We start from the raw sequence: 56,555 nt of genomic DNA on the forward strand, positions 1-56,555 counted from the left end.
CACGATCATTTGCGGTGAATGCGACCAGTGCAAGCGCGGCAATTTCTCGGTCTGTGAGACCACCAACCGCAAGCGTCATCTGGCCGACAAGGTGTTCGGGCACGCGACGGCAGGCCTGTTCGGCTACACCCATCTGACCGGCGGCTATCCCGGCGGCCAGGCCGAATATCTCCGCGTGCCCTTTGCCGACGCCACCCACATCAAGGTGCCGGCGGGCATTCCCGACGAGCAATTGCTGTTCCTCAGCGACATCTTCCCGACCGGCTGGCAGGCCGCCGCGCAATGCGACATCGAGCCGACCGACACGGTCGCGATCTGGGGCTGTGGCCCGGTCGGACAGATGGCGATCCGCAGCGCCATCCTGCTCGGCGCCAATCAGGTGATCGCGATCGACTGCCTGCCGGAGCGGCTCAGCATGGCCGAGGCCGGCGGCGCCACCACGATCAACTTCGAGACCGAGAGCGTGGTGGAGCGGCTCCAGGAGCTGACCGACGGCAAGGGCCCGGAAAAATGCATCGATTGCGTCGGCATGGAGGCGCATGTGATGCCATCTCTGCCCGACACCCTGCTCGACCGCGCCAAGCAGATGGTGATGGCCGAGAGTGAGAGGCCCCACGTGCTGCGCGAGATGATCTATGTCTGCCGTCCCGGCGGCATCATCTCGGTGCCAGGCGTGTACAGCGGCCTGTCCGACATGCTCCCGATGGGCGCCTTCATGAACAAGGGCCTGACGATGCGAACCGGCCAGACCCACGTCAACCGCTGGACCGACGATCTGCTCCGCCGCATCGAAGAAGGCGAGATCGACCCGTCCTTCGTCATCACCCACACCGTCCCGCTCGCCCAGGGACCGGAGATGTACCAGGTGTTTCGCGACAAGCGCGATTCCTGCGTCAAGGTCGTGCTGAAGCCCTGAGGAGCAAAGCCATGTTTCACTTCTCCAACGTCGTGCGTACCAAGGGCGACCCCAAGATCGTCGCGGGCGGACCGAGCCTGAAGCAGCCGGCGGACCAGCTCGCGCGCGCACTCGGCTGGTTCAGCATCGGCCTCGGCGTCGTCGAATTGTTCGCGCCGAGGCGCGTCACGCACACGCTGGGCATGGAAGGCCGTGAGACGCTGGTCCGCGCCTTCGGCGTGCGCGAGATCCTTGCCGGGATCATGTCGCTCTCGGTCGACAAGAACGCCGGCCTATGGGCCCGTGTCGGCGGCGACGGCCTCGATGCCGCGGCGCTGATGTCCGGGCTGACGTCGGACAATCCCAAGAAGGGCAACATCGCGCTGGCACTGTTGATGGTCGGCGGCATCGCCGTGCTCGACTACCGCGCCGCGCAGGACACCAAGCCGCGCCGCCCGCCGCGCGATGCACGGCGCAAGCTCTATCCGAACCGCAGTGGATTCCCGAAGGGTATCGAGAGTGTCCGAACTGCGGCAAGGCAGATCGCGGGGCATGTTGGGCACAACGAGGTGAAGCAAGGTGATGAGCGTCGAGTCCCGTGACGAAGCTGCGTGGTGGGAATCCGCCGTCATCTACGAGATCGCGCTGATCTCATTTCAGGACTGCAACGGTGACGGCAAGGGCGACCTTGCCGGACTGTTGTCGCGCATCGACTATTTGAAATGGCTCGGCGTCGATGCGGTGTGGCTGACGCCGATCCACAAGAGCCCCTTCCGCGACCTCGGCTACGACATCTCCGACTATTGCTCGATCGATCCCGCCTTCGGCAGCCTTGAGGAGTTCGATCGCCTGCTCGAGGCGCTGCACGGTGCGGGCATACGGCTCATTCTCGACCTCGTCCCCAATCACACCGCGCACGATCATGCATGGTTCGTCGAGAGCGCAAGCTCGCGCAACAGCGCGAAGGCGGATTGGTACATCTGGGCTGATCCCGCCGAGAACGGCGGGCCGCCCAACAACTGGCTGAGCCGGTTCGGCGGCAGCGGCTGGGAATGGTGCGAGGCGCGCCGGCAATATTACTATCATTCCTTCCTGGTCGAGCAGCCCGACCTCAACTGGCGCAACCCACAAGTGCGCGCCGCGATCGCCGAGACCATGCGGTTCTGGCTCGACCGCGGCGTCGACGGCTTTCGCGTCGACGCCAGCGCGGTCCTGATCAAGGACCGGCTCTTGCGCGACAACCCGCCGAACCCCGAGGCCGAGGGCAAGCCGCCGCCGCAGCGGAACACGACGGTGTTTACCGACGACCGGCCCGAGACGATGGATTGCATCGAGTTCATCCGGGAGGTGATCGATGCCTATCCCGGGCGGATGCTGTGCGGCGAGGTCCAGGGCAAGACCGACCGCATCGGCCACTTCTACGGCAACGGCCGGCCGCGCCTGCATCTGCCGCTCAACTTCGCCCTGCTCGATTCCAAATGGGACGCCCTCTCGCTGCAGGCCACGATCGACGCCTATCTCAACGCCATCCCGGACGATGGCTGGCCGGTCTGGGTCATCGGCGGCCACGACAAGCAGCGGGTCGCGAGCAAGATCGGCGAGGCGCAGATGCGCGTGCTGGCGATGCTGCTGATGACGCTGCGGGGAACGCCGTTCTTCTTCATGGGCGACGAGATCGGCCGCAAGCGCGTGCCGATCCCGCCGGGCCGCGTTCACGATCCCTTCGAGAAGCTCGTGCCCGGCTATGGCCTGTGCCGCGATCCCGAACGCGCACCGATGCGATGGGACGACAGTCCCGACGGCGGCTTCACCACGGGCCGTCCATGGCTGCCGCTCGAGCCGCCCGATGGTGCGGCCAACGTCGCCGGACAGCAGCGCGACAAGCGTTCGATCCTGGCGCTGTTTCGCGCGCTGATGGCGCTGCGGCGCGAGCATATTGGTTTGCAACGGGGCGAATACGAACCGCTGCGGTCGCAGAACGATGTCCTCGCCTACAAGCGGCGGGATGGCCGTAACGAGATTCTGGTCGCGCTCAATATCGCGGCCGAACCGCGGAAATTCCACTGGCAAGGCCGCGGCCGTCTTTTGATGTCGACGCATCTGGATCGACAGGCCGAGCCGGTGCCGGATGCGTCCATCCTGCTCCGCGGCAACGAAGGCGTGATCATCACGCTCGAACCTCGGTGATGTCGGCAGGAACCATCCGCGTTTCGAAGAGTCTCATCAATGCTTTCCGGCGTCTCCCCCCGCCGCCGGAGGCAGTTTGCAAGACCGCAGCCCCGGCGCCCACGCCCCCTTCAGGCGCCGGGGTAGCGGCGTGAGCCCGTCGGCAGGACATATCGGAGGCAGCTCATGGGCAAGACCAAAAGTCTGCAGCAACGGATCGCCGGCAAGGCCAAGCAGGCCGTCGGCGAAATCATCGGCGACCAGGATCTGCACGATGACGGCAAGGCGCAAGCCGAGCGCGGGCGCGCCGAACAAGACAAGCCAAGCGAACTCAATCCGCTGAAGAAGCTCAAGCAGCTGACGTGAACGCAGAGCCGCGACCAGCGCTCGCGAGTGGGGCGCGGCGCAGCATCAGCGAGCGGCGGCGTTCGCGCTGGATTGCCGCGGCCGCCCTCGGCCTGATCAGCAGCACGTTCTCGACCATCGTCAGCCAACTCTTCGCCGCCCGCATCGGCCGCGATGCCGCCGTCGACTGGATGACGGTCGCCGCAATTCCTGCGCGCGATTGGGCGATCAGCTCCGAGCCATCCTGGAGCGCAATCCTGACCGGGATCGCCTTTCACCAATGGGCCGATTTTTCCTGGGCGTTGGTTTTCTTTGGCGTGCTCGGACGCTGGACGGCCGACGTGCGGCCGATGACGATCCTGCTGCTGGCGCTGCCCTGGGCCGTGTTCTCTTCAGGCATGGAATGGTTCGTGCTGGTGCCGCTGTTTCCGTTTTGGCAGCCTCTGTTCACGCTGCAACAACCCTACTGGATCGGCCTGCTGGTCCACGGCTCCTCGGCCGTGATGTATCCTCTGTTCGCGCGCCTGCGCTGGAAGCGCGGGACTGCGCCTGACAGCGACGTGCGGTTCACCAATATGTGGATGACCGGCGCGCTGGCCGTGATTGCGGTGCTCGGTGCGGTCGCAATGTTCGGCGGTCACGGTTACGAGCCGCCGTGGATGGGCCGCGACAGGGATCACGACCAGGCCTACATCCGTCACATGACCACGCATCATGCCCAGGGCATCGAGCTGGCACGGACGGCGGCCGAGCGCGCGCAGGATCCACATCTGCGGAAGCTCGCGATGCTGATGGTCGCGAGCCAGACCGGCGAGAACCAGATCTTCGAGAATTGGTGGCTGAGCTGGTTCGACACGGAGATGCCCGATTGCAGCACCGAGGAGCGTGCGGCGATGCCGGGCTTCCTGACACCGGCCGAGATGCGCCAGGTCAAGACCGCGCCGCCGGACCAGTTCGACGCGCTGTTCGTCGAGGCGATGAGCAGGCACCACCGCGGTGCGGTCAGGATGGCCGACCGGATGTGGCACAGCCGCGGCGACCCTCGCCTGCGCATCATGGCGCACGCCATCCGCCACGAGCAGCAGGGCGAGATCGCACTGATGCACGGCACGAGCGGCGTCGCCGCCGTGACCACAGGCGTACGCAACATGCTCGGCGACAACGTCAATTGAGTGCGAGGAACCTTGGATCGGCGAGCGGCTTGCTGCCTCCGCGATACCCCAGGCGAACGTATCAAACGTTAATGCTTTCCGCCGTCGTTCTCGGCCACACTTGGAGCCGATGGGGGATCGGAGATCAAATGCAGGCAGGATTTGCATTCTCGAAACTCGCCGACCGCCTGACGAGCCTCGTCGAACTGACCCCGGACCATCTCGATCTGCTCGCGGACATGCCGAGCAGCATCGCGCATTTCGGCGCGCATCAGACCATCCTGCGCCACGGCGATGAGGCAACGCAATGCTGCCTGGTGCTCCAGGGATATCTGTCCTGGCAAAATGACGAAAGCGCAGATGGCCAGATCACCGCGATCTGCGTGCCCGGCGACATCGCCAACCTGCAAAGCCTGTATCGCCCGCGCATCGAGGGCAACCTGACCGCACTCGGCCCCGCAATCGTCGCGCTCGTGCCGCACCGCTTCTTTCGCGAGCTCGCGGTGCGTTCTCCGGCGATGTCGCATGCCCTGCTGTTGATTCTGCTCGCCGATCACGCCATCCAGCGCAACTGGACGGTGAACCTCGGCAGCCGGGACGCATTGACGCGCGTGGCGCATCTGCTTTGCGAGATCACCGTTCGGCTGCAAGCCGTCGGGCTCGCCAGAGACTTCAGATTGTCCTCGCCGTTCACCCAGTCCGATGTCGCCGCGGCCTGCAGCATCTCCCCGGTCCATGCCAACCGCACCATCCAGGAGCTGCGCCGCTGCAATCTGCTGCAATGGCAGAGCAAGACCTTGACCATCACGGACTGGCCGGGCCTGGTCCGGCTTGCCGGTTTCGACCCGGCCTATCTGAACATGCGATCCGGCGCAGACCACGCGCAGCCGCCGCATGCGAGACCGGTGACCGCCGACGTCGCAGTCGCTTGATCTGCCTCGATGGCGGCGAGGAAACTTGTGCAGCCCGATGAGATCGGATCGTAGCTCCCTACTCCCACCAGATCTCGCCCAACTCTTCTGCCGTCACCAGGTCGACCTGGCCGTGGAAGCGGGTGCGATACATCGTCATGAGCGCATCGTGGCCGACGTCGGACGAGCTGCACAGCGCGTCCTCGATGATGACGATCCTGAAGCCGAGATCGACGGCGCTCAGGACTGTCGAGAGCACGCAGACGTCCGTTTCCGCGCCCGATATCACGACGGTGCCGACGTTCTTCTCGACCAGCAGGCTCGCAAGACCGGGATTGCTGAACGCGGAATAGGCCGGCTTGTCGATCATCGCGGCCGGCGGAACGAACCGAGCCAAGGCCGGCACGACCTCCAGAGCCGATGATGGCAGATGCCTGCGCGTCGCCTGGCGCCAGCGGCGGAAATAGGCCTGCCACTGCCCAGGGCGATCCTCCGGATCCTGCGGGGTGATGAAGCGTGTGAAGATCGTTCGCTCCGCGTGGCGCGAAACGACCGAGACGATTGTCGGCAGGACGCGCTCCATCCAGGGCGTCGCCCAAAGGCCGTCCGGAGCGAAAATGTTCTGCATGTCGATGCACAGGTGAACGGCGCCGCGGACCTCGGCAACATCGGACGTAGCGTCCCTCATCAGCCTCCACCTTCAAGCGCATTCGGCGACCAGTTGCGAATGCAAGGCGAGGGCTTTGGTTCCGAAGCGCCGCCATGCGGCGCGAACCTGGGCGAAAACCCGCCCAGAAAAGCTATAAAAATGAAGGTGGTGCGCTCGGAGGGCGGTCGCATTCCCCGCGATTCCAATGAGTTATGCAGGAGAATGACGAGTTTAGGTGCATTTCCCGCAAGAAAGTACCTTCGGTCCTCCGCCATGCGCGCCATCAAGCGCCGGATCGCGCCACGGAGTTCGGCCGCCCTTTGACAGAAACTATTACTCACTTTATGTGTATTATCCATAAAGTGAGTGATGACATGCCCTTTCCTCCATATGATAACTTTGGCAAATTGCTGATCGAACTCCGCCAAAAGGCGGGGATTGCCAGCCAGACCGAGTTCGCGACGCTCGTCAAAAGCACCCAGCAGACCGTCAGTAGATGGGAGGCCGGGCAGTCGCGCCCCCGCGACAAGCAGATGCCGCTGATTGCCGCGGTGCTTAAAGCAAACGTGGCCGATCTTCTCGCCGCCGCCGGCTTCACGCAGAAGACCGCTGTGGTGAGCTTTGATCAGCCCTTTCCAATTGACGGGCTGACTCCCGATAGCTTTGAGCGCTTCTGCCGCCATCTCTTGCAAGCCCTCTACCCGACCGCCCGCGTCGAACATGCCGGCGGACATGGTCACACTCAGGACGGCCTCGACGTCATCGCCACCTTTCCCGACGGCTCGACCTTCAGCTTCCAGTGCAAACGTATCGATGAATTCGGACCGCAAAAGGTAAGGGATGCGGTCGCCAAGCACACTGTGGTCGCCGCCAAGAAGGTCCTGCTGCTGACCAATATCGCGAGCCCACAAGCCCGCGCGGCGATTAAAAATTCTCCAGACTGGGAGATCTGGGACCGAGAAGACATCTCCTACAGGATCCGCCAGCTCCCTCTCGCCGATCAAGTGCGGCTCGTGGACATCTTCTTTCGCGGCCAGCGTTTCGCCCTCCTCGGCGTCAACGAGGCGGGCCCTTGGGAGACCAGCGAAGAATTCTTTGTCGCCTTCAATAACGCCGATGGAGTGTTCAACCACGTTTGGAATCTCGTTGGCCGTAAAGCCGACCTTGACGCGTTGGTGCAGGCCTTAAGCGACCCGACCGTTGCCGCCGTCTTGCTGATGGGCACCGGCGGCTCTGGAAAATCGCGCATTCTCAAACAGGCCATCGAAGCCTTCGAGGTCGACAACAAAGGCACTGCCGTTCGCTACCTGTCGCGCAACGCCGAGATCACCAAGAAGAGCCTGGAGGACTTAGGCACCAAGGAAAAGCTCCTCATCGTTGATGACGCTCACGACCAGACCGACCTGAAAATTCTCTTTCAGTATGCCGCCGACCCCTCCAACAAGGCCAAGGTCGTTCTCTCCTTCCGCCCCTACGGTCTCGACCACATCAAGGCTCAAGCCAGCAATTTCTCGTTGGTCGGGGAGGCACTCAGAGAGATTACCCTTGAGCGGTTGACCTCTGAGGAAAGCGAGCAGCTCGCCGCCCAGGTGCTGACGAAGCACGGTGGGCCGATCTCGGCCGCAAAAAGCATCGCTCGCTTGACCCGCGACTGCCCACTAGCCACCGTTGTTGGTGCGCAGGTCGTGGCCAAGGAGGAGCGTCACTTTGACTTGGCGCAGCACGAGGACACGTTCCGCACCCTACTCTTCTCCCGCTTCCAAGACATCATTGCTGGCCAAATCGGAAACAAGGGCGAGGCGGAATCAACCAAGAAGCTCCTGAAGATATTGGCATTGCTACAGCCCATCCACCCCGAAGACCAAGCGCTTCTCCACGTTATCGAGCAAGTCGAAGGCCTCAAGCCTCACGATGCCAGCCGCATCATGCGATCCCTCACCGAAGCCGGCGTCCTGTTCAAGCGCGGTCTACAGTATAGGCTCTCGCCCGACGTGCTGGCCGATTACATCATCGAGGAGCATTGCGTCGGCGCACTGAGCGCCTCCTCGGGATATGCCGAGACCGTTTTCGACGCCGCCAATGAGAAGCAGGTCGAGCACCTCCTCGTCAACCTCAGCCGGCTCGACTGGCGGCGCTCAAGCGGCGATCCCAGCAACAGCAAATTGATCGATGGGGTCTGGAGCAGGCTTAAGCCTGAGCACGACTATAGTGATCCGCACATCAAAACCGTCGCGGAAGTCGCGTACTACCAGCCTGCCAAAGCCATCGAGTTCGCTGAGCGCTTGATCCGTGAAGGAAAGTTCCTCAAGCAGCTCCCTGAAATTCTTCAGAACGCGGCGTTTAACTTCTCATATGTCGAACGTGCCTGCGAGGCCCTCTGGGAGCTCGGCAAGCGCGACGACCGCCCGCTTGCGCAGACCCCAGAGCACCCCATTCGCATCTTGTCCGAATTGTGCGGGGTCCAGCCAAACAAGCCGCTCATTTACAACGAGGCGATCGTGGACTTCGGTTTGAAGCTGCTTCAGCACCCGGATTCTTGGCAATACCCCTACACCCCGTTGGACGTGTTGACCCCGATCTTTCAAACTGAGGGGCACACTACAGAGTCGCGCAATTTCTCGCTCACCTTCAGGCCGCACTTCGTGAACGTCAAAGCCATCGCGCCGCTGCGCAACAAGGTCTTGCGCGCAATCATTGACCTTCTCTTCAATCCTGATGCCCGGATCGGCGTGCTTGCGGCCGAGTCGTTGGAGAACGCGTTCAGATATCCCATGGGCATGTTCAATAGCACCGCCTCCAATGAAACTCGCAGCGAATGGACGAGCGTTTTTGTTAAAGGGCTCCAAGAGGTAAAGGCCGCCCTCAAGGCCCGCGCGGTCGATGACCTGGTCCTGCTGTCGGTCTGGAAGGCCGTGGCGTGGCATGTGCACTATGGCCAAGACGCCGCAGCCGATGCCGCACGCAAGCTTAAGGCCTTCCTGCCCGATACTCTGGCCTTTCGGGCCTTAACCGTGCTGATCGACGGCCACGGCGTTGAGTTTCGGCGCATCGATAGGCACGATCACGAGAAGAGGTGGGCCGCTCACATCGCGACATTGGTTAGCGACCTGTCTGCCACATACCCTGATGCCGAAGCGCGGCGAGCCTTTATCGGAAGCCTCCTCGGGCACATCACCAAGAGCTACAAGCGGGCAGCGACGTCGTATCCGCTGTATGAGGCCCTGATGCGGGCGTCGGTAGACTTCTGTAGGGCAACGCTCGACGATGCATTGGCCAACCCCGCGTCCGAGACGCGCCAATTTACGCCTGGCGCATTGATAATCCTGTGGGACCACAACCGAGACGAGACACGGGTTGTCATTGCGAAATTGCTGGCGACTGGCCGCGAGCAGCTCCGTGCTTCGGTTGCGCAAGCCTATTCCCGCATACTTGGCACCGGCCTCTACAACGACGCGGATATTGCTATTCTACGCACATTGCTCACCGACCCAAGCCCTTGGGTGGTGCGCAGTGCGATATCGACCTTGAACAGCCTACCGGAGGAAAAGGTCGGCCTCGTCATTGAGCTCGCCCGCGCCGCGAGCATCGGCGACTCCCATCACTTGGCGGATGAGCTGCTGACGGTATTCACGTTCCACGAACTGTTTAAGCACCTATCGGTCGAGGACGCGACGGTCATTCTAGACAAGCTCATGGCCGTGCCCCAACTGGACGGCCATTGGGTCGAGGAGTTTCTTGCACAAGCCTCTCAGGCGTTTCCCAGGGAGACCATGGCCTTCTTCATGCGCCGCGTTGAGCGGGCCGGTGAAAGCGAGGACTGGAAATACCGTCCCATCAATAATGGGCCCTATGGCCACGTCCTGTTGCGTTTCCGCGAGTCCGCCATCTACGGCGACCTCCTGAGGGAGGTCGCGGAATGGATGAGAGCAGGAAAGAGCAAGCCGTTTCTATTTGGCTATCGCGCCAAGGAGCTATTCGAAACCTGCTTCGGGCCTTTCGCTGGAGAGACGGTCAAATTTCTCGAACAGTGGATTGCCACCTCCGACGAGCAGGACCTGCGTCTCATTGCCGGCATCCTCGGCGAGGCGCACCATAGCTTTGTGTTCGCCAATCGCGCGTTCGTCGAGCGGTACCTGGAAAAGGCCAAGCAGGTAGGCCCAAAGGTCCTAGAGCATGCCATCGGCGCGCTCTACCGCTCGGCCATTGGCGGCGTCCGCTCCGGAACGCCCGGAGAGCCGATGCCGCGGGACATCTACATGAAGGACGAAAGCGAGAAGATCCTGCAATCGCTGCCCCGGTTCTCGCCCGCCTATGATCTCTATGACACGCTGCGAAGACACGCTGAAGACGGCATCGCTGACTCACAGCGCACGAAAGAATCCTTCGAGGACTAATTTAATGACAATACGGCTCGCTCGGCAACTTGAGGCTAGCAGCACTGTCGGCGCGACGCCGGGCTTTGACATCGAGACGTGAGCACCATGCGACCGACTGAAAGCACCCTCAAGCGATTGTTCGCGTTATCGGGAAATCGTTGCCCATTCCCGAATTGCCCCGCAACGCTTACCTACAACGGCCGACTGATTGGCGAGGTCTGCCATATCAAGGGCGACAATCCGGGCGCGGCTCGATATGACCCGGCACAGACGGACAAGGAGCGCCAGGCTTATGAGAACCTTATCGCCATGTGCCCCACTCACCATACGGTCATCGACGATGACGAAGAGTCCTATCCTGTCTATCGGATATTGAAAATGAAGGCCGATCACGAAGCGAAGGCTTCCCCCATGACCGATGCCGACGCTGAAAGCGCAGCCGGTCATTTCTTGGAGATCGGTTACGCCAACATCGATCAATCCGGCGGCATCGCCGCGCAGCACTTCCAGGCCCACACCGTCAACCTTCACTCCGCGCCGACCGATCCCGTCGCACAGGCCCGGCGGCTCCAAGCCGTCGAAACCTTGTGGAAGGCCATCAAAGATCTTGGGAATGAGTTTGGCCAGCTCGTCCATGTAGAAACCATCTTCACCGCCGAAGAAATCGACGGCTTTTTTCGCAATGGCTGGCCACGTGGATACCGTCACATCGCCGAATATGCCGATGATCAGGCCATCATCACACGATTCGAACGAGCCCGTGCGAGGGAAGTCGAGTCGGAACGCCTCTTCGTGCCGCAGCGTGTATGGAGTGCCTACTTCATCATCCGCGCACTATACGGCAGGAGCGCCTATCTTTTCCAGAAGTCGTTTGAAGAACACAGCTACCGAAACTGGCGAAGCGATTCCGGGGTCAATCAACTCCTTCAGGCAATCCTTCCGCCAAACGTGGTCGAACAACTGAAAGCCCAACAGATAGCCGGGCTCCACAAATCATTTGACCATCTCGAAGAGCAGTTCTTGGCAGAGGCCAATGTGCGAGCGTAGAGATCTCCCAACGCATTGTCGGGCATACGATGTAAGACAGTTCAATCAGTTGCCAATGAAATCTTGCAGTCTCCTGTCAGACCGCCGTGACGTGCCGTGAATAAGGATTCCGCTTGCCGGCATTGCCCGGCATATACCGTTTTTGTCTCCCGGCCATGCCCCTGCGGCATCACTCAACGGGAGAATATCATGCCTGCGAAAGCGAGAGCGAAGAAGCCGAGTCACGAGGCATTCGTCGTGACCGGTGAAGGCGATAGTGCGTTCTGGACGAAGATCGGCGGTGGTTCTGGCCTCACGACGACGGCAAGGGGTTCAATGTTGAACTCGTTGCCCTGCCCGCGAGCGGCCGGCTCGTCATTCGCGAACGCAAGGAAGGAAACTCCTGACCGGAGCCTGACGCCACGAGCGATCTGGCTCTGTGCGATTCCGTCCCGGAGCAGCGGCGAGGCGCGCTGGTGTGACAAGGGAAACCATCCTCCATCCCGTGGAAATGGTCGAAGTCCGTTGAGAGCTGATGACCCGCAAGGTGCAGAGTCGGTTGCCCCGCACCGGAAACTGTGCGGGGCTTTCGCGTTATAGGCTGCCGCAAAATCAGGCCAGGGAGTCAGGGCCTCTCCATCTATCCTTGAGCATCGCGGCAAGCTCGAGTGACTCCGAGACTGTCAAGCCGGACAACTCATTTGCGAGCTTCGGGACGTCGATCGCAGGCCTGCTCCTGGGATACTCATCCTCTGAGAGGCGAGACATGACCGCGGTCCCCTCCTTGAAATAGCCAAGCTCGGCTCTCATCTTCTGCGCGTTCTGGATCTCCTCCGCGGTCCAGGCGGCTGTATCCATAAATACAAAATCTTCCGACGACCCTTTGACGCCGGCGGCGTCCATCGCGATCCCGATAACGAAGCGCTTCTCCGGATTGGCTGCCTTTGCAGCTACGCAGCGCAGCTGGAGATCCTCGGCTCGCTCGGTGCGATAGGCCGCGTGGTCCCCGCCCTGGTCGCCTTGTCCCACATAGAGAACATAACTGACATCGTTTTGCTCAGATGGCAGCAAGGTGCTGATGGCCTGCTTCCTCGCGGCCTCACGCCGCTGCAGAATGACCTTGGAAAGCACCCGTCTATAAAACCTGGTCTCTCCTGCCAGAATGCGGACGGTCCGCTCATGCTCGGACATGGTCATCTCGTTGCCGAACTCGAGCGTCTCGCTCAGGTAATGACCGTTGATGTACTCGATGAGCCCATCCCAGAACTGGCTGACCTTGTTTTCCTCCCGACCGGCCAAAAACTGCTCCGATGACTCCACCTGCGTCCACAGGTCCGGCTCCAGCCGGTAGTCACCTTCTTCAGCTGGAACCGTCCTGCCATTCCACAGGTAGTAGGCCAGTATGTCGGTCTCTGCGTCGGCAAATTTGAAGTTGCCGGATTGCATCAGCGCCACCTTGCTGTCGAGATAGTGGATGAAATCCGTGATCGTCGAAAGCTCACTGAGAGCGATGGTGAGGCTTGTGTCGTCGAATACATGTACCCAGCCTGCCGCCATGTCTGTCGTACCCACCGTAAACCTAACCGAGTCGTTCAGGACGGCAGGCTCAATTTTCAGTGCGCGGGTCCCCGTCTCGGCCTCGGCGCGGTCGAGCGCACCAAGAGCGACGCAAACCCGATGGACGCGCATCTCGCTGGCGTCCGGCAGATCTATCGGGAGCTTCTCAGTGCATTTGACATCCAGAAACACCCTGTCGGGACAGGTCCGAATCCAACGCTCAGCCTGCGCGATCTGGTGCGCCGAGTCGGCGATCGACTTGCGGTACCAGCGCTTCCAATCGAGATCGACATCACCGGTGTCGGGATAGCCGCAGGACTTATCCGAGAAGATGATGACGTCGTTGCCGAACACCACCAGAAGATCGGTCAGCTCCTTCCCCGGCTTCTTGAACAGGTTGGGATAGGTCCACAGCTTCAGGAAGGACTTGTCGCAGAGCTCTGCCAACAACTTCTCGGACGGCGTCAGTCCTTCAGAACGCTTGAAGCGCATCCTCCGTTTCCTCTCGCCTATACTCGCAGGGATGGCTGCTCAGCAGCCTCCTGATGCGCAGCCTACCACAGGTTGCGCTGGCCACCTTGCCTCATGTTGGCTTCTCTGAGGGCTATTCCGCCCCATCGGTATCCTTTGGCCTTTGATGCCGAGCCAGAAGATCGGATACCATCACCTTTTCCTCGAATGGCAACCCGAATTGGTGCATCGCTGCCCGGTGTGCTATCTCACCGCAGATCTTATGCGCCAGCTCTTGAGGAATCCGATCACCTTCTCGGAGGCCATTCTTTTCCAGGACATCCCTGATGATGCGCTCGAACTCGCCGGACCTCCCGGACTCAGTGTAATATGATATGAGGCTGGCAATCCGCTCCCTGGCATCGCCAACCTCGTATTCCGGCGTTGCCAGCCAGGCGACGGGCAGATCGAGGCCAACGGTGCTCGACCATATCTCCGGCCTCTCGGGGTTCGATACAAGCGTGATCTTGTGGTCTGGCGTGGCACCGGCCGCGGCGAGCACGACCTGGAACGCGATCAAGTTATAAAGGGTAAAGTGCCCGACGACGCGCCCCGTCGTATCGCTCTGCACGTGGATCAGATTGAAAATTGGACCATATGCGGCCTTGACCTGATCGAGAACCGGCAGCAAACGCGTATCGAGCTTCGTGCTGGCCAGATAGAACGCTTCGCCGCCGTGCATCACAAACTCCCGCGCGGCCCGATACGGCTCGCCGCTGGCTTTTTCGTTCCCGACGGAGGTTGCCCAGAGGACCAGGCACGACTTGGCGGCAGACCGAAAAGCGTCGCCCCCACCAAACGACAAAGGAAAGTGAATCATGTTCGGCCGTTGCTCAATGATCGAGGCGACGGAGGCACCGATTTGCTCACGAAGCTTCTCCTCAGGCATCGGAATCGACGCCGCGATATGCGGAGTAAGCCTCTCAATTTCCTCGGCTGAGCGTGCGTTGATGGAGATAGCCAGAGATCCGTCGGCATTCTTTGAGGTCGCAAACGGCTTGCGCACGAGATCTATCTGGCCGTCTCCCCAGAGATTGAGCACCTGATCGCCCGCCTTGACGTTCTTGAGGGAGGGCGCCGTTCGGCCGGTGCCCGACTCAAGCTGCAGCAGGTTGCGAATCTCTGTCACCTGATCAGCGAAAGCCTTGTCGATCCCACCACCGAACATATTATTGCAGTCGGAGCAGTCGACCTGCGTGGTGGTCATCCGACCACCCACGGCGTTGAGCAAGATATGTTCGGGCTTGGTCTCCGGTCCAAGAGCCCCGTCGCAAAATATGCAGGAAGGCATGAGCATTCTTTTTGTGATGGCAATGCGCCATGGATATAGGACGCCATCGCGGAAATTCCACGATGCGTGAGCTGGCTTTCGCTCGATTGAGGTTCACCTCATAACTTAAATGAAGAGGTGTGCCGTGACAGACCAATTCCCCGAATTCGGATTCGATTACGAAGATAAGAACGGCAAGGTTTCAACGAACCGACCGGAGGTCGTTCAATGGGCTGCCGCCATCAGTCCGGTTCCGGCAATGCGGGGACAAACCCGATCGAGATATGCGGTGGAGCGGCAGATCGAATGGCGTCCGTCCCCAGGTAGAAACGGCTGGGTCAGCCCCTCGGAAATAACGCCGATTACACGTTTCAGATCGACATGGTAGGACGAGCTGATTACGATTAGCTTGGTTGCAGCACCGCGCTGACGCTCAATGGAGTTGAGCGTACCTGCTTCGGGCATGGCTTCCGCGCATTTGCTGATTTGATAGACCCACATGTCCGTTCTGAGTGACCCCATCATCACCGAGTTGCTTGGGAGCATTGAAGCCAACCGGCTCATGCTTCTTTGTGGCGCTGGGCTGTCGATGCCGTCGCCGAGCAACCTTCTGCCCGCCTGGAGGGTGGCCGAGCTGTGCTACGAAAAAAGGCGTGATATCGAGGTTCTGCCGGAAGCGCTCCGCTATGACCTTGATGCCTTGGCCGGTCATTTCCACGCGGCCGGTCATTTCAAGGACCAATTCTTGGGCCTTATTCCCTGGGCAGAGTTGCTGGGCGCGCCCAATGCCGGGCATGCTGCCGTCTCCGATCTGCTGGTCGCGCGCGCTGCGCACTCGACGCTGTCAGCGAATTTCGATCCCCTGATCGAAATTTGGGCCAAGACGCGGAAAATCGATCTGCGCGGCGCTTTGGATGGCGCGCAGGCCACCGAATTTAGTGCTGCGACCAACCCCCTGCTCAAGTTTCATGGATGCCTCGACCGAGACAGGGATGCGACCCTGTGGACCCAGCGCCAGCTCGGCGAGGCCAGCGTCCAGCAGCGCATCGAGAGCATCAAGCACTGGCTTTCCGTCAACTTGCCCGGCAAGGATCTGCTCATTGTGGGCTTTTGGACTGACTGGGGATATTTCAATGATGTCCTGGCCGATGCCATAGCTGTCGGCGGCATTGGGCGCGTGCTGGTCATCGATCCCGATTCGGCAGAGGGCCTTCAACGGAAGGCGCCGGGTCTTTGGGGCCATCTCACCGCCGGCACGCAGTTTTCTCATATTGCCGGCTCGGGGGACGAGGCGCTGGATCAATTGCGAACGGCCTTTTCAAAGGTGTGGGCCCGCCGGTTCTTCAGGCTTGCCCAACCCATGGCACCCGCGATTCCTGCTCCTGACCCGTCTGACTGGCTGGGTGATGAGCTCTACGATTTGCGCAGGGACGCCGAAGGCGTCCCGTACAACCGGGCAGCCAGGCAGAAAGGGCCGCCCCCTGAAGCCGCCCAAGCCGCCCTGGCTCATCTACTTTTGACACAGGCGAACGCGACACGGGAGGGGGCCTGGTATAGACTTAACAACCAAACGATCCGGGTGGTCCAAGGTGGAGGCCAGTCGTTGTCGACCGTGCGGGAGCGATACGACGAACCAACGTCGCTCGCATCACCCGATTACGTGATTTGTGCAGGCGCAGTCGATCTCAGCTTGCCTGCCAAGGTCATCCCGGGGGGCGCAGGCGCGAGCGTGGTCCGTCCAACCAAAGGCGGAAGCGCAAAATGGCTTACACTTGATCAGGCCCGGGCGGAACTTGGAATATGACAGACCTGCTTTCGACGCTCCAGTTGGTTCTCAAAGACGGCGGATATCAATGCTGGCTGATGCCAGTGGAGCGCCGCGCCGGCGTGACGTTTGAAGACGATACCTTGATGGGATTTGGCTATGTCTTCGAGGATCCGCAATCTCTGATCGAGCAGTGGCGGGCGCAGGAGGCAGCTACCTTGAACCGCTATGCGTCCCGCTTCCGCGCGGCGAACGAGAAAGCTTGGAACATCTACTCGGTTTTCCTTTGTGCAACCGCGGCCGAAGAGGAGCAGGCGCGAGTCATTCGGCAGATTGAAGAAGACCTCGACCGGACGCGCAAGATCGCTGCATGTGGCGTAGGGACCGTCGACGAAGTCGTGACAGCGCTATTGCCCATCATGCCCCTTCAATACCGCCCCACACTTGAACAGGAAGATTACGCCGCCCGCTTGCGCCGTCGGATCGCAGACTTCGCACCGGACGCGGCCGAAGCCGCTCTGAATGAAGACGTGCCGCCCGCAGACGTCATCGCGCTGCTAGGGACGAAATCATGAGGATCGAATTCGTCGAAATTGCCGGATTTCGCGGATTCAGGGAGCGAACGCGCTTCGAGCTGCCGGCGGGTTTCGCTGTCCTTACCGGCCACAATGGCGCCGGCAAGAGTACCGTCTTGGATGCGATCGATTTCGCCCTCACCGGCTCGATCAACAAATTCACAGTACGCAACGCGCGTGGCGGTGGACTTGAAGACCACATCTGGTGGATTGGCGGCGGCCAGGCCAAGGAGCATTTCGTCTCGATTGGATTCATCACCGATGATGGGAAACGCTTCACGGTCACGCGCACCCGTCGTGGCCTGATCGATCAGGGACCGACGGGCGTCGATCTCCTGTGCGGCGGCGCCGGGGGACGGGTATCTGCCGAAACTCTGATGAAGACGACCCTGATCCGGGACGAGTCGATCGTCCGGCTAAGCGTCGATCAGTCGGAACAAGCGCGTTTCGAGGCCGTTCGTGAGGCCATTGGCGGATTGGTCGGTCCTGACTTTTCGGCGCGGACGCAGGAAATTCTCGATGCCGCCGTCAACGCACGGGACGAACAAAAGCGACGCCTTGACAACGTGCAAGCGGAGCTTGGGCGCGCCTTGAGCTCGCTCACCGAAGCAAGGAGCGCAGCCGAGAAGTCACCCGACGTCGCTGAAGCGATGAAGACGCTCGAAGACATGAAGCTCTCCCTCCCCTCCGAAGGCGGTAACGATGCGTTACGGCAGATCGTCGCCGAGAGAAGGCAGCGTGTGGCGGAGTTGGAGCGGCTGATCTCGCGGGCGTTCGATTTGAAGTCCGTTCTGGATCGCGTTCGGTCGACCGGGTGGGATGAAGAGCTCAAGGCGATGGAACGCGAGCTTGCTGCAGCCGAAGAGCGCGCCTCACTTGCGGAGGCGGGGCTTGACGCAGCCGCGCGGGCTCTTCAGGCCGAACGCGAAAGCGATACCTTTGCGAGCCACCTTGCCGCACTTATCGACCATGGCGCGCATCTTGGGCTGCAGGATGGTCATTGCCCTCTTTGTGATGCTGTACGCTCCAATGACGCGTTCGAGGCGGCGCTCGCCGCCGCGAGAACAAGACTCGCGGGCCGTGATAAGAGCCTTTCGCATGCAACCGTTGCCATGCAGGAGGCGGAACGCGCCTTCCAGGCGGAACGCACGCAAATCGATGGCCTCCGCATCGACATCATGGGCGCTCAACAGCAGCAAGCCGATACCTTAAAGCGCCTCCAGGATATCACGACGCTGTTCGAAACCTTCCAATTCAAGGCGGATCCGGCTCAGCCCGAACTTGCGCAGATCGCTTTGCTGGACGAACAGGAAGAGATTGCCCGCATCGAGCGCGCTTTGTTCATTCTGGAAGCCTCCGGAGCCGCCGACCGTGTTGCGACCTGGCAGAACCGTGTCAACGGATTACGCAGCAGCCTTGATGCTGAATCGACGAAGCATGGCGATGCCGAACGAGCGGTTTCCAAGGCCCGCGAGATCCAGACGGCTGCAAAAACTGTGGCTAATCAGATTTCCGCAGAACAATTCGACACCGTGATGCCGCTACTGCAAGAGCTTTACCGGCGGCTCCGTCCCCATTCCGAGTGGCGCGAGATCGAATCGGACTTTGGCGGCAAGGTAAGAGGGACCCTGAACTTCACGGTAGGCAACGGACACAACGTGCAGTTCCTTTTCAGCAGCGGCCAACGGCGCGCCGCAGGCTTGGCGTTTCTCTTATCGATCCATCTTTCCCGGCGCTGGTGCCAATGGCAGACCTTGTTGCTCGATGATCCCGTCCAGCACATCGATGATTACCGGGCCCTCAATCTCGTTGAGGTGCTGTCCGCGATCCGGCGCACGGGCCGGCAGGTCGTGGTTGCCGTCGAGAACCGAGCGTTAGCGGATGTCCTTTGTCACAAGCTGCGGAGCACGATCACCCAGCCGGGCCGCCGTTTCGATCTGACGATGTCGACGTCGGGTTCCGGAAGCATCGCGGAGATCAGCGATGTCGTCCCGATGCCGCGTGAAATACTAAGGCCGGCGCAAGCTTCTTAGGCTAGATCTCGCCGCCCCGGTGAAGCCACTAGGGCCGCGAGCGAGCGGGTCATTCATAAAAGCTGCGGTTATCGACCGAAACGACGACGGTGTCCTTGATGATCTCGCTTGCCGACCGGACCTTTGATTTCATGCGCGCGGAGTACGGATAGGAATCCGAGATCACGGCGCCCATGTCATTGCGCAGGTCTGAGCCGGAGCCGTATTGAAGTTCGACATAGACGGTTCCGTTCGCAACGATATTGATGAATTCCTCGTCCACGTTGAGTACGCGAACTTCTGAAACATAATGGTCATCAACCGTTGTGTGCGTCGACAGCTCGTCAAGTTCTTGGAGAGTCTCTGTCAAGAACGTATCGAAGACGGCATCGTGAATTTCGTCGGCTAGCTGTTTGTGAACTTCCTCCTGGCACTCACGCGTGGCCGCGAAAACGTCAAGAAGGCCACTCAATGCTTCATCGACGAGCCTGCGGATTTCCTTGTCATCCGTCAGGATGGTTTCTTCGCGTACATGGGTGGCTCTATTCAACCTATCGATAGCCTTGATCAGGGGACGGCAAACCGCTTTATGGTCGAGCTTGAGGGTGTTGGTCACGAAGTCGATTGGTAGACCGCCCTGCACAATGTAGATCGCTCGCTGCTGCCGCGTCGGGCCGTTGGTTTTCGGTTCTTGCTCGTACCAGCAGCACTTGGACACACGCGAGTCCGGCGCGAGCGCGTGCAGAACGTGCCCGGCAACTTCGCGGATCGCCGCCGCGCAGAGATTGCCACGGATCGGGTTCTTGCTTTCGCCAACCTGAAATGCGCCCGCAAGTACGGTAGCCGCGAAGTCGTCTTGAGGGATTTCGCGCAGGAAAGCGTCGCCGCGCTGGCGTAATTCTGGCCAGGAGGGCAGCGCTTGATTTTTGGCGCCATCGTCCATTTGTGGCTTAGGCAAGCATTGTCCTCGGTTTTGAGCTGCTCTCGCGCCAACAGCATGCGAGAGCAGAAGGAAGCCAGGGGAAAGTCTCTTGCGACATAGTCATAGTGCCAACGCCGTCAAGTCGTAATCGTTCGTCGCGAGGAAACTGTAGGCAAACGAGTGTCGCAGACATTCCCAGCCATTCCGGGCCGTCGCGAATAGCTTCCCGATCACCCGTAGAAGATTGAGCGTGCACCTCCGGTGGTCGTCTGATTGAATTGTGAATCGTCGGCGATGCTGATGATTTCATCAGCCAACAGGTCGCCTGGACTTCCCGTGCGAGCGCGAACTGGTCTACGAACTGCGCGTTGGAATTATCGAGCTTGCCGGCTGCCTTGTACGCCTCACCTTCCAGCAGCCACTTCATGATGCCCAACTTGCTCGGCAGACCCTTCATCGCTTCGATGTCGCGAAGGCTGTGGCCTTCGGCAATCAGGCCGCACACCCGAGAAGCAACCTTGTCGCTAAACGGTTACCGGGGCCTTCTCTTTCGCCACGCCGCATTATGCGCACAGCAAGATTCCAGTTGGCAAGCGGCGCCTCACTCAGGCTCGCGGCCGCCGTAGTGCAAGATCTGCTGCCAATGATCGGGCACTTGCAGATTTTTGAGATATCCGACAGGAAACAGATTCCAATCGATGTTGTTGCCGAACCGTGTTCCGGGGTTCGAGAATTCTGCGTGCCCATGTTGATGCAAAAGCTGATCGCCCCTGCGCTCGAAGGGCTGCACATAGAAAACCACGGAAACGATGCGTTTCGTTCGACGGAAGAACTTATGTGTTAGATCGCGCAGTTCCGCGAAGTTCTCCTTCGCCCATGCCGCCGGGTGCTTGACGAACACGATGCCAGGCTTGTCCTTTGGCAGTTGCTTGCGGGCGGTTTCCAAAGAGTGCTCTATCGTTCTGGCGTTGAATTCGCCCTCGACCTTGCACTTCGCGTCCGCGCAGGCGGTGACCCCGTTCGGATAGGTTATCTCGACATCGTAGTCGGAGCCCTTTTTCGAGATCGGCACCACGTACCGGAACGTCACCGAATGAAGATATAGGAAGCGCCCGAGGTCCAGCTCAGCCAGGGTCGCTTCGATATCGCCCGCCTTGAGGCGCTCGACGCATTCGTCGAAGCCGGGAACGTTCTGCAGGTTGAAGAGGACCTCAGCCAGATCACCAAGCCGCAGCTGCCTCGCGGCTTCAATCTCTCCACCGGAGCTGGTCAGCGTCAGCATGTTGGGGAATTTGGCTTCCTGCGAGACGTAGTGGTGCATCCACTTTTCCCCGAGCATGTGCATGATTACCCCGAGGCCCAGATACACGGAGGCCTGCTGCAGGTTCACGTCCTTGTCCTGCATTTGCAGGTAGAGCTGGTCGAGCTGCGCCTTCGATATCCTCGGGATGGCCATCACACGCTTCTCGGTTGAATAGCTTCAGAGCCTTAGCTTGTGGTGACAGCTTTTTGCAATTGCGCCATCATTCCCGCACCCATAAGGCGGATATCAATCAACGAGAAGATCGACCTGATGGCACTCTTTATTGCTGTTGCTGCGCTGGTCCTCGGTGCGGCCAACGTTGGCTTCCAGCAAGGCCAGGCGAGTCCCGAAGCCAAGAGCTTCTTCAGCTCCAGCTCCCATATCGTCCAGGACGTGGACTAGGTCCCGAATCCGACGGGCCTCCCGGCATGGGGCCCTTTTGTTTGAGGGTGGGTCGAGATTTTCCTGACAGCCCGGCTTGCAAAGCATCCTCCACAGCGATTCCATTTCTTACCCCGACTCAAGGGCTCAGGGTGGCACGCCCTTGAAGAGGTATCCAGAAACCGCAAAAATTCCTCCCTTGATATCAAGGAAACACAGAAAGCCCGGAACATTGTAAAAAAGCGCCAATACTGGCATCATAGATGAAAGAATACTGGCTCGTCCTCCGGTTTTTGCATAGAAAAAACGGCATGATCAAGACGAGGCGCCATGACCAACACCGAGCCCATCGCGGAGCCGCGACCTCTGAGCCGCGTGCGGGAGAAGTGGGGATTCGTGACCGATCCCGGCTTCCTGACGTTGCCGTACGTGCTGCTTCTCCATCAGTCGGACCTCAAGATCTCAAGCGAGCACCTGAACGTCCTGCTGAACTTCATCGCCCACTGGCACGCGAGGGGGCGGATGTCTCGACCTCGCACCGCCACGATCGCTAGGCGCATGGGAATCAGCACCCGCACCGTTCAGCGCGCCGTCGCCTGGCTTCTCCAGAACGAATTTATGGCCAAGGTGCCGCGCGTCAGCCGCGACGACCTGCAGGAATACGACCTGTCACCGCTGGTGGAGAAACTGAGGCCCTACGCGTGGGCGCGCATCCAGTACATCCAGGAGAAGGACTTCGAGCGCGTGCTCGACGACAACATCGAAGTTGTGGCCAACGACCGCAGGCGCTCGGCGCAGGAGATGTTCGGCGACGTGCCGCGCAGGCTATCCGAAAATCAGACCTTGCCAGCCAGACGGACCGAGGACGAACTGTAGGAGTCAGCGTGCCCCCATGAGTGACGAGCTACCCGTACCGAAGAAGCCGGCCAAGCCTCCGCCGGGCGAGTGCGAACTCAGCCAAGTCATGTCGCACGCGCGGGATTTGTCCGAGTCCCTTGGCCCGCGGCTGGCCGCGCTCGTCTTGATGTTCGGCCTCGCCAAGACCCGGTATGGTTCTTTCGGCATCGCCGCGGTCGTCACCGCGGTCGGAGGCGTCGTCATCACGTATCTGAAGCAATGACCATTCTGAAGCTCTATCGAATTGACCAGCGGACGTTTGCGGCCGGTGACGCGATGCCTCCCCCTGGAGACCACATGGAGGATCTGGAGCCACCACAGCAGACCGCCGAGCGCATCTTGCGCAGCGCTGCCGGCGTTCGCGAGCGAGTCCGCGCCGACCTGATCTTCACCTTCGACAGCTTAGACTGGACCAAGCGATACTTCATGGGGAAGTCCGGCCGCACCGTCTACGAGCTGGAGGTCGACGAGAAGGATGTCGTGCACAGCGCCGACATGATGTATTTCAACAAGATCGCCGACATCAACGCCGACACGCCAGAGGCGCGTGCTTACGCTGCGCTCTATTGGCAAGGTGATCGTGGCGATGGCAAGCGAGTGGAGCATCTTTGCGCCGCTGCTCGCGTAAAGGAGGTTCTGTTCACCACCAGTGACATACCGGCGCTCAAGAAAGAGCTTTACGACATCAACCCGCCCGATCATGGCGACGAGGAATTCTACGAGAACCTGTTTAAGCCACCTAAAGAGTAGAGGCATTCGCCCCTGTGCCGGGCTGTCGATCAGGACCGTTTTGACCTGTGTTCTCAGCCGAAAAGTCTTTCTGCTGGTGTAGATAAATTAGCTTGCTTTGCTATCTAGATTTGCTACATGAGCGGATGTAGCGATTTCGAGGGAGAGCCGCAATGGCAAAGCGAACGATTGAAGTTGATACCGACGTCTATGCCGCGATCTGGGCCGACCGGAAGCCGGGGGAAGACAACGAGGACCAGATCCTTGCCCGCAAATTCGGTGTGAGCCGTCAGCCTGCTGCGTCTGGGAGTATCAAGCCTTACAGCCGCGTCGGATGGACAGACCCGCGCCACGGCGTCGAGCTGATGGAAGGCCAGCAGATCTTTCGGACCTACAAGGGCAAGGAATATCGGGCGACCGCCTCAGACGGCTACCTGATCCGCGCCGATAACGGTGTGAAGTGCAACTCGTTGAACCAGCTCAGCCGCACTGTTCACAGCAATGTCGAGAATGCCTGGAACAATTGGTACGTCGCCCTGCCCGACGGGCAGCGCCGGCTCATTACCGAGATGCGTAAATGAGAAAGGCGCCCACAGGCGCCCTTAACCAAGTTAAACGCACCATCAGTATTTCGCCTGAAAGCGATTTCGAGATTCACCGGCTGGCGAAAGTATTGGGGCGTATCCGTCACCAAGGCCCGTGAACGCTGCTACCACTTCGCCGCCGCGCACTACGCCACGATCGCTCCCGCGGATCTGCCGATGAAGCTCGCGGCCGATATCCGCCAGGCTGACGCTAGGGGTGAGGTGCTGCGGGCAGAGCTTCATCCATCAGCGTGACTTTTCCCTTCGGCAGCGAGTCATATGGCCCGTGCTGCTTCAGGAAGTCACGCCAGAACCGGATGACGACCTCCAGCAACAGCGACACCGGCAGGAGCTTGGGATCGGTGTCGCTGACCTCAATCGCGAGATATGACATGCCGTAAGGGCCCTGCCCGAACCCGCCCATGCCGAAGCCCCCGATCTTGTGGGTACCCTCGGCTGCTTTCCGGATGAAATGCTTGCTGCCGTTGGAGAGCCCCTGGACGACGCCGTACCAGACCGTCTGGGTGTCGATCCAGCGGCGGAAGTCGTGGATATCCTTGACCTCGAGCTTGGCCTTCAAGGCATCATCGTCCTTGCTGAAGTCGCCCCACACCCAATCCGCAAGGTGATGCGCCGTGATGGCGCAGTTCATGGCGTGCCGAGCGGAGTCTTGGTGCTCCATATAATCATCGAAGTCCTCCAGCAGCTTCTGGTAGAAGTCTCTGGAATTGTTGATATCGAACATGTCCGACTCACCAAAACAGCTGCCGAAACATCACTATATACCGGTATTCTATCTCAAGGAGTGGGCTTCCCCGATCGATGGGCGCGTGACCGCCTTTCGGCGACCATTTGGCGATCAAGTCAGCGCCGACCGCAAGTCCCCAAAGCACACCGGTTACGACCGGGGTCTCTACTGGCTAGACTCCGCTCCTGACAGGGAATCCGCGAATCTGATCGAGACCCTTGTCATGGGTCCGGTCGACCACAATGCCGCGATCGCGCACCAGTTCATCATGCGTGACGACATCAAAGGCATCCCGGCTGCCATCCGCGAAGCCTGGTCGAGATTCCTAGTAGGGCTTCTGCTGCGCTCGCCAGCTAACATCAACGATGTCTACGAGCGGATGATGAATCCCTCACCGAAGGAACGGGATGAAATCCGCGAGATTACCGAGGGCGCCCTACTGCCGGAGGACTTCTCCGCAGAAGCGACAAAGCGCATGGCGCTCAGGGTCATCGTGGATATGATTCGAGGCACGGGGGTCGAGGAAGTCATCAACAAGATGCGGTGGTCTATCTACAATCTTGCCTCTTCCAAGCTGGAATTCTTAACTTCCGATCGCCCCGTCATCATGGCAAACGGCATTGGGCGCTTAGGCGGCCATCTGGCCACCCCGCTTAGTCCCAGGAAGCTGTTTCTCGCGTTCGCCGACGAGGCCACCCAGCGAGATTTTAAGAGACGCACTGCCGAGGATATCGTGAACACGGTCAATAACCGCGTGGTGCGTCGCGCAATCCAACTCGCGTGGAGCACCAGTGCCAAGCCTCTGCGGTATATGCAGAAGAATCTATCGGCCGAGGCCGCTGACGATCAGAATTTTTATGCTGGTCTAGAATAGGCTGTTATCTAAGGCGTAAGCGCCTGCCCATCCGGCGTCGGCTTCATCCTTCCCTAGGTCTTTATCCCAGCGCGCCTTTGCAGCGGCCTGCATGTCCGGCTTCTTGGCGTTGCCTTTGCCGGTGGCGTGCATCTTGAGCTTCACGAGGTTCACCAACGTCACGGACAGGCCCGCCTCTACCGCCGCCAAAGCAGCTGCTCCCATCATCGTGTAGAGGACTTGCAAGCTTTTTGCGTTGCGACCGAAGGGCTGTTCGATGCTCACGCCGAGGCAGTCCGCGGTAGGGTGGCGACGGATGATGCCGGCTACGTCCAATAGGCGGGCCTGCATTTCACTTTCGAACTTGTGCTGGGCCGGTTCAATACTTCCGTCGAGAAACACCCTGCAAACGCCGCAGGACGTGCCGGGCCTAGTCCGAGGATGTACGGGCGGCCTATTCGCCCGGCTTCTCGCTGGGTTTACCGACGACGGACAGTGGAAGCTTCGCTTGGCTTTGCTCGAGAGACCTGCCACGTCTCCGACTTCCTTCAGTAAGCTGAGCGGAACGCGAACAGGAACCGCAGGCTCGCTGAACAGGCTAGGTCTCCGGACCCGGCGCCGCTTCAAACCTTGAATTGTTTGCATGAGCCGATGCTGAGCCGAACGGTACGACACGTCAATCGTCGTCGTGCAAGAGCCGACCTTCCTCCTGGAAAGTTTTGTCAGTCCGATAATAGCTCTCGAAGAACTCGTCACCATTGCCGGCGAAGAAGCCGTACAGCCCATATTCGTTTAAGTCCTTGAAATAGAAGCCCACGCGACTCTCGGCAAAATGGTCGACATGGTATGCCGCGAGGTGCGCGGTCTCGAACAGCAGTTGCCCGTTCTTGGCTTTCCAGAAATCCTGCTCTCGCTCGCGCCAATGGTATTCGCGCATCCCTTCCTTGATGCGTTGATAGAGCTTGTTATCTTTCGCCAGCCGTTCGTTGGCGACTTGTGCCTTCTCGGCGTTCTTCGACTGACGCCACAGCAGAAACCCGCCCCCGATCGCCAGCAGCAGCAAGAGAGACCAATCCATCGTCGTCAATCCTTGGCGATGTCGCTGTCCCAGACTCTGATGCCGTAATGGTCGAGCAGCTTGTTGAGCTTAAATCCGATTGTGTGCAGCAGGTAAATGATGAAGGTCGAGAAAACCGCGATCATCATCGCGGGCAGGTTCTTTTCGTAAGACGCCACGGCGAACGCCGCTGCGCCGAAAATGAAGATCAGTATTCTGGTGCTCATTGCCCGCCCCTCCCGGAGTTGCACCACAGGACCAAATTCTATCAAGGTTGTCGATTGGGCAGGCGCTCAATACGGCGGGCGCTTCAACAGCTCCGGCAGCCGGGAGATCGCTTTCGCAATCTGCCTCGCCTCTTCCCTCGAAAGGAAGTTGTTGGCGTACTGTTAATTGGTCCGGTGCAGATCCTCACGGTGGGAGATGCCGCAGATGAAGAAGCCGCTGGCGTCCTTCACATGGAAGCCGTGCTCGTCCTCTCCCATGACCCACGGCGCCGGGAATCGCCGGAGGTTGTCCATCGCCAGGCTGCATCAATGAACGGCAGCCGAGCCGGGCGGTACCAGCCTTCGCTTCACGGGACGGCTGGGACGGCGAACGGCTGCTGGCCACCGCGGGATGAAGAAGCTTTTGACCAAGATCGGCTCGTGGTCGCTCAGGACGGTCCGCTCCCGCACCAACCGGCTCATTGCGCCCCGCTCAAAAAATTAACAAACGTTCTCAAGGAGTTCTCCAAAATGCGTTATCTCCACAAAATGCTGCGCGTTTGGCTCGCGCCAATTGGCAGTTGACCTCGCTAGACCTGCTGGGCCGTAATTAACGCTCCTGAAATAGAGCTACAGGATCGGTATCGAGCGCTTTTGCAATTTGTTCTAGCGCATCAACGGTCGGCGCATTCTCCTCGCGCTCAATCATTCCGATGTAGTTGCGATTCAGCCCGGCGCGATCAGCCAACTCTTCCTGAGTAAGACCGCCCTTGCGTCGTAGACGCCGAAGATTTTGGGCTACCACCCGCCGCAACTTCATGCGGCAAGACGGCCTCAAACGTCAGTTGATCTCCACCTAGTATATTAGGTATTATTCGTACTCGCGCGGAAGTTTTTGGATGACCAATGTGCTAAGTCCGTCGGCTAAACCGTTCGTCGAACAGGTCGCCATGACTGAGGGGCGGCTTCTCCGCATTGGATATCGGGCTGACGGGATGGACTTCATCCTGGCAAGTGTTGAACTTCCGATTGAAGTACTTGAGCAGGAAATCGCAGGCGGCCTCGAACTGGTCACAACGATGCGTCCTTCCGGTGAAATAGTGTCTCAAATCTTCGGGTCATCCGGATTAGCTTTGGAGGGGCCTCATTCGAGCGTCCCAATCGATCGTCTGGTTTTACAAACCGTCGACAGCAATAGCCTTCGTCTAGAGGAACTGCCGACAAGTGAACTGAGTGGGCTCTTAAGATCGCTGGAGGCATCCATCGAACATGTAAGGACGGCACTTGCTGAAAGGACATAGCTCTCTATCAGTAGCGGCCCCGTCAATCACTCGAAGACTATATTGTACCGTTGACCTTCTTCTTCACCTTCTTGAAGGCTACGTCGCCCTCGAGAAATGCCTCAAGCATAAACGGTATCAGCTCAGCCACTTCTTCCTTGTTGCCGTAAGTCTCTGCATAGAAAACGGCGTACTCGCGCAGCCGTTGCGCCAGGCTCGGCGCAAGCACAATGGTCGTTTTGACCCGGGTCCGATCAGGCAGCTTCGCAAGCTTCATCCCTCACCTGCCTTTCGCCGCGGTCTGAGCGTCTTGGTACGGCTTCAGCACCAGATCCTTCGAAACAATCACCCGCAGCGGCCAACCCGGCCGCACAGTGATCGTCGGCTGCACGTCGAGCTCGCGCTCCACCAGGCGCTGGCCCGCGCGATTGGTGGTTTGCTGCGTGCTTTCCCGCAGCGCCTTCACGAGATCGCTCTCGTCATTGCCGATCGATAGCTGAGTCCCCACCCCGATCAGGGTGGCCAGGGCCACGCCCTTGAGCAACTGCCAGGTATGGAAGTCCACCTGGTCCTCGAGCCCGGCGTAGCCCGCAACGTCAGTGGCCGGAAGGTTCTCGATCACGATCGAATTGCCGTTCGGCAGGATGAGCCGTGTCCAGACGACCAGCGCCCGCTTCTGGCCAAAGGCGACGACGCTATCGTACTTGCCCACGATCCTTGTCCCTTGCGGGATCAATAGATGTTCGCCGGTTACCGTGTCGTAGACGTTCTCGGTGACCTGGCCGATGGTGGTCCCGGGCAAGTCCGAATTCAGCCCCGTGACGAGGCTCGCCGGGATGATCGACCCGGCCATCACGGCATAAGTGGATGGCGCCGGTTTGAGCGCGTGGGGATTGGTGGTTTCCGTGTCAGCTTTCGCTCCCACAAAGGCCAGCTTTCGCGCCTGCGACGACGGAATGATTTCGCTGGAGCGATCGATCAACGCCTGCGCCGTCTTTGCAAGTTCCGCAGCAGATGGACCTGTATCTGGCGTTGGAGGCCGGAATTCAGATGGAGAAGCGGCCGCCGGCGCCTCCGTCGTACTTGCCTGCTTGCGCTTGTCCTGCTTCTCCGACAGGCGGACGAACAAGCCCGACTCCTTTGCCTGCTGAGCGACTCGCGTCTGCCGGATCCGCTCAGCCCGTTCGGCGTCTTCCTCCGGATTGGTTCGGAAGCCAGAATCCGGAGCGACGCCAGCCTTCTTCTCATTTTCGGCGAAGGCCCGGCCAATGTCTCCAGGCGATGGCGGCCCGAGCCGCGGCGTCGACGGCGGCAACTCCTCGTAGGACTTCGGCAGCTTGCTCAGGCCCTCGGCCGTCTGCTTGCGGTCGGTATTGTACAGCTCCGTTCGCTCAGACTGCTTGAAGGAGTTCGGCTTGAGCGCAATAAGTATCGCTCCGGCCACGAACAGCGCCGCGACCGCGCAGCCGATCATAAGAGCGCGCTTGTTGAGGCGCCGAACGGCTCGCGGCCGCGCCCTCAGCTCCAGCGGCTCGGGACCCGGATCCAAGCTCGTCATGAAGCGCTCCCGGTACCGAAGATCTGAGACACCGGCCGCGCATCGATGCGGATGATTCGGACGATGCGCTGCGGATCTTCGCCAAGGCGAAGCTCAGCGGCGCCGAACATCCGATCGACGATGTAGTAGGAACCGCGGACCCGGTAGTTGACGAGGTTTGGCCGGCCATCGGCTCCGGCGACGAACAAAGGCGGCGCTTCGCCTTGCGACAGGCCGGACGGCATCTGGATATAGACCTTGCGGCCGTCGTCAAAGGCGCGCACCGGCCGCCACGGAGGATCGTCGCCTTCAATGCGGTAACGGAAGTTCAAGCTGTCGAGCCGCACTCCGCGATCTGCAATCCGCTCCTCGCTTTCCTGAGCCGTGGCGTTCTGCTTGTGAAGAGCGACGAGCGTATCAGTCGGATACGTCCATGAGATGGACGCCATGTAGGTCTGCTTGGTCGAGACGAGCTCGAGGTGATAGGCGCGCCGGTCCGTCAGCACCACGAGGTTGGTCTGAATGTCCGGAAGCGTCGGCTTGACCAGGATATGCACCCGCCGCGAGCTCCCCTGCCCGCTCGATGTATCGCCGACGACCCAGCGAACCGTATCGCCCGTCGAAACGTCAATCAGTTCCTCGCCCGGCTGCAGCGCGATGGTCGAGACTTTCTCCGGGCTTGCATAAAGCCGGTAGAGGGCTCCTTCTGTCCAGGGATAAACTTGGATGGCGTTGATATACCCGGCGCGTGTGGGCTCCATCCGCGCGGCCTTGTTCGCTTTCGCGATCGCCTGCTCCGGCGGCAGTTTCTCTTCCTTGGCGGCCTTCGTCGGAAACGGCTTCAGCTGGCCAGGCAACGGCAGGACCTTGGGTGTTTCGACGACTTGCACCGGCGCCGGCGGATCGCTCTCTGGAAGGGCCTTCTCAAATGTCATCTCGTCATAGGGCGCTTCGAGATTGAGCTTGGTGGCGCATCCAGCGAGCCCAAGCGACAAGGCAAGGACGCTGGTCGACGCGAGCTTGGTGAGGGCTTTGGAATTCATTTGGCGTCTCCGATGAGGTCGCGCGACCAGTTGAGGGAATGGACGTAGAGCCCGAGGGGGTTCTTCCGCAGCGTTTCGGCATCCGCGGGCGGCTTGAGAACGGTGGTGACGAGACCTGTGAAGCGCTCGGTCTTCGCGATCGCGCCATTCTCGTAGGTGTTCTCTTTCCAGCGGATCTCGAAGCTGTCGCCGGAGGCGCGCACCACGGATGTGACCTCAGTGGTCACGGTCCTGGAGCCGATCTTCGTGAACGGATCGGCTTCCCGCGCGTAGTCGTTCAAGGCTTGCGCGCCGCGGTCGGTGACGAAGTCATAGGCGCGCAGCCAGTTCGCCCGGACGATGACCGGATCGATCGACAGCGAGCGGACGTTCTCGAAGAACCGCGCAAGGAAATGCGCGATCTGTGCGTCTGACGGCTGGTAGCTCTCGAGCGCCGGCCCGACTGCTCGGACCTCACCGAGCCGATCGACCTCGACCACGTAGGGAACGACACCGGAGCGAGCGATCTGGGCGAAGATTGTCAATCCGAGGACGCTGGACAGGCCGATGGCTGCCAGCGCTGCAAGCCGCCAGTTGCTCGCCTGCACACGGGCGGATCCGAGCCGCTCGTCCCAGACCTGGGCTGCCTTCTGATAGGGCGTGACCGGCTGTGGTGTCTCGCCATAGCGGACGGACACACGCTGAAAGGGGTGACCAGCCATATCCTACTCCTCCCCCAGTTTCGGGCCCGACGAATGCCCACCTTTGTCGCCCTCTTTCAGGGTGTGAGCCGCGACTTGGGCCGCTTCCCTCGCGTGTCCGCGACCTGACGACCCCGCCGGACGCCCGGCGCCTGACGCAGTTGCTCCGTTCGTTGCGCCGCCAGTACCCGCGCTCGAGAGCTGATCCACGGTTGCGGCCCGGGCTGATGTGCCGGCAGCCGAAGACGCCCCAGTGAGCGATGCTGCGGAGCGAACCGCGGTCATTGAGCCGCCCGCCGCAAGGCGTAAGCCTCCGGCGGCTGCCGCTCCGCCGCCGATCACGACAGCCGCAGCGCCCGCCACCGTTCCGGCGGCAGCTCCAGCGCCGAGCTGGGGCGCACCTGAGACCAATCCGGCTGCGATTCCCGGGCCGAAAATGCCAAGGCCAAACAGCGAAAGGGCCGCCAGCAACAAGCTCATCGCCGAGACGATGTCGACCGGCCGAGTTAATGTGCTCGCGAGCTGACCGAAGATGGTCGAACCGATGCCGATGATGATCGCGAGAACCATTACCTTCACCCCCGAGGCGACCACGTTGCCAAGGGTTTTTTCCGCGAGAAACGCAGTCTTTCCCCACAGGGCGAACGGCACGAGGATGAAGCTTGCAAGCGTTGTGAGCTTGAACTCGATCAGCGTGACGAAGAGCTGCACCGAGAGGATGAAGAACGCGAGCACGATCAGGATCCAGCAGAACAGCAGGATCAGGATCGTCGGCAGGTTGGTCAGGACATCAAACCCTGAGAATTGCCCGGTCTCCTCAAGAAGCGGATGGGCGGCCGTGAACCCGGCGGAAGCGACAAAGCCTGGCCGCGCCAGGTCGGCCGCGCTCAAGCTCCCGCCTGACGCCTTCAGTCCGATGCTGGAGAACGACGCAAAGACAATATCGGCGAGGCCCTTGAAGTTGCCGATAATGAACGCGAAAGCGCCGACATAAAGCACCTTCTTGGCAAGCGTGACCATGATGTGATCGTCCGCCCGCATGCTCCAGGCAAGCCCCGCCAGCGTCAGGTCGATGCCGATCAACGTTGAGCTCAAGAATGAGACGTCGCCGGACAGTAGGCCAAATCCGGAGTCGATGTAGCGCGAGAAGGTGTCGGTGAACCGGTCGATGACGGAGAGATCAGCCATAGCGCCCTCACCTACTTGCCGGCGGTGTAGGCATGGCCATCGCCGATGAAGCGATTGAATCGCTCCTTCGCGGCAGCCGACGATGCCTGCTGTTCGGCTGCACGCAACGTGTCCGCGCGCGCCTGCGTTGCCATGAGAGCCTGGGCCTGCAGCGACTGCTTGATCTGCAGCGCGAGCAATTCATTGCCAGACTGTTGAGCCTGCAGCGAGCCGACCGCAGCGGACGAATTCGCCATCAGCGTTCGAAGCGTCTGGCCGTCCTGATCCAAGGAGCCGACGATGGCGGACTGAAGCGTGAGCGACTGCTTCAGTCCATCGTAGCTATTGTCCCAGCGCGAGGTCGCATCTTGCACCATCTTGTCGGACGAAACAGCTGCCGCGTATTGGCGAGGATACAGCCGCTCGAAATCATGTTTAGTTTTCTGAACATCGAACGAAATGTTCTTGGCCTGACCAATCAGGGTGTTCATCTGATTGATTGTCGACGTGAGTTGGCCGACGACGCTCGTCGGCAGGGCGGCAAGATTTTTTGCCTGATTGCGCAGCGATTGCGCCTGGTTCTCGAGGCTCCTGATCTGATTGTTGATCTGATCAAGCGCTCGCGCGGCAGTCAGGAGATTCTGGCTGTAATTGCTAGGATCGAATACGATATCAAACGCGCCAAGCCGTTGCGAACCATTCACGGCGATGGCGATCGATAGTATTGTTGTTATGATAACTCTTGAAGCTGTACCCAAGAACATGCGGCCGACACTTTCGAGCATGGAAGACTCCAGGAATTGAGATTGGGGTCAGGCCTTCTGGGCCTGTTCGAAGGTGCTGATCAGGTTCGCTGCCCAGTGCAGGTCTCGTTCGGCGAGATAGCGCTTGGCGAAGTGATGGGGGCCGGAGCGGGACAGGACGGCATCGACGGTCCGTTGATCCTCGGGCGAGGACGCCGCGACCAACGCGAGCGCCACCGGACCGAGGCCGAGCTCAAACAAGCGGTTTCCGGCGCGAGACTGCAAATAGTAGTCGCGCTTCGGGAAGGCCTCCGCGATCAGGCGAATTTGCGTGTCGTTCAGGCCGAACCGGCGATAGGTCTCGGTCTGGGTCGGCTCCAGCGCTCTGGGGTTCGGAAGGAAGATCCGGCTTGGACAGGATTCGATGATCGCAGGGGCAATCTTGCTGTCGGCGATATCGGCCAGCGACTGGGTCGCAAAGATCACCGAAACGTTCTTCTTGCGGAGTGTCTTCAGCCATTCGCGGATCCGGCTCGCAAACAGCGGATCGTCCAGGAAGACCCAGGCCTCATCAAGCACCAGCAGCGTGGGCCGGCCGTCGAAGCGGTCCTCAAGGCTGTGGAAGAGATAGGTCAGGACCGGAGCGACCAGCCCCGGCAAAGCCATGAGTTCTTCCATCTCGAAGGTGACCACGTCGGCACCGGAAAGACGGTCGGCGTCCGCGTCCAGGAAGCGGCCATAGGGTCCTTCCAGTGTGTAGGGTTGCAGCGCCTGCCGCAGCGCGTCGCGGGCAAGCAGCGCCACAAGGCCGGTCATCGTCCGCTGCGAGACCGGCGCAGACCCGAGACTCCTCAGCGCCGACCAGAGCGTCTCCTTGACGTCGGGGGTCACTGTCACGCGCTCATGAGCGAGCACGCCACAGAGCCAGTCGAGCGCCCAAACTCTCGGCCCCTCTTCTGCGACATCCTTGAGCGGCTGAAAGGCAATGCCGCCCTTGGCGCCTAGCTCGTACCAGGAGCCGGACAATGCGAGCGTGGTGACCCGTGCTGATCGGCCCTTGTCGAACGTGATCAACTGCGCATTCGGATATCGACGGAATTGCAGTGCGAGCATCGAAAGCAGGACGGACTTGCCCGCTCCCGTAGGACCGACAATGATGGTGTGCCCGACGTCGCCGGCGTGAAGCGACAACCGGAACGGGGTCGCCCCCTTGGTCTTGGCGATCAGAAGCGGCGGGCCATCGAGGTGCTCACACCGTTCGGGTCCGGCCCATACCGCCGACAATGGGCACATATGGGCGAGGTTCAAGGTGTGGACGATCGGCTGGCGGATGTTGGCATAGGCTTGGCCCGGAAGACTGCCGAGCCAGGCTTCCACGGCGTTGACGCTCTCGCGGATGGCCGTGAAGCCCCGGCTATTGATGACCCGCTCGACCGCACGGATCTTCTCATCAGCCTGATGGGAGTCCTCATCGCTTACGGTAACGGTCGTGGTGATATAGCCGAAGGCAACCAGATCGTCGCCGAGCTCCGAGAGCGCCGCGTCGGCATCAAGTGCCTTGTTGCTGGCGTCAGTGTCGAGCAGCGCCGCCTGCTCGTTGAACATGACCTCCTTGAGGATCGCTCCGAGCGACTTCCGCTTGGCAAACCACTGCCGCCGGTAGCGCGACAGAGTTGCGTTTGCCTGCGTACGGTCGAGCGGAATAAACCGGGTTGCCCAGCGATAGGCAACGCCGAGCCGATTTAGTTCATCGAGCAAGCCTGGAAATGTGACGTTCGGAAACCCAAGCACGGTCAACGCGCGCAGATGGCTCCGCCCGATCGCCGGCGACAATCCCCCGGTTAAGGGCTCATCGCTTAGGAAACAATCGAGATAGGCCGGGATCTTGGGAACGCTGACCGGATGGCGCTTCGTCGAGATGCAGCTATGAAGATAGGTAAGCGCCTCCGCATCGCTGAGAGGCCAGATCTCAGGTAAGACCGACGAGAGCAGATCGATCGCGCGATCGGTTTCCTGGATGAATCTTTGGAGGTGATCGCGATAGCCTTTCTGGTCGCTGTCAAATCTTCGTTGGCCGTCGGTCTCCCCGTCGTCAATTTCACCGCGCTCATGAGGTTTGGGTGTTTGGCCACCACGAGCGCGTTGTCCGCCAGCCGCGCAACTCCTCGCCTTGGGACGCTCCAGAAACAAGCCTTCGAGGCGCGAGACCGTTTCGGCCGGCGGCAAGTACATCAGGGTCAGATGCAGCACACTTTCGAAGTGCTGCCCGCCGGGGCGTGACGGATCCTCCCACGCCACCCCGGCCGGCCCTTCGAAACCGGCCCGTCGCTCCTCATCCACCAGCCACGACACCGGATCGGGAAATTCCGACCGCGGATATTCGCCAGTTGGGATGCGCGTGGCATCGAAGAAGAGCGCCCAGCCCGAGCCAAAGCGCTTCAGAACGTTGTTGACGCGAGATACCACGCTCATCAGCTCGGCCTCGGTCGCACTGTCGAGGTCCGGCCCGCGGTAGCGCATCGTCCGTTGGAAGCTGCCGTCCTTGTTGAGGATGACGCCCGGGGCGACGAGGCATGCCCAAGGCAGCCAATCAGCCAGCCGATAGGCGTTGCCGCGGAATTCTCTCAAGTTCAGCATGCGAGCCGTCCCTTGTGCTTGGTGTGACGGATGGCGACCTCGACGAAGGCCGGATCGCGTTTGGCAAGCCACACGGCCGCGCTGTGGCCGATGACCCAGAGGATGAGGCCTGCGAACCAAAGGCGCAGGCCGAGCGCCAGCACCGCCGAGAGGGTCCCGATCAGGATGGCGGCGGCACGCGGGGCGCCGCCGATCAGGATGGGTTCAGTCAACGAGCGGTGGAGCACGAGCTCAAAACCATCGGGACGCATCAGATCAGAGCTCCGCCGCCGAACGAGAAGAACGACAGGAAGAACGAGCTCGCAGCGAAGGCGATCGAGAGGCCAAATACGACCTGGACCATCTTGCGGAATCCCCCGGAGGTGTCTCCGAAGGCCAGAGATATGCCGGTCACTGTAATGATGATGACGGCGACGATCTTGGCGACGGGTCCCTGCACGGATTCCAAGACGCGTTCGAGCGGAGCTTCCCATGGCATGCCCGAACCGGCGGCGTGCGCCGCCGTGACACTGAGAAGCACGCAAGCCGACGCTGCACCGAGCGTGGCCAGCGGCAATCCACTAACCGAGCAGAAGCCACGCAGGCGAGAACGCACCTTGAGAGATAGACGAATGGACATTTGCAGTCTCCTTGAGGTCAGGGGCGATGGGATGTGTTTGGAAGTCCGGGCGGGGTTTCGAGCAGGTAGTCGCCAGACGGATCGAGACCTCTGAGTTCGGCGACGGCCTCGATGCGTCGCGCTGGCCCCCGCCCCTTGATGAAGACGATCAGATCGATTGCTTCGGCGATGAGCCGGCGCGGCACGGTTGCGACTGCTTCCTGGATGAGCTGTTCGATCCGGTAGAGCGCAGCTCGGGCCGAGTTGGCATGAACAGTGGCAATCCCACCGGGGTGACCGGTATTCCAGGCTTTCAGCATGTCGAGGGCTTCGGCGCCCCTGACCTCACCGACGATGATGCGGTCGGGCCGCAGGCGCAGTGTGGAGCGGACAAGATCGGCAAGGCTCGCCACACCCGGCTTGGTTCGGAGCGTCACGGCATCCTTGGCATCGCAGCGCAGCTCGCGGGTGTCTTCGATAATGACCACCCTCTCCTCGAGCCCGGCGATCTCGGCAAGAAGCGCATTGGCAAGCGTCGTCTTGCCGGACCCGGTGCCGCCGGCGACTAGGATGCTGCGCGCCTCGGTGACCGCTGATGTCAGCACCTTTGCCATCAACGGCGAGGCAATCTGCGCCTTAACGTAGTCGGACAGGCGGAACGTGGTCGTTGCCGGCTTGCGGATCGCAAAGCAAGGCGCGAGCGAGACCGGCGGCAAGACGCCTTCAAAGCGTTCACCTGTCTCGGGGAGTTCCGCCGAGACGATTGGCGACGAGCCGCTCGCTTCCGCCCGCACGTGGCTGGCAACAAGCCGGATGATCCGTTCCGACTCCTGCGGCGTGAGGACAACGCCGGTATCGGCGCGGCCCGTCGCGTGCCTATCAAGCCAAAGCCTTCCATCGGGATTGACCATGACCTCGACGACATCAGGCTCTTCCAGAGCGAGGGCAATTGCGGGGCCCATCGCGGTCCGCAGCATGCCCCGGCGTCGTTCGCGGGTTTCTGGCGAGAGGAGATCAGACATTGCCGATCTCCTCTCGCCCTGCCGGAGAATGCTCCGGCGGCTCACCCGCCGCGCTCTGCGCGCGGGATCCAGTATCGCTAGGTTGAGCAGCGCCCAGAGGGGCGCCCTCCTCGATATTCCGCATGAAGAGATCCGGCTTGACGGCGCTGACGCGGTCCATGACGTCGGCGACAAGCCGGCCGCCGGAGGCGACGCGTTTGCCGACCTGTGCGACAAACATCTCGAACCGCTCGCGGCCAAGCGCTCGCGCTGCATCCTGATCCTGGGACGGCAGCGGCGGGGTGATGGTCAAGTAGTAACGGACAAAGAGCGCGATGGTCTCCGCCATCACCGATAGATCGCGATCGGCTCGATCGAGCTGACGGCTCATGCGATCGAGCCTTCGGATCAGCGCCGCATCGCCGCTGGCATCGCGCTCGGGGTTGAGGAAGCGATCCAGCGCAGCATCGACGATGGCCGATTTATTGGCTCCAGGACGCTTGGCGGCGAGCTCGAGCCGCTGCGCCACACTTTCAGAAACATAGGCCGACAGTTTCGGTTTCATCAGGGATGCTTTCAGAACGAGGGAAGAAGGTCGTCGTCGTCGCGGGTGACGGCATGGGCGCGGCGTACGGTGCTTGACGCGCCTGCTGCCTGCTGCATCTGATTGCGGTCGGCGGCGACGTCGGTCTCGTCGTCGAGCAATCGCTCCTCGAAGGCGCGCGGCTCGTTCGCGGCGGGTGCGGCCTCGTCGAACAACGCCAACTGCTGCTTGAGGCCGCCTTCCTCCCCGCCCGTCTGCATGAGCTCGCGATACGGCAGGGTCGCAAGGCGAAGATCGGTGGAGCGCACCTCGCCGCGCCAATCGTCGCTGCGGGCTGGCGGCCGATCGACGTACGCATCGCCTACCAAGGAGGGAGGCTTGCGCAGACGGCTGACGAAGTTTGCGTCCTCATAGTGCCGCAGCTTGATGGCGCGGACTGGCGCCAGCCCCGAGACCAGCACGATGGCCTGGTCGGGCGGCAGCTGCATCACTTCGCCTGGGGTCAGCAAAGGACGCGCGGTCTCCTGGCGGCTGACCATGACATGCCCGAGCCAGGGAGCCAGCCGATGGCCGGCATAGTTGCGCTGTGCACGTAGCTCCGTGGCGGTGCCCAGCGCATCCGAGATTCGCTTGGCGGTGCGCTCATCATTGGCGGCGAAGGCAATGCGGACATGGCAATTGTCCAGGATCGCGTTGTTCTCGCCGTAGGCTTTTGCAATCTGGTTGAGCGACTGCGCGATCAGATAGGCGCGGATGCCATAGCCGGCCATGAATGCGAGCGCGCTTTCGAAGAAGTCGAGCCGGCCGAGCGCGGGAAACTCATCCAGCATCATCAGGAGCTGGCGGTGCCTGGGGTCACCTGCCTTGGTATTCAACGTCTCGGTCAGCCGGCGGCCGATCTGGTTGAGGATCAGCCTGATCAGTGGCTTGGTGCGGCTAATGTCCGACGGCGGAACGACGAGATAGAGCGTGACGGGCTTCTCGGCATTCACGAGGTCAGCGATGCGCCAATCACAGGATTCGGTGTTTCGGCTGACGACGGGATCGCGGTAGAGCCCGAGAAAGCTCACGGCGGTCGACAGGACGCCGGAGCGTTCGTTTTCGGACTTATTGAGCAGCTCTCGTGCGGTCGCGGCGACGACGGGGTGGACCTTCGGCTCCGCCTCCGTGCCGAGGTGATTGGTCGCCAGCATGATCCTGAGCGTCTTCTCGAAGGACTGCGCTGGGTCGGCTAGGATCTCGGTGACGCGGGTGAGCGTCTTCCTCTCTTCTGCGTAAAGGACGTGAAGGATGACGCCGACCAGCAGGGAATGACTGGTCTTTTCCCAATGAGTGCGGCGTTCAAGCGCCCCTTCGGGATCGACCAGGATGTCGGCTATGTTCTGGACATCGCGAACTTCGGCCGCTCCTTTGCGCACTTCGAGCAGCGGATTGTAGCGGGCGCTCCGCTCGTCCGTGGGATTGAATAGGAGGCAATGCGAGAACGTCGAACGCCAGCCGGAGGTCAATTCCCAATTTTCGCCCTTGATGTCGTGCACCACCGCCGACGACGTCCACGACAGCAATGTAGGCAAGACCAGCCCGACGCCCTTGCCCGACCGGGTCGGCGCAAAGCACATGACATGCTCCGGTCCGTCGTGGCGCAGGTAGTAGCTCTCGAGGCGGCCCAGGAAAACGCCCTTGGACGCGAACAGGCCGGCCGTCTTGATTTCCTTTGGCGTGGCCCATCGTGCCGAACCATAAGTCGTCACCAACTGGCTCTGGCGCGCGCGCCACACCGAATTGACGATCGCAAAGAGCGCGCCTGCGATGCCGCCAGCTGCAGCAATCGCTCCACCCTCCTCGAACACCTCGGGCGCATAAGCCTCATAGGCAAACCACCATTCGAACAACCGCCAGGGCAGATAAACGCGATAGCCGACAATCAAGAACCAGGGTTCGCCGAGGCGCTGCTGATAGCCGAGAGCTGCGGCAGTCCATTGCGTTGCCCCCCATGTCGAGAGGGCAACGATGCCGAGCACGACGGCGATCTGGCCGACATAGATTTTCGCCGGAAACATTTTCTGCCCCACTTAACTCTCGCGAACGAGCGCGGCGAGATGAAAAGCGGCAGACGCCTTCGCATTCAACCTGAATAAAAATCGGTTGCGGCAACGAGATCCGTGTCGATCAAGCCTATCGATGCGAGATCGTTGATGCGCCAATCTCGGCGTCTTTGAGGAAGCTGCTCAATAGACTGTGAACGGCGTGATCAAGCTGGATCAATTATCGAGCTCGCTTCGATGTGCGCCGCGCACGAGCCGGTACCGATTGAGAGAGAACGAATCGACCGCCCTACTCGATCGCAATGTTCGACGGTGCGCATCGACCGATTATCTAAAACAAGGAGCGTTATACTCACTTCGCGAAATGAGTATAAGCGCGCGAACTCGCGCGCAGCCCTCGGCTGAAGTCTGTGGCGATGCAGACAGCACCCCGCGCCATCCGTCGGCGACTTAGATGGCCCTGGTCGAAGTTCAAAGGGCGTCAGGCGGAAGCTCCAACGGATCCTGTTTCGGGCTGGCGGGTCCGGTCCGATGCGGAGAATACCGGCGCCATTCTCCGCATATTTTGCGGTAATTAACCTTGCGGTTGCGGGGAAAAGCTGCCATATTCTCCGCAAGGAGTGCGGGGAATGCCGGACTATATCCACCAACTACCTGATTGGCCTCACTTTTCCTGGGATGGCGACGCCCTGGCGAAGCAGCTCGCGGCCGTGCGGCTGCGCCAGGGCCAGCTCATCGGTCGGATGCAGGCGCTCGGCTTCCCCCAGCAGGAGGAGGCTGTCCTCACGAGCCTGACCGAGGAAGTCCTCAAGTCCAGCGAAATCGAGGGGGAAAAACTCGACAAGGACGCGGTGCGCTCTTCACTGGCGCGTCGCCTCGGCATGGACGCAGGCGCTCTGCCAGCAGCCGATCGCAATGTCGAGGGTGTTGTCGAGATGATGCTCGACGCTACTCAGAAGTTCAAAGCCGAGCTCACGGCGGAAAGGTTGTTTGGCTGGCATGCATCGCTGTTTCCGACCGGCCGCAGCAACATGAAGAAGATCACTGTGGGGGCCTGGCGCAATGCCTCGTCAGGACCGATGCAGGTCGTCTCTGGTGACTATGGACGTGAGCGCGTGCACTACGAAGCACCGACTGCCGACAAGCTCGATGCCGAAATGACCGCATTTCTCGACTGGTACAATACCGAAGAGAACATCGACCCACTCATCAAGGCTGCGATCGCGCATCTCTGGTTTGTGACCATCCACCCGTTCGAGGACGGCAATGGACGTATCGCGCGTGCCATCGCCGACATGTCGCTTGCCCGCTCCGAAGGGATACCGCAACGCTTCTACAGCATGTCGGCTCAGATACGGAGCGAGCGGAAGACCTACTACGACTTGCTGGAGACCACGCAGAAAGGCGATCTCAACATCACATCCTGGCTTGAGTGGTTCCTGGGCTGTCTCGACCGCGCCTTCAGTGGCGCCGAGACTACTCTCGCAGCCGTGCTCGAAAAAGCCGACGTCTGGAAGCGGCACTCCACGGCTCAAATCAACGAGCGGCAGCGCGATATGCTGAACCGTCTGCTGGACGGGTTCGAAGGCAAACTGACATCGAGCAAATGGGCCACGATTGAAAAGTGCTCGCCTGATACCGCCCTGCGCGACATCCAAGGTCTCGTCAATCAGGGTATCCTCGTCAAGGACGAGGGCGGCGGGAGGAGTACGAGCTATTCCCTCGTGTCCCTAAGCGCCGTTGCGCCAGGACGTGCAACACATCGCCCGACCAGCGACGGCCCATCATGATCCCTACCCGGCCGGAGGCTGGGGAACAGGACCTACCGCCTGATCAGGTACTCCCTGCCACCGATCAGATGTAGCGCGCCCACCTGGGTTCTGGGGAAAAGCTGCATTGATCTAGCCAAGCAACTTGAAAGTGTGACAATATCGATAAATTACATTGAGGCTAGGGACCGATCCGCCCCTCAGAAGGTACCCGGAAGGTTTGTTTACGGGCGAGAGCGGCTTCGATCTCGAGAAGTGATTTTTGACAGGGGTATATTTGTGCGAACGATCCTTGTTCTGTTCGGACTGACGCTTGCGTTGACTCTTGCGCCGAAGTTTCTTATCGCGCCACGATATGGCGAGGACGTCGCGGAGCGATTTCTCGAGCGGCTCAAGTATATCCCCTCTCAGACCGAAGTTCTGAGCGAAACAACTCTCGCTCGCTGGCTTGCGGACAGTACGCATGCAAAGGCGATCCGCGGATATGTCTTTCCCGTCCTATTCCCCCTCGACATCCTCTTCCTGATTTGCCTTGGTATATTTCTTGGCTTTGCATCCACCTCGCTCGCTGACCGGCTAGGCTTCCTTTCTGCCGTTCCGACGTGGATCTGGTGGATTCTCCCCACCTTCTACATGGTGGCGGATCTTGCGGAAGATACCGGCCTCGCGGCAACTTTGAAGTTGTGGATCCGGCTCACTCCTGACTCGTTCCGAGTACTCGCTGCGCTCACCGCTCTCAAGCTCGCGACGGTGACAATGGCTATTGGCCAGTTCGCATTCCTTGGTGCGCTGAACCTGCTGTTGTTCTTTTTTCCGCCGGGCCGACCCGTATGAGCCGGTAATTGTAATTGCTCTTGATCAATTGCTGACCCCTGCTCACTGGAGGAAGCCGATGTCCAAGAATATCGTTCTCCTATCGGATGGCACGGGCAACGCAGCCGGCAAGGTTTGGCGAACCAACGTCTGGCGGACCTTTCAGTCGCTCGATCTCAAGACCTCCGACCAGATCGCAATCTACGATGATGGTGTCGGCACATCATCGTTCAAGCCGCTGGCCATCCTCGGCGGTGCGTTCGGCTATGGCCTGAAGCGCAACGTCATCAATCTCTACAAATTCCTTTGCCGCAATTACCGGGACGGCGACAAGATCTATGCCTTTGGCTTTAGCCGCGGTGCTTTTACCGTCCGGATCGTTGTTGGCTTGGTGCTCAATCAGGGGCTCGTCAAGTTCGCAAACGAGGCAGAACTGGATCGGAAGGCACGCGCGGCCTATCGCGCCTATCGTCACGACAAATATCCGGTCTGGAATCTTCAGTACCCATTTCGCCTGGTCCGATCCTGGCTCGACAAGCGATTTTATACGCCATGCGAACGCGTGGTCGACTCTATCGAATTCGTGGGCGTGTGGGACACGGTTGCAGCCTACGGTCTGCCGATCGACGAAATGACGCGCGGCGTCAACGATTGGCTTTGGCCGCTGGAGCTACCGAACAAGCACTTCAATCCCAAAATCCGCAAGGCGCGGCATGCGCTGGCAATCGACGATGAGCGCGCAACATTCCACCCCGTCCTTTGGGATGAAGATACGACCAATACGCAGGCGAGCGGCTCAATCCGCCAATCCGATGGTGAGCGGCTGCTGCAGGTCTGGTTCACCGGTGTTCACTCCAACGTCGGCGGTGGCTATCCGGACGATTCTCTCGCAAACATTTCGCTGGCCTGGATGATGTCCGAGGCCAAGCAGGCCGGCCTCGTTTTCAAGGACATGCCCGACGCCGAGCCCGACGCGCTCATAAGCACCGAGTCCGCAAAGGACAAAGACGGCAGGCTCTACGACTCCCGTAGCGGGCTTGGCGGCTATTACCGCTACAGTCCTCGAAAGATCCAGGACTTCTATGATGCGATGCCCGCAACCACCGCGACCGACGGCACGCCAAATCCCAAACCGGTCCCGAAGATCCATGAAGCGGTGTTTGGCAGGATCAAGCTTGGCGCGCATTTCTATGCGCCGATCGGCTTCCCCAAAGAGTACGAGGTTGTGCGCTCGACCGACCCGTATGTCAATTATTGGCCGTCGGGGCCAATGATCTCCAATACCTTAGTAACGATCGAGCCGAATGATTCAGCCGTTTCTGAAGGAAAGCCCTCGAGAGACCGGCACAAGGAGCAAGAAAACATCTGGGACATCGTCTGGCGTCGCCGGGCAATCTACTTTCTGACGGTGTTCGTCACCGGCTATCTCCTGCTCTATCCCTTGTTCAGGGACAGCTACCCGTTCCAGGAGCTCCGCACCTCCTTTCGATTCCTGTCGGATACCATCCGGATCATTGGCAATTTCCTGCCAGGTATGGCCTCGCGCTGGATCGACGCCTACGCACGGGATCCGGCATGGTTCGTCATCTGGGCCTCGCTTGTCGCGTTCCTCATCTCGGTAAGTGCCAGGCTGAAAGGTTCGATCAATGACAGCATGAGAATCTTGTGGACGCGGTTCTTACCGGACAGCAACAAGCCCGACGAACCGAAAATCCCTAAAGTCGCCTCGCCCTTGCTGACCATCCTCTTCGCTGGCAGCATTCTCTATCTGTTTCTGTACCCGGAATTCGAGCGCCCGCTGCTCAGCTCGCTGCGTCTGCCCGCGACTTACGAGGACGTTCTGCTGACCTATACGGCGCAGCCAGTTCGTGCCGTTCTCGGCGCATTCCTCGTGTTCTATTTCCTCCCCGGCGTGGCTGTCAGAAAGCTTCGGCAATCAAAATCATATCAGGCGCTGCTTCGAGGATTTAAGTTCTACCTAGCCCCGGCGCTGTCCGCGATTGCGATCCTGTACATGGCCGTTGCATTTGGCAGCCATTACCTCTTCAACATCCGCGACGGCTTCGGCAGCTTCTGCACCGAGACGACCGGGCTGGCCAGCGGGACAGAAAAGGGCAAGAAGAAGCAACAGACGGAGGTGCTCTTCGACGCATCGCCTTCGGCCACCAATTCACCGAACAATATCTGCATTTCGACCGGCGTCTTCGTCAAGACGGGCAAGAACTATCGAATTGTCGTTCAGCGGCTCCCTACTCCCGAGACGAAGCCGCCATCCGGCAAGTGGAGCTTCTTCGGCGAAGAGTCCTATATGGGCGGACAGCCGATAGGCCGTCTGCCGTTCTTCAAGGCAGCGACGATGGCCTTGCTCTATCCGTTCCGCCACACGTTCGACCGCCCATGGGGAAGCATCATTTTTCGCATCGGTGCGAGGGGTAACGAGGAGGATTTCCTCGACCGCGCGCCACCCAACCAGAACGATGACGTTCGGGCCAACGATGTCGAGTATGCGATACCCGATGATTCCGAGCAGCTTGCCGAAGTTCTCACACCAAGTCGCGACGGCGAGCTTTTCGTCTATCTGAACAAGCCCATGCTCGGCTGGTGGGGCTATGAATCTTACCTCGCCGACTGGATCGGCAGTACCGGAAGGGCCAGGATCACCGTCGAAAGCCGATGAGTTGAGGCGGCGACGGCTCCGCCGCACTGCGACTGGAGCATAGAAATCTCCGCTACATTATCGGCCTCATCGACCGATGCCGCGCTTGATGCCGATCGCCCAGGATATGCCCTCTCCGCCCACCTCCCCGGTGACCAATTGCCCGCGCGCTCGCTCCAGCACCGGCCGCCACGGCACCAGCGCGAACTCATGGGACCGCTCGATCAGGGCGAACCGCCCGCTGTTCAGCGTCAGCATGCGCCGGTAGACGCCCTCGATCTTGTCGCCGGCCTTGACGTCGACATGTTCAAGGCCGGTGCGCGCGGATATGTCGGCCGCAGTCCTTGCCAGCTCGCGCGTCTTGAGCGTCTCGAGCATGTTCCGGGCAAAACGCATCTGGCCGCCTTCCTCTCGCGCCAGTCCCTGTTCGATCAGCCATTGCCGTCTTGTTCGGAGCGCCGTCTCCACCTCCGCCCCAAAGCCGGTCGATGCGAGCTCATCGGGCTCTTTCCCAACAAGCTTGCGATCGAGCCAGGTGGTACCCAGCGCCTGCGGCAGATCCTCGAGCCGTTGCCATGACAGCACCGCGACCCGCACCGGATTGTGTGTTTGCTGGAGTTTCTCGTACTGGAGCGCCCGATCCAGATAATCCCGTCCCACGCTCCAACTGCCATCGTCGAGCCGCCCGACCAACCCTTCGCGCCGCATCGCCTCCAGGCGCCGCATGTGAGTTCCGACAAATTCGCCCGATGCTTGTGGGTCGAATTCCCGATGCAAGCGGTCGCTGTAGCTGCCGCCATGGCGGGCCGCGACGCTAGCGATCGTGCGATCCATTGCGCGCGGCTCCGCGACGCGCGCGCGGAGCTCCAGGATCGTGTTACGAACGGGCGCCTCTTCGTTGGCCCGAAGGGTACCGATCTCGGCATAGTGCGTCCGCCCGTCCACTCCGTCGATCACGACATAACGACGCTCCGTCAGTTCGTCCGCAAATCCCTCGCCAATGACCCGCCCAACCAGGCGACGAGCGCCGCCTTCCGGTTCGAAGATCGCATAGTCGCTTGCCGCCCGCCTAACTCCTGCCGCAGCCATCTCGCGATGCATGGTCTTGATGATGTCGCCGCGTTCCCCCATGCGCCTAAGCTTTGGCTCGAGCTCAGGGTCGATCTGCCAACGTCCCGGTTCGGCTTCCTCGGCCAATCCCATCCGCTCCAGGGTTCGTAACCGTCCGATCCGCGCCGTTTGCCAAGCGGGCTCCCGTCCAGACAGCGCACCCAACTCAAGTACTCCGTCCCCGGCATCTCGCAGAATGCTCCTGTCCAGTCGCGTCAGCCGCTCGGCCGTGATCTCCTGCTGAAGCTTGCGGGCGACCTCGATCTCCGTTTCAGGGCCAAGCTCTCGCGTGATGAGCTCGGCTGCTCGCGACCGAAAGCCATGAGCGATATAGTCGCGCGCGATGACGAGGTCGTTCCCTTCGCCATCCTTGCCGCGCAGAACGATGTGGGTATGGGGATGGCCGGTGTTGAAATGATCGGCAGCGACCCAGTCGAGCCTGGTTCCGAGATCCTGCTCCATCTGCCGCATGAGATCGCGGACGAACGGCTTCAGGTCCGCCAGCTCCGCGCTGTCCTCCGGCGCCACGATGAACCGGAACTGGTGGCGATCGCCGGCGCTGCGTTCCGTAAAGCTCTTGCCATCGGCACGATCATTGCTGGCGTCATAAAGCTCCCCTGGCTCGGCTTCGCGTGTGACGCCATCCCGTTGGACGTATCGCAGATGAGCTCGCACGGCACCTAGGCCGTCTGACTTGATCCGCACGATCCGTGCCTTCACCACGACACGGCGTTGGCCCCGGCTTCGTCCGCGCTCGGCCAACATCGCACCTTGGGCCCGGCCGCGGCCAATGCGGCCGCCGGTGAACGACGAACCTGCCCGCTCTCTGAGGCCAGCCTTGGCCGCCTCCTGCCGGACGCGTCGAAGATAGCCGGTCGCCCTCTTGGCTCTGCGGTTGCCGATCGGTCCGAGCTTCACGTCGAATTCGTCGTCGATTTCTCGCATGGCCTGCATCCGACGTTTGAATGAGCCCGCGATATGTGAAGCCAGTGAGTGTCCGCCAAGACGCAGACGCAATTGCACAGAAATGCCAATGTGTTCGATCGACCGTGGTGATAGCGAGGACCTAGGCGGCGCCAAATCTTGGATGTGCAGACAACGGCTTAGGCGCTCTGTAGCGCCAGTGCTTTTATCTTGCCCTCCCGATTTTTTGCTTTCCTAGCCAAAGAGCCGCCGTGACTTGGCAGTTGACTTGTGAAGCCCCACTGTTCGCGCGCGCTCGCGATAGCGATCGTTACCCGAAGGGCCGAGACACCCGTAGGGTGGCTCGGTGAGGAGCGAAGCGACGAGTAGAGCGCGGGCCGAAGGCATCGCCCGTATTGCCATCAGCACCGCGAATTCTTGCCCCCGTGAGCGAAGATCCTTTAGTAGCAAACTCGAAAGTCTTAGCGTCATGATCGTGTTGCAGCGTTTCGAATGCACGCCAAATGTCCGCCGCGGGGTGCCCGCGAACCTGGAAGCTAACGGCTGATATCACGAGCTACCCGATGTGCAGCCGCCGGACGCTTACAGGTCAAAGGTGGTCCGCGTCTGAATGAAAAATGGCCGCGCTCTACAACGGACCTTTGGGCTGTACCGACGAGCGCTGAACTTCATCAGCCGCACGGAGATCGACCGAGTGAACCAGGCCGCAGCCTGGCTCGCTCAGGCAATTTGCAAGACGAAATTCGCCGCAAAGACCGTCGGCGCTTGGGTGCAGAAGGCCCAAGATCAGTGAACAAGTCCGCCTGGACGGGGCGTTCGTCAAACCGAATTCCGCCCCTCGCTTTGGCCTCAACCTCGCGAATTATCGCGTCCTGCCGCTCCACCGGAACGCCGTTTTTGCTCCACAGCGCGCGGAGCTCGGCCTCCGGCTCGGCCGAAGATCGAGCCTTGTTGCGAGGGATTTCCTCGAAGTTGGCGCAGACGATTTCGACATTGGGCGCGACGCCCTTCCATGTGTCACGATAGAAAGAGCAGTCCACGCCGCAGCCGGCTTCAAGATGAATTCCGGTCTGTTCATTGAACTTGAGATAGTCCGCGCTCTTGCGTTCGCGGTAGCACTGCACGCCGCTATACTGGAACGGCGCAGACGCCTGCGGGATGATAAACGCGCCATAATCGGCGATATCAGAGGCGATATCGATCACGTGAAACTCAAAAGACCGCCCCGTGTAGCGCGGTCCGCTTCCGATCCTGGGAGTGGCTCCGAACGGAGGATTTGCGATCGCGCAGCCGAAATGACCGAGGCTCGGCAAGTCCAGATCGAACACATCAGCGCAAATCCATTTGGCTTCCGGCAACACCTTGCGGCCGACCTCGATATAGGAAGGATTACGCTCGAGACAGACGATCTCTTTCTGTGGTTCGTCCTGGCTGCGCGCGTAGTGTGCTCGCCAATAGACATGGAATGCAAGCGCGCCAATGCCGGCGCAAAGGTCAATGGTTAGGCCGCCGTAAGCATCGATTGCGAAGTCTCCGGCAAGGCCCGTAGGGGTAAAGAACGCGCCCGCCGATCCGTTGATGTGGCTTGCGCCCTCGTGCCAATTGTCGAGCACAAACACACGCTCATCGTAGGTAAGGACGTCCTTCTTGAGCAGTTCGACAGCCTCGGCATGTGCCTTGGCCTCCGCCTTCGTCAGTTTTGCCATCGTGATGTCTCGCTTGTGGGCCCTTGCTGGGCGTTTGATCGGCGCGGCGCGCATGGCCTTCGCCATGCCGCCTGCCCGTCGGCGAGACCGGGGCTTCGGGGGGCAAGAGCTTGTTTCGGCGCCGGCTTTGCCGGCGCGCATCCGATGGTGCGCAACGCGGTTGCACCGAGCAGCGTGAGCTGCGACGTGCGACCGACTTGCTGCACCGGAGGACGAAAGAAGGTCTTGCGGGGGTGACGGGGCAGCGCCCCTCAAGTCCCCCATTCAAGAGAAAAGCGGCTTACGCGTGCCAACCCGCGCACGAGCGAGCGAGATCGAGGACGTGGCGATCAACGTCTCGATCCGGTCGCTCGTCGTGGAGGTTTTATAAGCCCTGTGCTGGGAGACCTTACCCAACAGGGCCGACGCAGGTGCTGCCGAACGGGCTCGAGCCGATCAAGAAGTACGACGGGCACGCGCCTTGTTGCAGACGCGCGCCCGTAAACCAACCGCTCACATATCCGGATTCCATGTCCAGAGCGGACGTGCGACGCCCAGGATATCGCAGCGAAGCACCGGCCCGAAGTACCGCGAGTCGAAGGAATTTGGGTGGGGCTGCAGCAGGAAAAATTCCCCCTCCACGAGCCGCATGCAGCCCTCCCAGACCGGCAGAGGCCGCCCCTGCCGGTCTTTCTTGAGCACCTCGGCAACGACTTTTCCGTTGATGGAGATCGTACCGATCGGATCCTTAGCACGGCAGATTTCGTCTCCGCCTGTCGCCTCGACCCGCTTCAGGAGCGGCACGGGCGTGGGCAGGATCTCGTGCGCGATGATCAGGATCTCGATCCCGGGAGGTGGCTTAAAGACGGCGAGCTCGCCGCGCGCCGGAAGCCTCGGCTCCACATAGTAGAAGCCGAGCGGCGCACTGCCAGTGGCGTTGTAGATCAGCAGCGGCACCGCGGGGGCGGACGACATCAGGAGCGTGATGATGCCGGCGCACATGGCCGAGAGCGTGGAGGTCTGGCGCCAAAGTCTCGTGCGATCAATCGGCATCGGAGGTCGACCTCCTCTTGCTCGCATGCGACCATTCGACGAGGTCTTCGATGTGATAGCGGACATAGCGTCCGTGCTTGCGGTAGGCCGGTCCCCTGCCCTGGACCCGCATCTTTTCCAGGGTATTCTTGGTGAGCCTGAGCCAGGCGGCGGCCTCCACAGTGTTGAGGAACGGTTTGTCCGGCTCCTTGTCGTCAGCTTTCGTCGTCATCCAGCTTTCCTTCCCGCACCCCATACAACCAAGAGGTGCAAGAAGAAGCGTCGTCCGATCAGGGGCACTTTGTGGAGTGGCGAAAATGGCGGGCGAGCTTTCGCCATACCGCGCAGGCAAAGTTCGTCAAAGGAAAAGGAAAAAATCTGATCAGGCCAAAAGGTCGCGGTAACCACCTTTCATCAATTCGGTGCCCTTGGCGACGAGGCGTCGCGTGCGATCGCGCAAGAATTGACTATGACTGTGCCATTCCTCAGTGACTTTCTTCTCCCCGAAGATCGCAATTGCGATCTGTCGATATGTCTTGCCTTTGAGGCTCTCGTCGAGCGCGATCAGAGCCTGCTGGAGGCGCTCGTCAGCAGCAAAGGACGGTTTTTGAACCGCTCTAAAGTCCGCGTCGGTGAAGCGCTGCAGACGCCGTAAAAGCTCGGCCTGGGCTGTGAGATCGTCGAGATCGTGCAGCTCGTAAACGGGCGTGAACGCCGCTGTCAGCACCGAAAGGCCGTGGATTTCGACGGGAACACGGACGCCATTGCGCTTCATGACGACCAGTGGGACCCCGTCCACGCCGATCACCGCATGCCGCTGGGCGTTGAAATCAGTCAGCCGCCGGACGTTCGCTTCGGCCTCGTTCGGCTTCCTCGCATTGAGGCGCACCACCCGTTTCAGAGCATTCGCGTGCCAGAATGCGGGTGTCTGGTGAGCGCAGAGTCTTGGATCTGCGAATGCGTAGAGCCCCCACTTCTCGGCTTGCGGAAACCGCCGCCTGAGCCGCAACAGCTTCGTGCCCTCGTTCAGCGTGATGTACGGCAAGTGCTGGGGTACGCTGCTCCGCCAGTCGGCGACATAGTCGGCGTTCCGCCGCAAGAACTCCCACGCCCAATCGCCTCCATCATAGCTAGAGGGCGAGCAGCAGGTGGCGTGATCGCTGTCTTCGCCTTGCTTGGAATTCACCGACCGGTTCAACAGGCGCCCCCTCCGAAAAGCCCTCATACAACTTTGAATGGTTCTGTCCAAATGAGGCAGGAGCACGGCCCCCGCGAGCAGCTCTCGCGGGGGCCGAGGGGCAGTCAGTCCGCCGGATTCCAGATCAGGGCGAACACGCTGTCGTCGTCCTGGCCGGCGGCGCGGCCGAGATTGGCGTAGAGCTTGCGCGGGCCGAACTCGGGCGCTGCCAGCGACAGGCTCACATAGTCCTTGCGGCTGTTCTCTCCGCGGCGGATCCAGCCTGCCCCGATCTCGACGCCTTGGGTGAAGACGCGGAAGTCTGGATGGGTCTCGGCGCTCTTGTCGCGGTTCGGGATGATGTCGATCTCGGCCCGGATGGAGACGGTCTTGAGCTGGCCCTTGTAGCTGCCGTTGTCGTTCTTGGTGACGTATCCGATGGCGGTCATGGTCTTGTCCTCTTCTGTGGTTCCGCGAGGAGCCGATCCCCTCGCGATGGCGAGACCGTGATGGGAAGCGAAACGCCTTCGAACCCGTCTTCGGGGCGCAGCGCACGCGGAGCACCTGAGCCGACGGCTTTTTTGGAGCGAAGCGGGCGCGAGGAGCCGGACTTTTTCGTCCGGCGGGGAAAAAAGCTGGCGACGAGGGTTTTGGCAGGCGGAGCGCTTCCCATAGGTCTCTTCGCCACGCATGAGGGGATGGGACCCGCTAACGGCAGATGAGGACAAGCCCCCCGATCGGCGGCACGAGATGATGCGGCAGCCACACGGGCCAGCCCATTTGTGTCTGCATACTGGCCTGCATCGACGTCATCCTGGAACGTAAAAAGAGCGTCGAGACCCATCCTGACTTCCGGATCTTGACGCAAGGCGCCGAGATCTGCCGGCATTCATCCATTGAGGCAGAATGCGGAAGAACCGGGCGAGCCTGTCACTGGCCGCAGTCGAGTTCGGTCCGCAAGCTCTACGTCAATCTCGGCCGCGCTGGTGGCCCAGGATGATAACGTCGTGTTTGCTCTGATCTGGAATCCCCGCCGACTGACGCCACGCGGCAGCCGCGTGAGCTGCTCGCGGCAGCCGTGCTCTCCTCCACGTGCAGCACTTCTGCTCTCATCAAGACTCAAAGACGTGAGGTCGCGCGCGACGTTCAGTGGTCGCGATGTCAATCTCGCGAGTTCGTGTTACACTATTTTTTGTGTATGCCGATTCCCGGTTTGCACTTTAGCTTTGATGGATTGACGGAGGGCTCATGGCGAAGAAGGCGAAGAAGGCAACCGCGAAAAAAGCCAAGAAGAAGGCCGCGAAAAAGAAGTAGGTCTTCCTCCTACCAGTCGCGTTCACTCTCAAGAGGCTCTGGCCTCACGCAAGCATGAAGCTCGTGTGAGTTGTTTGGTTGCTTGGTGAGAGTGGATCGTGCCAACGGCGAAGCCGGATCGTGAGCGCGCCACCGCGCAGAACGGTCCGGCTTTAGTCTTTGGGGTCTGCCCCCTTCACCTCAGCCTTCTCGCCAGCTGCAAGGCGGGGTTCAGTTGAGCCCGCCTAACATGGTCGGCACGATCTTTGTCAGCAGGACTGCGTTGCAGGCCAGGGCCGAGAGGCAAACGACGGCTTGCGCGAGGCAAATGCGGCTAAGCCTCACCACTTGTGGTTCGGGAAACAGCTCGCATGGATTCATCATCGCGAACTCCAAAATGCAGTGCCCTGCCCTCAACTGGATCGAGCTATAGGATGAGTCGCCCGCTTCTCGATTCCCGGAATTTGCTGTTCACCGGATTGACTCAGATGCGACTCGGACGCTGCAAAATTCGGGCGCGGAAGGCCGTTCCGCGCCCGAATCGTCCGATGGAAGTTCAGGTAAACAGAGCGTTAATATTCTCCAACGCGCGTGCGATTTCGAGGGTCTTGTTCGGGTCGTAATGGCCGATCGGGAAGGTCATGTAGCGCGGCACGAAGCTGTCGGCGCGCTCCCTTCCCTCGCCGTTCAGGCAGTCGCGGATGATCTTTTTCTGCACCTTGCCGGGCTCCGACACATTGGCGTCCGCAACAGCCTTGCCTGCGATCTCGGAAAGCAATGCGTTGATCGCAGTTCGATCCTTGAGGAGATCGAGGAAGACGTCTTCCAGCTTCCACCACCGTGTCACGTCCGGTTTGATCGCGAGCCCTGCGGCCTCCGAGAGGGTCGAGCCAGCCGCCAAGGTCTCGGCCATGACAAGGGCCATGATCCGCAGCACGTCCCCCTCGGGCAGCGCCAGCAATCTGGCAAAGAGGCTCACTGCAGTGAACGCATCGCCATTGTCACGCGTGACGGTGCCGTAATAACTCTTCTCGACCTGCAAGAGCTCGAGAATGGCGTCCCGTTCGGAATTGAGGGCCGATTGGGCCGGGCTTGCTGCTAGGCTTTGGCTGGTCGTCTCCTTGTCCGCTCGCTGCGGGTCAGGCTTGACGCTCCAGAGCGGTGAACTGCCGATCATATGGGCGACCGCGAGCCGCAGGGCGATGCCTGGGTGAGCCAGCAGCTCCGCACGGACGATGGCATGCCGGTGCAGGGCAAGGTAGTTCTCGGCGGCCTTGGTAAGTTCGGGTCGTGCGGCTTGCGGCGCGCCGCCGACCTCCTCTGCGTTGGCCCCGCTGCAAGTGTCCGCGTAAGCTCGGTAGCCTTCGTGAACCTCCACCTCGCCGTTATTGCGGACCTCGATGAAGGCTTCGCCGCCGTCCTCTAAGGGGACCTCGTCAAATTGCCACGACGGAAAGCGCGTGCCTTTGTCGAGCACCGCGACCTTCCAGCCTTTGGCCGCGAGGTCGTCTCTCAAGCTCGCAATGGCAGCGTTCTGCAACGCCCAGAAACTTGCGCTATCTGCAAAATAGCTGGCGTCGCCGAAGAGATCTGTGACGATCTCGGCCTTGTAGGCTTCGAGCGGAAACAGCGCAGCGGTCGTTGCGATCTGCTCGCTCCCGAACAGCCATTGCTTCAACTGGTGGCCTCTTGGGGCGCCGTCGGCTTCGTCATCCGAACCATTCTCCGCGTCAAACGCCGCGACCCAGTCCTTTTGCTGGCTGCGTGTGGCGCTGGCGAGCAGTTGCAATTCCTCAGGCTCGATATCGCCGTTCCGATAGGCCTCCTTGATCGCGCTGTTGAGGCCGGCGAGCGCAAGGCGCTGTTTGATATAGCGCTCGGTCTGCCCGAAGGTTTGGGCGATGTCGGCGACGCTCTTTCCTTGCTTCAACAGCTTGGCGAACGCCTCATATTCCTGCAGTTCGTCCATGGGGGCGCGTGCCACGTTCTCGATCAGGGACGCTTCCAGAGCGTCGGCGTCGTTGCCAGATTCCGTAACCGCGCAAGGCAGCAGGACATCTGCGGTCGGCATCCCCTGCTCCTCGGCGACCTTGCTTGCTGCAAAGAAACGGCGTCGGCCGGCGACGATCTCGAAGGCATCGCCCTGGGGCCGGACCAGCAAGGGTTGCAGCACGCCGCGCGCGCGGACCGATGGCAGGATGTCGGAGATATCAGGGGCTTTCCGGCTATGCCGGACGTTGACGTTTGCGATCCTGAGATTGCAAAGAGCGATGTTGCGCAGTTCCATGTCTATAGTCCTTCTTGAGTGTGGGCTCGTCAATTGCGGGCGGCCTCTTCGAAGAGCCCGACGATCGAGAGGCCGTTCACGGGGCGAGCGAAGGCGAGCGCCGCCGTTCGACCCGTCGTTACGGTCCAATCTCGGGCTGTGTCGCGGCTGCGGAGGTCACGCCGCCTTCTGCGAAGGCAAGCAGAAAGTCGGCAGCCTTTGAGGCCTTGCTGGCGGCGCGGAAGATTGCGCGGCTGTCTTCCCGAAGGACCTTGAGCCACGAGCCGAGGTAATCGGCATGGCGGACGGTGGGCTTAATCGTCAGCGCAGCGCAAACGAAGGCTGCGGTTAGTTCCGCGATAAGCTCTTCGTTGGCATAGAGCTTTGTGCCAAATGCGCCCAATTGATCCCGGTTCAAGCGCGAGGGGTGGCCGGTCCAATGCCCAAGTTCGTGAAACAGCGTTCGATAGTAGTTGATCTGCTCGTAGAAGCCGGGCTGTGGCGGGACGTGGACGGCGTCCTCCGATGGCGAGTAGAAGGCCTTTGCGCCACCGATGCGAATATTGGCGCGTGTTGCGACGGTGAGCGCTTCGGCTTGCGGCACGATTTCTCGCTCGGGCAAGGCTGGTGCTTCCGCAAGACAATGGTCCGGCAGGTTGTCGCACTGATCGACATTGAAGACGGTGTAGCGCCGCAGGAATGGAATGGCCGCCCCTTCGGCTTCCTGTCCGCCTTGAGAGGTGCGCCCCGTCTCTCCTTGTTCGCATTTGGGAACGAAGCGATCGGCATAGCAGACGGTGACGCCGTGCTCTCCCTTGCGCACTGACCCGCCGAGGCTCGAGGCTTGGCGAAAGGTGAGCCACCGCGAGGAGGCAAAGCTGCACTCGAACAGCCGTCCCCAAAGGATCAGGACGTTGATTCCCGAATAGGGTTTGCCCGTGGCTGCATTTCTGGGCAGGGCGAAAGCCTGACTGCCGCCACCAGTGCCCCAAGGCCGGACCCACGGGAAGATGCCCGCCTCCAGATCCGCCACGATGTGGGCGGTGATTTCTTCGTAGAGACTTGCCTTCGGCTTGGCCGCGCGATGGTGTGTTGAACTGTCGGGCATGACGATCTCCGCTCGCTCCTCTTCCGCGCCCTGCCCCCGAAAAGCGGGGTGGGCGGCGAAGAGCGACCGGAAAGCCCCGAACGCGAGAGGCGGACCGCACCGGAACGGCCGGAGCGTCAGCGGAGGAATGCGCCAAGCACATGAGCGACCTCGAGTGCGCTGGCGAGGCGCGGTTGCGGACCGCCGGTTCGGGGCTATGCGGGAGCGCCGCCCACCCCGCCTTCCGGGGCTCATCAAAAGCGCCGGCCGCCTGCGGCCGGCTCCTCAAAGCATCGCCTCAAACGGTCTCCGCGACGTCATCAGGACTGTCACGTGCAATCGATTAACCGACGAAGCTTAGGCTCCCAGGTCATGGACGGCGTGTTTGCGCCAGGGATCGAAGCCGCAAGGCCGAGACCGCAAAGCGGGCTCGGTTTACGAGAGCCCGGCCCGCAAGCGGCAGCTTGCGGGAGGCGCCATGTTAGAAAGGAAATCCCAAAACCCCGCCTGACGGCCTGATCGTCAGAGACGCGCCTCTTTCGAGGAGAGCTCAGCGGATCGTCTTGGAGAGGATCGCCCA

54 protein-coding genes (1 of these 54 only partly in view) are annotated in these 56,555 nt (G+C 60.8%); 21 read left to right on the forward strand and 33 right to left on the reverse strand.

All coding sequences use genetic code 11. The annotated features are described in order from the left end of the window. The 6 genes from N2602_RS22830 to N2602_RS22855 all read left to right on the forward strand — a co-directional run. On the forward strand, positions 1–916 hold the 3' portion of the coding sequence (locus tag N2602_RS22830; RefSeq protein WP_260379467.1) for a zinc-dependent alcohol dehydrogenase. The gene continues 260 nt to the left of window position 1, outside the view; the window shows 916 of its 1,176 coding nt (coding positions 261–1,176); its start codon lies off the left edge, out of view; it ends in the stop codon at positions 914–916. Positions 917–927: 11 nt separating this feature from the next. Then, positions 928–1,497, forward strand: a complete 570-nt coding sequence (locus N2602_RS22835; RefSeq protein ID WP_260379468.1) for a hypothetical protein — start codon at positions 928–930, stop codon at positions 1,495–1,497. Then, positions 1,478–3,082, forward strand: coding sequence for an alpha-amylase family glycosyl hydrolase (locus tag N2602_RS22840; protein ID WP_260379469.1), 1,605 nt, complete (start codon positions 1,478–1,480; stop codon positions 3,080–3,082). The genes N2602_RS22835 and N2602_RS22840 overlap by 20 nt, the downstream gene beginning before the upstream one ends. Before the next feature lie 165 nt (positions 3,083–3,247). Next, positions 3,248–3,427 (forward strand): CsbD family protein, encoded by a 180-nt coding sequence (locus N2602_RS22845; protein WP_260379470.1) that lies wholly within the window; start codon positions 3,248–3,250, stop codon positions 3,425–3,427. Continuing rightward, positions 3,424–4,578 carry a DUF305 domain-containing protein gene (locus N2602_RS22850; protein ID WP_260379471.1) on the forward strand — a complete coding sequence of 385 codons (1,155 nt, stop codon included), beginning with the start codon at positions 3,424–3,426 and terminating at the stop codon, positions 4,576–4,578. Before N2602_RS22845 ends, N2602_RS22850 begins: the two co-directional genes overlap by 4 nt. Before the next feature lie 128 nt (positions 4,579–4,706). After that, positions 4,707–5,489, forward strand: coding sequence for a Crp/Fnr family transcriptional regulator (locus N2602_RS22855; RefSeq protein WP_260379472.1), 783 nt, complete (start codon positions 4,707–4,709; stop codon positions 5,487–5,489). A 58-nt stretch (positions 5,490–5,547) separates the two neighbouring features. Here the strand turns inward: N2602_RS22855 and N2602_RS22860 are convergent, their stop codons facing one another. Beyond that, positions 5,548–6,156, reverse strand: coding sequence for a cysteine hydrolase family protein (locus tag N2602_RS22860; RefSeq protein WP_260379473.1), 609 nt, complete (start codon positions 6,154–6,156; stop codon positions 5,548–5,550). 368 nt (positions 6,157–6,524) lie between these two features. Here N2602_RS22860 and N2602_RS22865 point away from each other — a divergent pair, with 368 nt between their 5' ends. Further along, complete coding sequence (locus tag N2602_RS22865) at positions 6,525–10,511, forward strand: helix-turn-helix domain-containing protein (RefSeq protein ID WP_260379474.1); 3,987 nt, start codon at positions 6,525–6,527, stop codon at positions 10,509–10,511. Between the two features lie 87 nt (positions 10,512–10,598). Further along, complete coding sequence (locus N2602_RS22870) at positions 10,599–11,540, forward strand: hypothetical protein (RefSeq protein WP_260379475.1); 942 nt, start codon at positions 10,599–10,601, stop codon at positions 11,538–11,540. Positions 11,541–12,131: 591 nt separating this feature from the next. Here N2602_RS22870 and N2602_RS22875 read toward each other — a convergent pair. The 3 genes from N2602_RS22875 to N2602_RS22885 form a co-directional block, all read right to left on the reverse strand. Then, the gene (locus N2602_RS22875) at positions 12,132–13,568 is read right to left on the reverse strand and encodes a hypothetical protein (RefSeq protein ID WP_260379476.1); all 1,437 of its coding nucleotides are present in this window, start codon (positions 13,566–13,568) and stop codon (positions 12,132–12,134) included. A 112-nt stretch (positions 13,569–13,680) separates the two neighbouring features. Next, complete coding sequence (locus N2602_RS22880) at positions 13,681–14,883, reverse strand: HNH endonuclease (protein WP_311738503.1); 1,203 nt, start codon at positions 14,881–14,883, stop codon at positions 13,681–13,683. Between the two features lie 198 nt (positions 14,884–15,081). Further along, positions 15,082–15,357 carry a hypothetical protein gene (locus tag N2602_RS22885; RefSeq protein ID WP_260379478.1) on the reverse strand — a complete coding sequence of 92 codons (276 nt, stop codon included), beginning with the start codon at positions 15,355–15,357 and terminating at the stop codon, positions 15,082–15,084. On the opposite strand from N2602_RS22885, the gene N2602_RS22890 reads away from it, so the two are divergent. The 3 genes from N2602_RS22890 to N2602_RS22900 are packed head-to-tail and all read left to right on the forward strand — an operon-like array spanning position 15,356 to position 19,229. Continuing rightward, positions 15,356–16,660 (forward strand): SIR2 family protein, encoded by a 1,305-nt coding sequence (locus tag N2602_RS22890; RefSeq protein ID WP_260379479.1) that lies wholly within the window; start codon positions 15,356–15,358, stop codon positions 16,658–16,660. The two genes, N2602_RS22885 and N2602_RS22890, sit on opposite strands and share 2 nt — an antisense overlap. Continuing rightward, entirely contained in the window at positions 16,657–17,196 is a 540-nt protein-coding gene (locus N2602_RS22895) for a hypothetical protein (RefSeq protein WP_260379480.1), read from the forward strand. The genes N2602_RS22890 and N2602_RS22895 overlap by 4 nt, the downstream gene beginning before the upstream one ends. Next, complete coding sequence (locus N2602_RS22900; protein WP_260379481.1) at positions 17,193–19,229, forward strand: AAA family ATPase; 2,037 nt, start codon at positions 17,193–17,195, stop codon at positions 19,227–19,229. The genes N2602_RS22895 and N2602_RS22900 overlap by 4 nt, the downstream gene beginning before the upstream one ends. A gap of 49 nt (positions 19,230–19,278) precedes the next feature. Here N2602_RS22900 and N2602_RS22905 read toward each other — a convergent pair whose 3' ends face one another. From N2602_RS22905 to N2602_RS22915, 3 genes are all read right to left on the reverse strand, one after another. Continuing rightward, the gene (locus N2602_RS22905; protein ID WP_260379482.1) at positions 19,279–20,151 is read right to left on the reverse strand and encodes a hypothetical protein; all 873 of its coding nucleotides are present in this window, start codon (positions 20,149–20,151) and stop codon (positions 19,279–19,281) included. A 7-nt stretch (positions 20,152–20,158) separates the two neighbouring features. After that, positions 20,159–20,635 carry a hypothetical protein gene (locus N2602_RS22910; protein WP_260379483.1) on the reverse strand — a complete coding sequence of 159 codons (477 nt, stop codon included), beginning with the start codon at positions 20,633–20,635 and terminating at the stop codon, positions 20,159–20,161. Positions 20,636–20,731: 96 nt separating this feature from the next. Next, complete coding sequence (locus N2602_RS22915) at positions 20,732–21,586, reverse strand: hypothetical protein (protein ID WP_260379485.1); 855 nt, start codon at positions 21,584–21,586, stop codon at positions 20,732–20,734. A 117-nt stretch (positions 21,587–21,703) separates the two neighbouring features. On the opposite strand from N2602_RS22915, the gene N2602_RS22920 reads away from it, so the two are divergent. From N2602_RS22920 to N2602_RS22940, 5 genes are all read left to right on the forward strand, one after another. Continuing rightward, positions 21,704–21,835, forward strand: a complete 132-nt coding sequence (locus tag N2602_RS22920) for a hypothetical protein (RefSeq protein ID WP_260379486.1) — start codon at positions 21,704–21,706, stop codon at positions 21,833–21,835. 309 nt (positions 21,836–22,144) lie between these two features. Beyond that, on the forward strand, positions 22,145–22,690 hold the full coding sequence (locus N2602_RS22925) for a helix-turn-helix domain-containing protein (RefSeq protein WP_260379487.1): 546 nt from the start codon (positions 22,145–22,147) through the stop codon (positions 22,688–22,690). A gap of 16 nt (positions 22,691–22,706) precedes the next feature. After that, positions 22,707–22,934: a hypothetical protein gene (locus N2602_RS22930; RefSeq protein ID WP_260379488.1), complete on the forward strand. Its 228-nt coding sequence runs from the start codon at positions 22,707–22,709 to the stop codon at positions 22,932–22,934. After that, the gene (locus N2602_RS22935; RefSeq protein WP_260379489.1) at positions 22,931–23,461 is read left to right on the forward strand and encodes a DUF3841 domain-containing protein; all 531 of its coding nucleotides are present in this window, start codon (positions 22,931–22,933) and stop codon (positions 23,459–23,461) included. The genes N2602_RS22930 and N2602_RS22935 overlap by 4 nt, the downstream gene beginning before the upstream one ends. Positions 23,462–23,613: 152 nt before the next feature. Continuing rightward, a complete protein-coding gene (locus N2602_RS22940; RefSeq protein WP_260379490.1) occupies positions 23,614–24,021 on the forward strand; it encodes a hypothetical protein in 408 nt (135 codons plus the stop codon). A 214-nt stretch (positions 24,022–24,235) separates the two neighbouring features. Here the strand turns inward: N2602_RS22940 and N2602_RS22945 are convergent, their stop codons facing one another. Next, positions 24,236–24,769: a hypothetical protein gene (locus tag N2602_RS22945; RefSeq protein WP_260379491.1), complete on the reverse strand. Its 534-nt coding sequence runs from the start codon at positions 24,767–24,769 to the stop codon at positions 24,236–24,238. Between N2602_RS22945 and N2602_RS22950 the strand changes: the two genes are divergently transcribed. After that, positions 24,768–25,646: a DUF4238 domain-containing protein gene (locus N2602_RS22950; protein ID WP_260379492.1), complete on the forward strand. Its 879-nt coding sequence runs from the start codon at positions 24,768–24,770 to the stop codon at positions 25,644–25,646. The genes N2602_RS22945 and N2602_RS22950 overlap by 2 nt on opposite strands. Here the strand turns inward: N2602_RS22950 and N2602_RS22955 are convergent. The 5 genes from N2602_RS22955 to N2602_RS22975 form a co-directional block, all read right to left on the reverse strand. Continuing rightward, positions 25,638–26,027 carry a crossover junction endodeoxyribonuclease RuvC gene (locus N2602_RS22955; RefSeq protein WP_260379493.1) on the reverse strand — a complete coding sequence of 130 codons (390 nt, stop codon included), beginning with the start codon at positions 26,025–26,027 and terminating at the stop codon, positions 25,638–25,640. The genes N2602_RS22950 and N2602_RS22955 overlap by 9 nt on opposite strands. Positions 26,028–26,301: 274 nt before the next feature. Next, positions 26,302–26,703, reverse strand: coding sequence for a hypothetical protein (locus N2602_RS22960; RefSeq protein WP_260379494.1), 402 nt, complete (start codon positions 26,701–26,703; stop codon positions 26,302–26,304). Positions 26,704–26,708: 5 nt separating this feature from the next. Further along, on the reverse strand, positions 26,709–26,909 hold the full coding sequence (locus N2602_RS22965) for a hypothetical protein (protein WP_260379495.1): 201 nt from the start codon (positions 26,907–26,909) through the stop codon (positions 26,709–26,711). Positions 26,910–27,071: 162 nt separating this feature from the next. After that, entirely contained in the window at positions 27,072–27,203 is a 132-nt protein-coding gene (locus tag N2602_RS22970) for a hypothetical protein (protein ID WP_260379496.1), read from the reverse strand. 295 nt (positions 27,204–27,498) lie between these two features. Continuing rightward, positions 27,499–27,708, reverse strand: a complete 210-nt coding sequence (locus N2602_RS22975; protein WP_260379497.1) for a helix-turn-helix domain-containing protein — start codon at positions 27,706–27,708, stop codon at positions 27,499–27,501. Positions 27,709–27,787: 79 nt separating this feature from the next. Here N2602_RS22975 and N2602_RS22980 point away from each other — a divergent pair, with 79 nt between their 5' ends. Next, on the forward strand, positions 27,788–28,189 hold the full coding sequence (locus N2602_RS22980) for a hypothetical protein (RefSeq protein ID WP_260379498.1): 402 nt from the start codon (positions 27,788–27,790) through the stop codon (positions 28,187–28,189). A 37-nt stretch (positions 28,190–28,226) separates the two neighbouring features. Here N2602_RS22980 and N2602_RS22985 read toward each other — a convergent pair whose 3' ends face one another. From N2602_RS22985 to N2602_RS23040, 12 genes are read right to left on the reverse strand one after another with little or no spacing between them, the layout of a single operon-like run. Then, positions 28,227–28,445 carry a DUF2274 domain-containing protein gene (locus N2602_RS22985; RefSeq protein WP_260379499.1) on the reverse strand — a complete coding sequence of 73 codons (219 nt, stop codon included), beginning with the start codon at positions 28,443–28,445 and terminating at the stop codon, positions 28,227–28,229. Between the two features lie 3 nt (positions 28,446–28,448). Then, positions 28,449–29,726: a TrbI/VirB10 family protein gene (locus N2602_RS22990; RefSeq protein ID WP_260379500.1), complete on the reverse strand. Its 1,278-nt coding sequence runs from the start codon at positions 29,724–29,726 to the stop codon at positions 28,449–28,451. Beyond that, the gene (trbG, locus tag N2602_RS22995) at positions 29,723–30,748 is read right to left on the reverse strand and encodes a P-type conjugative transfer protein TrbG (protein WP_260379501.1); all 1,026 of its coding nucleotides are present in this window, start codon (positions 30,746–30,748) and stop codon (positions 29,723–29,725) included. Before trbG ends, N2602_RS22990 begins: the two co-directional genes overlap by 4 nt. Continuing rightward, positions 30,745–31,449 carry a conjugal transfer protein TrbF gene (trbF, locus tag N2602_RS23000; protein WP_260379502.1) on the reverse strand — a complete coding sequence of 235 codons (705 nt, stop codon included), beginning with the start codon at positions 31,447–31,449 and terminating at the stop codon, positions 30,745–30,747. Before trbF ends, trbG begins: the two co-directional genes overlap by 4 nt. Before the next feature lie 3 nt (positions 31,450–31,452). Beyond that, a complete protein-coding gene (gene trbL, locus N2602_RS23005; protein WP_260379503.1) occupies positions 31,453–32,616 on the reverse strand; it encodes a P-type conjugative transfer protein TrbL in 1,164 nt (387 codons plus the stop codon). 11 nt (positions 32,617–32,627) lie between these two features. Next, positions 32,628–33,380, reverse strand: coding sequence for a P-type conjugative transfer protein TrbJ (gene trbJ / locus N2602_RS23010; RefSeq protein ID WP_260379504.1), 753 nt, complete (start codon positions 33,378–33,380; stop codon positions 32,628–32,630). A 27-nt stretch (positions 33,381–33,407) separates the two neighbouring features. Beyond that, positions 33,408–35,975 carry a conjugal transfer protein TrbE gene (gene trbE, locus N2602_RS23015; RefSeq protein WP_260379505.1) on the reverse strand — a complete coding sequence of 856 codons (2,568 nt, stop codon included), beginning with the start codon at positions 35,973–35,975 and terminating at the stop codon, positions 33,408–33,410. After that, positions 35,969–36,226: a VirB3 family type IV secretion system protein gene (locus N2602_RS23020; protein ID WP_027559872.1), complete on the reverse strand. Its 258-nt coding sequence runs from the start codon at positions 36,224–36,226 to the stop codon at positions 35,969–35,971. Before N2602_RS23020 ends, trbE begins: the two co-directional genes overlap by 7 nt. Next, entirely contained in the window at positions 36,226–36,594 is a 369-nt protein-coding gene (locus N2602_RS23025; RefSeq protein WP_260379506.1) for a TrbC/VirB2 family protein, read from the reverse strand. The genes N2602_RS23020 and N2602_RS23025 overlap by 1 nt, the downstream gene beginning before the upstream one ends. 17 nt (positions 36,595–36,611) lie before the next feature. Continuing rightward, complete coding sequence (gene trbB, locus N2602_RS23030; protein ID WP_260379507.1) at positions 36,612–37,550, reverse strand: P-type conjugative transfer ATPase TrbB; 939 nt, start codon at positions 37,548–37,550, stop codon at positions 36,612–36,614. A gap of 37 nt (positions 37,551–37,587) precedes the next feature. Beyond that, positions 37,588–38,139, reverse strand: coding sequence for a CopG family transcriptional regulator (locus N2602_RS23035; RefSeq protein WP_260379508.1), 552 nt, complete (start codon positions 38,137–38,139; stop codon positions 37,588–37,590). Positions 38,140–38,150: 11 nt separating this feature from the next. Next, the gene (locus tag N2602_RS23040) at positions 38,151–40,178 is read right to left on the reverse strand and encodes a conjugal transfer protein TraG (RefSeq protein ID WP_260379509.1); all 2,028 of its coding nucleotides are present in this window, start codon (positions 40,176–40,178) and stop codon (positions 38,151–38,153) included. 614 nt (positions 40,179–40,792) lie between these two features. Here N2602_RS23040 and N2602_RS23045 point away from each other — a divergent pair. The 3 genes from N2602_RS23045 (at position 40,793) to N2602_RS23055 (ending at position 45,422) form a co-directional block, all read left to right on the forward strand. Then, positions 40,793–41,953 carry a Fic family protein gene (locus tag N2602_RS23045; RefSeq protein WP_260379510.1) on the forward strand — a complete coding sequence of 387 codons (1,161 nt, stop codon included), beginning with the start codon at positions 40,793–40,795 and terminating at the stop codon, positions 41,951–41,953. 258 nt (positions 41,954–42,211) lie between these two features. Further along, positions 42,212–42,766 carry a hypothetical protein gene (locus N2602_RS23050; protein ID WP_260379511.1) on the forward strand — a complete coding sequence of 185 codons (555 nt, stop codon included), beginning with the start codon at positions 42,212–42,214 and terminating at the stop codon, positions 42,764–42,766. Positions 42,767–42,824: 58 nt separating this feature from the next. Continuing rightward, positions 42,825–45,422, forward strand: a complete 2,598-nt coding sequence (locus N2602_RS23055) for a DUF2235 domain-containing protein (RefSeq protein WP_260379512.1) — start codon at positions 42,825–42,827, stop codon at positions 45,420–45,422. Between the two features lie 66 nt (positions 45,423–45,488). On the opposite strand, the gene rlxS is transcribed toward N2602_RS23055, so the two are convergent. The 8 genes from rlxS to N2602_RS23095 all read right to left on the reverse strand — a co-directional run bounded on the left by rlxS (position 45,489) and on the right by N2602_RS23095 (position 55,996). Next, the gene (gene rlxS, locus N2602_RS23060; protein WP_260379513.1) at positions 45,489–47,456 is read right to left on the reverse strand and encodes a relaxase/mobilization nuclease RlxS; all 1,968 of its coding nucleotides are present in this window, start codon (positions 47,454–47,456) and stop codon (positions 45,489–45,491) included. A gap of 650 nt (positions 47,457–48,106) precedes the next feature. Beyond that, positions 48,107–49,207 (reverse strand): methyltransferase, encoded by a 1,101-nt coding sequence (locus N2602_RS23065; RefSeq protein WP_260379514.1) that lies wholly within the window; start codon positions 49,205–49,207, stop codon positions 48,107–48,109. A gap of 426 nt (positions 49,208–49,633) precedes the next feature. Then, the gene (locus N2602_RS23070; RefSeq protein ID WP_260379515.1) at positions 49,634–50,173 is read right to left on the reverse strand and encodes a S26 family signal peptidase; all 540 of its coding nucleotides are present in this window, start codon (positions 50,171–50,173) and stop codon (positions 49,634–49,636) included. After that, positions 50,163–50,384: a helix-turn-helix domain-containing protein gene (locus N2602_RS23075; protein ID WP_074447823.1), complete on the reverse strand. Its 222-nt coding sequence runs from the start codon at positions 50,382–50,384 to the stop codon at positions 50,163–50,165. The genes N2602_RS23070 and N2602_RS23075 overlap by 11 nt, the downstream gene beginning before the upstream one ends. Positions 50,385–50,534: 150 nt before the next feature. Continuing rightward, a complete protein-coding gene (locus N2602_RS23080) occupies positions 50,535–51,350 on the reverse strand; it encodes a DUF2285 domain-containing protein (protein WP_260379516.1) in 816 nt (271 codons plus the stop codon). Between the two features lie 104 nt (positions 51,351–51,454). Next, on the reverse strand, positions 51,455–51,778 hold the full coding sequence (locus tag N2602_RS23085) for a DUF736 family protein (RefSeq protein ID WP_253570476.1): 324 nt from the start codon (positions 51,776–51,778) through the stop codon (positions 51,455–51,457). 1,400 nt (positions 51,779–53,178) lie between these two features. Further along, the gene (locus N2602_RS23090) at positions 53,179–54,909 is read right to left on the reverse strand and encodes a ParB/RepB/Spo0J family partition protein (RefSeq protein WP_260379517.1); all 1,731 of its coding nucleotides are present in this window, start codon (positions 54,907–54,909) and stop codon (positions 53,179–53,181) included. A 118-nt stretch (positions 54,910–55,027) separates the two neighbouring features. Further along, positions 55,028–55,996, reverse strand: coding sequence for an ArdC family protein (locus tag N2602_RS23095; protein ID WP_260379518.1), 969 nt, complete (start codon positions 55,994–55,996; stop codon positions 55,028–55,030). Between the last annotated feature and the right edge of the window lie 559 nt (positions 55,997–56,555).

This window comes from Bradyrhizobium sp. NC92, assembly GCF_025200865.1.
Lineage (GTDB): Bacteria > Pseudomonadota > Alphaproteobacteria > Rhizobiales > Xanthobacteraceae > Bradyrhizobium.

Excerpts from the sequence above, each read along its gene's own strand:
- N2602_RS22835 (WP_260379468.1), top strand. The coding sequence starts at position 928 with ATGTTTCACTTCTCCAACGTCGTGCGTACCAAGGGCGACCCCAAGATC.
- N2602_RS22840 (WP_260379469.1), top strand. The coding sequence starts at position 1,478 with ATGAGCGTCGAGTCCCGTGACGAAGCTGCGTGGTGGGAATCCGCCGTC.
- N2602_RS22845 (WP_260379470.1), top strand. The coding sequence starts at position 3,248 with ATGGGCAAGACCAAAAGTCTGCAGCAACGGATCGCCGGCAAGGCCAAG.
- N2602_RS22855 (WP_260379472.1), top strand. The coding sequence starts at position 4,707 with ATGCAGGCAGGATTTGCATTCTCGAAACTCGCCGACCGCCTGACGAGC.
- N2602_RS22860 (WP_260379473.1), bottom strand. The coding sequence starts at position 6,156 with ATGAGGGACGCTACGTCCGATGTTGCCGAGGTCCGCGGCGCCGTTCAC.
- N2602_RS22870 (WP_260379475.1), top strand. The coding sequence starts at position 10,599 with ATGCGACCGACTGAAAGCACCCTCAAGCGATTGTTCGCGTTATCGGGA.
- N2602_RS22875 (WP_260379476.1), bottom strand. The coding sequence starts at position 13,568 with ATGCGCTTCAAGCGTTCTGAAGGACTGACGCCGTCCGAGAAGTTGTTG.
- N2602_RS22880 (WP_311738503.1), bottom strand. The coding sequence starts at position 14,883 with ATGCTCATGCCTTCCTGCATATTTTGCGACGGGGCTCTTGGACCGGAG.
- N2602_RS22890 (WP_260379479.1), top strand. The coding sequence starts at position 15,356 with ATGTCCGTTCTGAGTGACCCCATCATCACCGAGTTGCTTGGGAGCATT.
- N2602_RS22885 (WP_260379478.1), bottom strand. The coding sequence starts at position 15,357 with ATGTGGGTCTATCAAATCAGCAAATGCGCGGAAGCCATGCCCGAAGCA.
- N2602_RS22895 (WP_260379480.1), top strand. The coding sequence starts at position 16,657 with ATGACAGACCTGCTTTCGACGCTCCAGTTGGTTCTCAAAGACGGCGGA.
- N2602_RS22900 (WP_260379481.1), top strand. The coding sequence starts at position 17,193 with ATGAGGATCGAATTCGTCGAAATTGCCGGATTTCGCGGATTCAGGGAG.
- N2602_RS22905 (WP_260379482.1), bottom strand. The coding sequence starts at position 20,151 with ATGGACGATGGCGCCAAAAATCAAGCGCTGCCCTCCTGGCCAGAATTA.
- N2602_RS22915 (WP_260379485.1), bottom strand. The coding sequence starts at position 21,586 with ATGGCCATCCCGAGGATATCGAAGGCGCAGCTCGACCAGCTCTACCTG.
- N2602_RS22920 (WP_260379486.1), top strand. The coding sequence starts at position 21,704 with ATGGCACTCTTTATTGCTGTTGCTGCGCTGGTCCTCGGTGCGGCCAAC.
- N2602_RS22925 (WP_260379487.1), top strand. The coding sequence starts at position 22,145 with ATGACCAACACCGAGCCCATCGCGGAGCCGCGACCTCTGAGCCGCGTG.
- N2602_RS22930 (WP_260379488.1), top strand. The coding sequence starts at position 22,707 with ATGAGTGACGAGCTACCCGTACCGAAGAAGCCGGCCAAGCCTCCGCCG.
- N2602_RS22935 (WP_260379489.1), top strand. The coding sequence starts at position 22,931 with ATGACCATTCTGAAGCTCTATCGAATTGACCAGCGGACGTTTGCGGCC.
- N2602_RS22940 (WP_260379490.1), top strand. The coding sequence starts at position 23,614 with ATGGCAAAGCGAACGATTGAAGTTGATACCGACGTCTATGCCGCGATC.
- N2602_RS22950 (WP_260379492.1), top strand. The coding sequence starts at position 24,768 with ATGTCCGACTCACCAAAACAGCTGCCGAAACATCACTATATACCGGTA.
- N2602_RS22945 (WP_260379491.1), bottom strand. The coding sequence starts at position 24,769 with ATGTTCGATATCAACAATTCCAGAGACTTCTACCAGAAGCTGCTGGAG.
- N2602_RS22960 (WP_260379494.1), bottom strand. The coding sequence starts at position 26,703 with ATGGATTGGTCTCTCTTGCTGCTGCTGGCGATCGGGGGCGGGTTTCTG.
- N2602_RS22965 (WP_260379495.1), bottom strand. The coding sequence starts at position 26,909 with ATGAGCACCAGAATACTGATCTTCATTTTCGGCGCAGCGGCGTTCGCC.
- N2602_RS22970 (WP_260379496.1), bottom strand. The coding sequence starts at position 27,203 with ATGGACAACCTCCGGCGATTCCCGGCGCCGTGGGTCATGGGAGAGGAC.
- N2602_RS22975 (WP_260379497.1), bottom strand. The coding sequence starts at position 27,708 with ATGAAGTTGCGGCGGGTGGTAGCCCAAAATCTTCGGCGTCTACGACGC.
- N2602_RS22980 (WP_260379498.1), top strand. The coding sequence starts at position 27,788 with ATGACCAATGTGCTAAGTCCGTCGGCTAAACCGTTCGTCGAACAGGTC.
- N2602_RS22985 (WP_260379499.1), bottom strand. The coding sequence starts at position 28,445 with ATGAAGCTTGCGAAGCTGCCTGATCGGACCCGGGTCAAAACGACCATT.
- N2602_RS22990 (WP_260379500.1), bottom strand. The coding sequence starts at position 29,726 with ATGACGAGCTTGGATCCGGGTCCCGAGCCGCTGGAGCTGAGGGCGCGG.
- trbG (WP_260379501.1), bottom strand. The coding sequence starts at position 30,748 with ATGAATTCCAAAGCCCTCACCAAGCTCGCGTCGACCAGCGTCCTTGCC.
- trbF (WP_260379502.1), bottom strand. The coding sequence starts at position 31,449 with ATGGCTGGTCACCCCTTTCAGCGTGTGTCCGTCCGCTATGGCGAGACA.
- trbL (WP_260379503.1), bottom strand. The coding sequence starts at position 32,616 with ATGGCTGATCTCTCCGTCATCGACCGGTTCACCGACACCTTCTCGCGC.
- trbJ (WP_260379504.1), bottom strand. The coding sequence starts at position 33,380 with ATGCTCGAAAGTGTCGGCCGCATGTTCTTGGGTACAGCTTCAAGAGTT.
- trbE (WP_260379505.1), bottom strand. The coding sequence starts at position 35,975 with ATGCTGAACTTGAGAGAATTCCGCGGCAACGCCTATCGGCTGGCTGAT.
- N2602_RS23020 (WP_027559872.1), bottom strand. The coding sequence starts at position 36,226 with ATGCGTCCCGATGGTTTTGAGCTCGTGCTCCACCGCTCGTTGACTGAA.
- N2602_RS23025 (WP_260379506.1), bottom strand. The coding sequence starts at position 36,594 with ATGTCCATTCGTCTATCTCTCAAGGTGCGTTCTCGCCTGCGTGGCTTC.
- trbB (WP_260379507.1), bottom strand. The coding sequence starts at position 37,550 with ATGCTGCGGACCGCGATGGGCCCCGCAATTGCCCTCGCTCTGGAAGAG.
- N2602_RS23035 (WP_260379508.1), bottom strand. The coding sequence starts at position 38,139 with ATGAAACCGAAACTGTCGGCCTATGTTTCTGAAAGTGTGGCGCAGCGG.
- N2602_RS23040 (WP_260379509.1), bottom strand. The coding sequence starts at position 40,178 with ATGTTTCCGGCGAAAATCTATGTCGGCCAGATCGCCGTCGTGCTCGGC.
- N2602_RS23045 (WP_260379510.1), top strand. The coding sequence starts at position 40,793 with ATGCCGGACTATATCCACCAACTACCTGATTGGCCTCACTTTTCCTGG.
- N2602_RS23055 (WP_260379512.1), top strand. The coding sequence starts at position 42,825 with ATGTCCAAGAATATCGTTCTCCTATCGGATGGCACGGGCAACGCAGCC.
- rlxS (WP_260379513.1), bottom strand. The coding sequence starts at position 47,456 with ATGCGAGAAATCGACGACGAATTCGACGTGAAGCTCGGACCGATCGGC.
- N2602_RS23065 (WP_260379514.1), bottom strand. The coding sequence starts at position 49,207 with ATGGCGAAGGCCATGCGCGCCGCGCCGATCAAACGCCCAGCAAGGGCC.
- N2602_RS23070 (WP_260379515.1), bottom strand. The coding sequence starts at position 50,173 with ATGCCGATTGATCGCACGAGACTTTGGCGCCAGACCTCCACGCTCTCG.
- N2602_RS23075 (WP_074447823.1), bottom strand. The coding sequence starts at position 50,384 with ATGACGACGAAAGCTGACGACAAGGAGCCGGACAAACCGTTCCTCAAC.
- N2602_RS23085 (WP_253570476.1), bottom strand. The coding sequence starts at position 51,778 with ATGACCGCCATCGGATACGTCACCAAGAACGACAACGGCAGCTACAAG.
- N2602_RS23090 (WP_260379517.1), bottom strand. The coding sequence starts at position 54,909 with ATGGAACTGCGCAACATCGCTCTTTGCAATCTCAGGATCGCAAACGTC.
- N2602_RS23095 (WP_260379518.1), bottom strand. The coding sequence starts at position 55,996 with ATGCCCGACAGTTCAACACACCATCGCGCGGCCAAGCCGAAGGCAAGT.